Genomic DNA, 48,929 nt, shown 5'->3' with positions numbered 1-48,929 from the left:
CGCACATGCCCCTGCGTCGGTAGAGAAGGTCTATCACGACGGCTCCGAAAGGAGCATTCTCAACAGCCTGCTAGGCGGTATACAATTAAGACGTTTATATCGTCAAATAACATGGTGCGATAATTCTTGTCTTCATTGCGCTTTATATATGGATTTTAGATGCAAGCGATTTTTTGAATTATCCACTGCATTATTTGTGATTAAACGTTTGGCGCGACGACAGCTGTTTTGTATCAGGCGTGGCATCAGTTTTATCGGTTGCCGTCGATTTTGACCATGAAAGGAGGTTTCACAATGAAATACCGTTATGTATTTATGTTTTCCATGCTTGCGCTTGCGGTTGTTCCGGTGGCATCTGCCGCTGATGGAAAGGGTTTATATGAAGCAAATTGCGCATCCTGCCATGGCGCCAACGCACAAGGCGCATTTCCAGGTGTGCCGGACTTGATAAATAGCGGTCGGTTGAAGCAAGCTGACCCCGCGCTGATTGATCACATCATGAATGGTTTCCAGACGGCGGGTGCAGCGATGGGAATGCCTCCCAAGGGCGGAGACGCAAATTTGACTTCGGATGATGCAAAAGCCATCCTAGTGTTTTTGCGGAGCATACCCGGTACGTCTCGTTAAATGATGAAATGGTGTCCTGATTTAGCGCCGAACTTCAGCTACTGAACTAAATAGAAATGGCGTCACTACGCGGTCTCTTGGCCCGTAAATACCGACCGAGGTCCGCGGTGTCACGGAATGCCGGTGGCGGCATGGTTCCCATACAAATTTTCGGCTGAAGTTCGACGCTAATCAGGAATGGCGTTGTCTGGTATTTCTGGATTCCTGATTAGCCTCGACCCTCAGTCGCCCGTCGCGCGATCTGCGACGCCGCCGGCGGACGATAGCGCCATCGTTGACACCGAGGTAATACACGATGGCCATGAATCTTGTCCAGTTCCAGCCGGGTCTGTCGATGGTGGAGTTCATGCAGCAGTACGGCACCGAAGCGAAGTGCTACCGCGCGCTGTACCGGTCGCGTTGGCCGCAGGGCTTCCGCTGCCCGGCCTGTGACGAGCGTCGGCGCTGCCGGTTCCGCCGAGGCGCACAGATCTATTACCAGTGCCGCGCGTGTGGGCACCGGACGACCCTCCTCAGCGGCACGATCTTGCAGGCGACCAAGCTGCCGCTGCGCACCTGGATGCTGGCCATCCACTTGCTGACCTCGACCAAGACCGACATGGCGGCGCTGGAGCTGATGTACAAGGCCGCCTGGCGCGTCAAGCACAAGATCATGCGGGCCATGGCCGAGCGCGAGGCGCCGCGCCATTTGTCTGGGTTCGTACAGATCGACGACGCCTATCTGGGCGGGAAATTCAACGGCGGCAAGCCCGGCTGCGGCTCGCCGAACAAGCAGACATTCCTGATCGCGGTGGAGACCGATGTCGGACTGGAGCACCCGGCCCATGCAGTCATCGAGCAGGTGCGTGGCTTCGACGATGAAAGCATCAAGGACTGGCAGGCGCGGTATCTGGCGCCGGATGCCGAGGTCTTCAGGGACGGTCTGTACTGCTTCCGCCGCGTGGCCGACGCCGGCCATGCCCACACGGTGCTGGAAACGACCGGCGGACGAGCGGCCTGCCAGGTGCGCGGGGCACGCTGGGTCAACGTACTGCTGGGTAACGTCAAGCGCGCGATCAGTGGCAGCTACCATGCCATCCGCCAGGGCAAATACGCGCGGCGCTATCTGGCCGAGGCTGCCTACCGTTTCAACCGGCGGTTTCGTCTGCGCGAGATGCTGCCGCGTCTGGCCCGGGCCATGATGCCGTGCAGGCCTCATGCGGAGCCGGTCTTGCGGATGGCCAGCAATTTTCATGGCTGAGGGTCAAGGTAATCAGGTCGAGGTTTGTTATGTATTTGCTAATAAAGACGCTGCATCTACTGTTTGTAATGGCGTGGGTGGCTTCAGTATTTTACTTGCCTCGGATCTTGGTTAACATTGCTGAGGCAGGTGATGAGCTTACGGTGCAAAACCGACTTCAGCTAATGGGGCGGCGGCTGTACGCGTTTGGCAATTTCATGTTCTGCCTGATGTTGTTGTTCGGACTGGCGCTGTGGGAAGGCTGGCGCATCTGGCCGCGTCAGCTCCCTGATGTGACCTCTTCGACTTACTGGATTGATACCAAACTTGGGTTAGTAGCGGTGCTGCTGGTTTATTTTATGTGGGTTGGTCACTTGTTGAAGCTGAATACAGAAGGTGGCGCGCTGCCATCGTCGAAATCCCTTCGCTGGCTCAACGAACTGCCGGTGATTTTGGTGGTGCTAACGATTTATCTGGTGGTAGACAAGCCTTTTTGAGGCAAAGGGACGACGAAACACGTCGACATCGTAAATGCTCGGTGGCGGATACCTTGGGCATGACGTCCACGGCCGTTGCGACGCGGCCCTGTATTCACACGCCTGGGATGGTGAGCAACAAGGTCATAGGGTTAGCAGAGCTCTCTCGCGTTTGCTGTGGGTAACACGCAGCCGATCTTGCGGTAGGCACCCTACAGCAGGCAGGCTGGCGCGATGGAAACGCTCTTCACTCAAGCCCTCGGGCTCGCCGCGCCGTGGCGCGTCACCCACGTCGACTTCCAGCAGGCCGAAGGCCGCATTGTGTTCACGGTCGAGAACACGGCCAAGCGGCTGGCTTGCCCGACCTGCGGCGCCGCCGATCAACCTATCCACGACCGCCTGCCGCGCCGCTGGCAACATCTGAACTTCTTTCAGTTCAAGGCGATCATCGAGGCCAACGTGTCGCGCATCGGTTGCCGGGAGTGCGGGAAGACAACGCAAGTAGCCGTGCCGTGGGCGCGAGCAGGCGCAGGATTTACCGAAACCCTGGAGGCCTTCATCATCGCGCTGTGCTCGCAGATGCCGGTGAGCGCGGTGGCGCGTTGGGCGTATCCGACGACCGCGTCTGGCGCGTGCTGGACTTCCACGTGAACGCGGCGCGTGCCGGCGAGGACTACAGCGGCGTGCGCCGCATCAGCGCGGACGAGCGTAGCGCACGGAAGGGGCAGCGCTTCCTGACGCTGTTCTGCGACCTCGACGCCCGTCGCCTGTTGTTCGCCACGCAGGGGCGCAACGCGGCAACGTTCGCGGCCTTTGACGACGACCTGGCGGCGCACGGCGGTGACGCCAAGGCGGTCACCGACGTCAGTCTGGATCTGGGGGCGGCCTATCAGGCAGGCGCCCGCGAGCACTGTCCGAACGCGGCGGTCAGCTTCGACCCGTTCCACGTGGTGGCGCTGGCCAACGAGGCGCTGGATCAGGTGCGGCGTGCCGAGGTCAAACAGGTGGGCGACCTGAAGCACATCCGCTGGGGCACGCTCAAGGACGCGGCGAACTGGACGCGCAAGCAAATCGATCAGATGCACTGGCTGCAGCGTACGAACCTGCAGACCGCGCGTGCGTGGCGGCTCAAGCAGGCACTGCGGGAAGTGTTTGCGGGCGGCCGCGATCTTGCGCAGGCCGAAACCCTGCTGGATGCCTGGATCCGCTAGGCGCGGCGTTGCCGACTGACCCCCTTCAAGCGACTCGCGGCCACGATCAAGAAGCACCGCGATGGCATCCTCGAACACTTCCGCTCCGGGCTCAGCAACGGCTTTGCCGAAGGCATCAACGGCCGCATCCAGGCCGCCAAGGCGCGTGCTCGCGGCTACGGCACCGACCGCCACCTGATCGCCATCAGCTATCTGATCTGCGCCAACCTCAAGCACCTGCCAAAGAATCCATGGACGCATGCCACTCAGCAGGTCGCGGCGTGAACGTCAACCACACGAATCGAGAGAGAGCCGTTAGCAGACTGTTGAGAAACTCCCGGCCGTGCGGATTGTCATAGCTGCGAATCTAGGAGCGTGGGCGGTAGGACCGCAAATACCGGGTTGTCAGGCACCCACGGCGCCGCGGCGGGTGACAGCTGAAGAGCATTCGGCGCGAAGCGAGAAGCCGTGGTTGGCGGTTGAGGGGCGACCTACGCCCGTCAGGCGGGCGTCGAATGGGGTGAACGGGGCTCCATCGGCCTTCCTTCATGCAGGCGTCCATCCCATGCGGTGCAGGCGGCGCAAGTTAAGCGCCAGGCACACGAGGTTCCACTCGCCAGTGACGGCGGCGAGGCCGCGCAGGCTGAATTGGCGGAAGCCGAGGGCTTGCTTGATCCAGCCGAAGGTCGGTTCGCTGATGAATTTGCGTCGGCGGTAGTGATCCTTGCCTTCGGCCGTGGCCAGGCGCTCGGCCATGCGTTACGTGGCCGGAAATTTGTCGGGATCGGCCTTGCGTGCCGGCTTGTTTTCCCGCCCCAGTGCGATGCAGGCGGCCATCCCACGGGCTTCCAGTTCGGCGAGGTTGGCTTCACTGGCGTAGCCGGCATCGGCCAAGGTCATGGCGGGCGCGGCGCCGGTGTTGCATCGGACGGCTTCGATCATCGGCAGCAGCTGAGGGGGTTGTCCGAGCCATTGGCGTTGAGCGCGGTGGCGACGATGAGGCGACTGTCTTCGTCCACGGCAGCCTGGGCGTTGTAGCCCTGCTGGAAGCCGTCGGCGGTCTTCATGATGCGCGATTCGGCGTCGGTGAAGTTGTCTTGCGCTTTGTCTTCGGGCACGCCGAAGGCACGCTTGCAACGGCCGCCTTTGGGGCCGCGCGTGGGATCGTCGTCACTTCGGCCCGCCTCGTGATCGGCCTCGCGCTGGCGCGCTTCCAGCCGCGCCTTCGCCGCCTGTATGGCTTGCAAGCGCTCGTCGCGTCGCTTACGTTCTTCGGGCGATGCATCGCCGCGGTGGTCCTTGCCGTAGTGCTGGTCTTCCTGGCGATCTTCCACTTCGGCCCGCTTGAGCAGCGCCGCGATCTCCGTCTTCAGGCGCGCCTCTTCCTCGCGCATCCGGCCATAGCTCATCGCCTTGCGCTTGCTCGCGTTGGCCTTGACTTTGGTGCCGTCGATGCCCACGCGCCCCAGCTTCACCAACCCCGCCTCGCGCGCCAGTTGCACCACCGCCACGAACAACATCGAGAACGCCTTCAGATGCACCTGCCGGAACTCGCGGATCGTGCGGTGCGCCGGGAAGTTGCCCGCCGCCAGTACCCGAAACGCCACGTCTTCTTCCAGCCGCTTGGCGATCTTGCGCGAGGAGAACACACCGCTGGCATAGGCGTACACCAGCACCTTCACCATCAGCGCCGGATCGAACGACGGCCGACGCCGGCCGTCGCCCTCGTAGCGAGCGTGGAACACGCTCAAGTCCAGCGCATCCACCGCGTCGGAGACGAAATACGCCAAATGCCCCTCCGGTAGCCAGTCCGTCAGCAACGGCGGCAGCAGCAGGGATTGCTCGGGAGCGTACGGGCGGTAGGTCGTGGCCATGCCGTATTTTACAGGCTGGCGTTTCTACCGCCCTAGGTGCGATGGCGGCCGCCGCTGCCGCGGCGGGGGTTTGCAATAGCGGCGAGGCGGCCCAATCATGGGTTGCCACGACCCGCTGGCCCGCGAGCCGAGAACCGCCCGATGGCCCATGAAATCATTGCGCTGATCGCCGAATACGGCGTGCTGCTGGTGTTCCTCAATGTGCTGCTGACCCAGCTCGGCGCACCGCTGCCGGCGGTGCCGACCCTGGTGGTGGCCGGGGCGCTGGCGGCGGGCGGGCAGGTGGCGCCGGCGGGGGCGATCGGCGCGGCGGTGGCGGGCGCGGTGCTGGGCGACCTGGCGTGGTTCACCGCCGGCCGGCGCTACGGCGCCGGGGTGATGCGCCTGCTGTGCCGCATTTCGCTGTCGCCGGATTCGTGCGTGGCGCGTTCCGAGCTGCACTTCCAGCGCTGGCGCGGTGGGGTGCTGCTGATCGCCAAGTTCGTGCCGGGGCTGTCGACGGTATCGTCTTCGCTGGTCGGCGCGATGGGCCTGCGGCCGCCGGTGTTCGCGCTGTTCGACGGGCTGGGCTCGCTGTGGTGGGCCACTCTGGCGGTCGGGCTCGGCTACCTGTTCGCCGCGCAGGTCGACAGCCTGCTGGCCACCATCGCCAGCGCCGGCACCTTGGCGATCGAGCTGATGGCGGGGCTGCTGACGCTCTACGTGCTGCTGCGCTGGTGGCGGCGCCAGCGCCTGCTGCGCACGCTGCGGATGGCGCGCATCTCGGTGGACGAGCTGTACCGCGAGATCGCCGACGGACATGCCCCGGTGGTGGTCGACGTGCGACCGGCGCAGACGCGCCAGCTCGATACGCGGGTGGTGCCCGGCGCGCTGCTGGTCGACGATGGCGGCCTTGACCAGCTGCTGCACGGCATACCGCTGGACCGCGAGCTGGTGGTCTATTGCAACTGCCCAAATGAGGTCTCCGCGGCGCGGGCGGCGAAGCTGCTGATGGCCCAGGGTTACCGGCGGGTGCGCCCGCTGCAGGGCGGCCTGGAGGCGTGGGACGCCGCCGGCTACGGCGTGGAGCGTCTGCCGGAGACGGCTGCGGCGACCTCGCCCCCCGACGGCGCGCGGGCCTGAGCCGACCGCCGGGGCCGCCCGCGGCTGGCAAGGGCGCGGGTCGGTGGCCGCTGGATTCGTCGACCGCCGCGGTTATCATAGCCAGCCCGATCCATCACTCCGGGCGCAACCCAACGCAGACTTGCGGCCGGCTCAACGAGGACACTCCCATGGCACGTGGCGTCAACAAAGTCATCCTGGTCGGCAACCTTGGCGCGGACCCCGAAATGCGCCACACCGGCGGCGGTACCGCCATCTGCAGCTTCAACCTGGCCACCACCGAGTCGTGGACCGACAAGCAGAGCGGCGAGAAGCAGGAGCGTACCGAATGGCATCGGGTGAAGATCTTCGGCCGGCTGGCCGAGATCGCCGGCGAATACCTGAAGAAGGGCCGCCAGGTCTATATCGAAGGTTCGCTGCGCACCGACAAGTACACCGACAAGCAAGGCATCGAGCGCTACTCCACCGACATCATCGCCAGCGACATGCAGATGCTCGGTGGCCCCGGCGGTGAAGGCGGCGCCGGCGGCGGCTACCAGCGCGAGCGCCCGCAGGGTGGCCAGCGCCAGGGCGGCGGCAGCTACGGTGGTGGCCAGTCGCGCGGCGGCGACTATGGCAACGCGCCGAGCCAGTCCCCGGCGCCGGCTCCGGCCGACAACGGCTTCGCGGACGACGATATTCCGTTCTAGGACATACCTTAGGCCGTCCTTGTACTGATTCCGTCCATAAACCCCCGATCTTTCGGGGGTTTTTCGTTTCTAGGATTGGACGTTCTTGAGGCGATTCCCGCCCTGGATCCTCGCCTAAGCAGCACGCCCGCACCGAGATCGAACGTTGGCGCCGCGAGTACAACGAAGAACGACCAAAGAAGGCGTTGGGCGGGCTGACACCCGCCGCCTACGCGAAGCAGTTACAGTGAACCCGGACTCTAAACTGTCCCGCTACTCAAAGCGGGGGACGTCGCGCCACTAGCTGGCGTAGCGACGCCGTCGCTCAAGACGCTTAGTCATTTACATGCAATGCCCGTCACGTTCTTGGTTTGGCTAGCTCCGCCAAAGGGAACCATGCCTCCAACAAATTGCGAATTGCCACCAATGATCAGGCTCAAGTCGTACTCCCAAAATATAAGCAGATTACCGCGTCCCGCGTAGCGAGCGATGCCGACAAATCGGGAATCCAGATCGACTCTACCCTCAACATGACCCTTAGCTTGGATCTTGATCTTGCTGTCTGGGAAGTCAGCAACAGGAATGCTCTCCTTCAAAGGCTCCCCAGCTAACCGGCCGGCAGGGTATAGGACTAGTCCTAACGTGTTCTGCCCCCAGGGGAGATTTGCAAGAGGAACCACGATATCGCGATCTGTGCAGTTCCATACCTGCAAGTCGAAGTAGTGTCGACCGTTCTCCACGGTGACTCCCACGGGCCGAACTAAGGAGGTTTGGCCGTAAGCGTAGGTCACCGAGAGTATGAATAGAATCAGAGCGCATATGGATCTATTCATAGAAATTCTTCCTGAGCCAGTTTTCATATCGTCCCTTCATATCTTCTTCACGAACAATTCGGTCCTCAATGGCCTTACGGCACTGATCGCACGACTTCAGCGCAGCCAGTTTTTTCCGCAGACAATCCAGTTCCTTGCTATGAGCCCTGACTTCGGATTTGTAGGTATCTACCATTGAACCTAGATATACTAAGCTGAAAGAAAGTGTCCGAACGTGTCAGGCGGCATAGCGGACGGCAGGATGTTGAAAGAAGCCACGTACCAGGGCGGGACTTTTCTGTAGAGAGCGCAGGAAAGCCATGGCGTGACGCTTGAGATGATCGGGCCCGCTCAAGGCCAACCGGCCGAGCTTGTGCCGTTTGAGGTGATTCCACACCAGCTCGTCCGGATTCAGGTCCGGGCTGTACGGCGGCAACTGGAACAAACGCAGTTGTCCTTGCGTGCTGGCGACAAACTGTTTCACGGCGCGCGAACGGTGCACCGGATGACCATCGACGATGAGGAAGACAGGGCTGTCACGATGGACCATGAGCCGCTTGAGGAAGTCGATGAACTTGGCCGTCGTCAGGGTTCCCGGACAGCAGGCGAACCGCAACTCGCCGCGCGTGCTGACCGCCGAAATGAAGTTCGGAGGCGCAATAATTACGCCCGGAGCCGTGCGAATTTCGCAGCGGAGAACGGCCATACCATCGACGACGGCATCACTCCGCGTCGGCCTGTTCCGGACAGGCCGGGTTTTGCCGGTCAGCTGTTTCGCCCGGGATATCGGGCCAGGAGTTGGGCGAGACCTGTCCGGCTTGCTGTTGGCCGCGGCGGTAAAACATCAGCCCGACGCCGATCAGCAGCACCGAGCCGCCCACCACCTTGAGCAGGAACAGGCCGGGGCTGCTGTTGTCGGCAGGTGGAATCATCGAGGTGACGATCGCCAGCAAGGTAACTGTGAAACCGGTCAGCCCGACCAGCCAGCAGCCGAGGGTGCCACCGGGGGACAAGTTGACGCCTTCGTTGCGACCGGCGGCGCGGTGGCGCAACAGCGGGAATGCCAGCAGGATGTACAGCAGAGGCAACAGCGACATGATGGCGGTCATGTCGACCAGGATGATGTAGGCCTCGTGGATGCTAGAGCCGGACAGCGCAGCCGTCAGCACCAGTGACGTCAGGATGCCCTGGGTAATCAAGGCCACATGGGGCGTGCCGTACCTGGGGTGCAGACGCCCCAGCGCGGCGGGCAGATAGCGGTCGACGCCGACCACGAAGGGCAGGCGCGCCGTACCCGTGATCCACGCGGAGATGGAGCCGATCGTGCCGATCGTGACGAGCCCTGCGGTCAGCGGCCCGAACATCGGCAGGCCGATCCGTTCTCCGATTGCAGACAGTGCCTGGGGAATGCCGGCGATGATGTCGATCGTCGACGCGGGCAGCGCGATCAGCAAGGATGCGGTGCCGGCGATATAGATGGCGGCAATCACCACGCAGGAAATCAGCGTGGCGCGCGGAATCTGCCGGCGGGGATCCCTGATTTCTCCGCCGAGTATCAACCCGAGTTCAAGGCCCTGGAAGGCGAGGGCGATCGTCGCGAAGGTGGAAAAGGTCGCGAGCTTGCCGAAGTCGGGCATCACGTTCGCTGCGGTGATCGTCGTGGCCTGGCCGAGCCGGTACGTGGCCACGGCGCCCGCGGCGAGGATGAGTGCCGCTGCCGACCAGGTCGCGATGCCGCCGATGTTCTGCAGCCACTTGACGCGTTCGAGGCCGAAGATGCCCAGCCCGGTCGCGGCCCACAGCACCGTCAGGCAGTACACGAGGTGGTAGCCGCTGTCGCCGGCATGCGCCAGCCAGCGGTCGCCGCCGACATGGAGAAAGATGCCGGCGCTGAACAGCAGCGCGAACGGGAAATAGACCAGGTTGGAGACCCAGTAAGTCCAGCCGGCGATAAAGCCATGCATGTCGCCGAATGCCGTCTTCGACCACAGGTACAGGCCGCCTTGTCCGGGTACGCGCGAGCTCAGCTCCAGCACCGCGAGGGCCAGCGGGATGAAAAAGCCAATGAGTCCCAGCAGCCAGAGAACCAGGCTTGAAGGCCCGACCTGTGCCGCCATCGACAGCCAGCGCAACGCGACGATCGCCGCGATGTTGAACAGCACCAGATCCCACGTTCCCAGCACGCGACGCAGGCCCGGTTCGTTCTTTGCTGCTTGTGTTGTGGCCATCGTGCGCCTCCCGAAGCATGGGCAGTGGATTCGACGGCGGAGCGCGGCGCCGGCAGGGAACGAACAGGCCAGGCCCGGCGTATCCGTTGGCGACAGGGGTTGCGGCAGGTCCTGTCGGCAGGGCATTTCCCCGCCGCGCATCCACGTCACCGCCGCGCGTTCGTTCCAGTCAGGGAGCGGTGCCTTCCAGGCGGGTTTCCAGCTTGCCGACGCCGGATGATGCGGTGGTCTGTTCCGTCCATGGTTTGCTGCCGATCAAGCGCAATGGCTGGCCGGCCATCAGGTTGCGCTCGATCTGCTCCAGCGTGACGCCCTTGGTTTCCGGGACCAGCCAGAAGGTCAGCGCGATGAACACCAGGTTGAGCGCGGCGTAGAGCCAGAAGGTGGCGGCGTGGCCGATGCCGTTGAGCAGGCTGAGGAAGGTGGCGCCGACGATGAAGTTGCCGATCCAGTTGGCGAAGGTCGAGGCGCCGATGCCGAAATCGCGGCCCTTCAGCGGCTGTATCTCCGAGCACAGGATCCAGATCAGCGGACCGGCGGACATCGCGAAACCGACGATGAAGAAGAGCAGCATGACGACGGTGAAGATCTGCTCGCTGCGGGTGGCGATGCCCAGGTGCATCATGGTGCCGACGATGCCCAGGCTGACGGCCATGATCAGGAAGCCGACATAGAGGATCGGCTTGCGACCCAGGCGGTCGACCAGGCCGATGGCGATGAAGGTGGCCAGCACGTTGGTCAGGCCCACGATCACCGTACTCCACATCTGCGTGCTGGTGCCGAAGCCGACGTTTTCGAATACGCGCGGCGCGTAGTACATCATCACGTTCATGCCGGTGAGCTGCTGCATGATCTGCAGCAGCACGCCCAGGCCCACCGAACGGCGGAAGTTGCGGTTCTCCAGGAACATGTGCCAGCCGCGCTGGGGCGCGCGCAGCTGCTCCTGGATGTCGGCCGCCTCGCGCTCGACCAGCGCCGGGTTGCCGCGCAGCCGGGACAGCACCGCCAGCGCCTCGTCGCGGCGCCCTTTCATCATCAGCCAGCGCGGGCTGTCGGGCAGCGCGAACACGCCGAGCAGGAACAGCGCGCCGGGGATGGCGATGATGCCCAGCATCCAGTGCCAGTTGCCGCTGTAGCTGAAGACAGTGTCGGACAGGAACGCCAGCAGGATGCCGATGGTGATCATCAGCTGGTACAGCGAGACCATCGCACCGCGGATGCGCTCCGGAGCGATCTCCGCCAGGTACATCGGCGCGGTGAAGGTGAGCACGCCGATGGACACACCCAGTGCCAGGCGCGAGATCAGCAGCATGGACACCGTGTCGGACGCGCCGCAGGCGACCGAGGCCAGCACGAACAGCAGCGAGCCGGCGATCAGCGAGCGCTTGCGGCCCAGGTGGGAAGACAGCCAGCCCGCGGCTACGGCGCCGACCGCCGCGCCCAGCATCATCCAGCTGACGATGTGCTCCAGGGTGCTGTCGGAAATGCCGAAGTCCTTCTGGATGAACTGGGTGGCGCCGGAGATGACGCCAATGTCGAGGCCGAACATCAAGCCGGCCAGGGCGCCCAGGATGCAGGTGAATACGGCGGTGGCCCTGGGATGGGCGGCGGCCGGTGGTGCGATGATGGCGTTCATGGGTTTCTCCCCGGATGGATGCGGTGGCGTCTGTGCGACCTGGCTTGCTGCTGGTTCGGCGGATCCCGGTGCATGGCAACGGATGGCACCCCGGCGAAGCGTGGCTCGGGCAGGCCGTGCGCGCCGACACGCGCGGCAAACAGCGCACCGGCCAGCGGGTCGCGTGCCAGCGTGGCGGAGTCGAGGCCGTCGTGGGCGCTGGTGACGTAGAGCGTGTCGAGCGCGGCGCCGCCGAAGGCGGGCCGGGTCGGTTGGCGCGTAGGCACAGGCACGATACGGTCTTCGTGGCCGTCGGGCCGGTAGCGCACCACGCGGCTCATGCCCCATTGCGCGTTCCAGAGTGAACCATCGGCATCGACGCACGAGCCGTCCGGCTCGCCTGCAACGTCCCCTAGATCCGCGAACAGATGCGGCGTGCCAAGCGTGTCGCCATACGCGCAGCACTGGATGTTGCGCGACAACGAATCGCAGTAGTACATCGTCGTGCCCTCGGGACTGAAGGCGATGCTGTTGCTGATGGCGACATTCGGCAGTGCGAGCCGTTCCAGGCTGAGGTCGACGTCGAGCCGCCAGAAACTGCCGAGCGCCTGCCTGCTGCCTTCAGCGGGTTCGTGCATTGTGCCGAACACGAAGCGACCCTGGCGATCGCAGGCGCCATCATTGCAGCGCGTGGGTAGCCCGGGTTCGACCTGGTGCAGCGTCTGCAGTTGGTTGTCGGCGAGACGGAAAAACGCCAGCTGCGAGGCCAGCGCCAGCAGCAGCCAGCCGTCGGTTTCGCACAGTGCGAACGAGGCCAGGCGTTCGGGCATCGGCCAGTATTCCAGCGTGTCACTGGCAGGGTGCAGACGGTACAGCATGGCGCGCTGGATGTCGGTCCAGTAAAGCGCCTGGGCGCGCTCGCACCAGACGATGCCTTCGCCCAAAGCATTGCCGGCATCCAGCGCGACATCCACCGCTGCCGGTACGGTCGGGGCGGTCATACCCAGCCGCCGTCCACGATGAAATCCTGCCCGGTACACATACGGCTGTCGTCGGCGGCGAGGAACAGGGCAGCGCGTGCCAGGTCGTCCGCCATCAGAAAGCCTGGCATGCACTGGGTGCGCGCAATTTCCTCACGGCCGGCATCATCCAGCCACAAGCGCGCCTGCTTGGCGGTGATTACCCAGCCCGGCACCAGGCTGTTGATGCGGATGCGCTGCTGGCCGAGTTCGCGCGCCATGCCGTTGACGAAACCGTGCACGGCCGCCTTGGCCATTGCGTAGAGCGGGTAGCCCGCGTTCTTTTTCATCCAGCCGGTAGAGCCCAGGCAGATAATCGAGCCGCCGCCGAGCTGGCGCATGTCGGGGATCACCGCCCGCGTGGCGAAGATCTGGTGGCGCAGGTTCACCGCCACGTTGTGCTCGAAATCGGCCGGGTCGATGTCGGCCAGTGCATGGCGTGTGTCGTTGGCTGCGTTGTTGACCAGGACGGCGATGGGTCCGATCCGCGCGCGGGCGGCGGCGACCGCCGCCTGCAGCGCGCCCAGGTCGGTGAGATCGCAGTGCAGATAGTGCGGTGCATGCGGCACGTCGGCCAGCGATGCGCATAGCGACGCGGCACCGGCATCGTCCATGTCGAGAAAGGCTACCCGCGCACCCTGGCGAGCGAAACCTTCGACAAAGGCCGCGCCGATGCCGCTGGCGCCGCCGGTGATCAGTACGCTGCGCTCGACCAGGCTGGGATAGGTGGCGAACGAAGGCATCAGCAGGCTCCGCGATCGGTGGATGGTACCGTTGTCGTGCTCACCATTCGGCGACGCTGCCGTCGTCGTGGCGCCACAGCGGATTGCGCCAGCGGTGGCCGACCTTGGCGCGCTCGATGACGTAGGCTTCGTTGATCTCGATGCCGAGGCCCGGGCCGCCGGGAATCGCGACGTAGCCGTCCTCATAGGCAAATACATTGCGGTCGGCCACGTAGTCGAGCAGATCGTTGGCAGCGTTGTAATGGATGCCCAGGCCCTGCTCCTGGATGAAGGCGTTGTGGCACACCGCGTCGAGCTGGAGATTTGCCGCCAACGCGATTGGGCCGAGCGGGCAGTGCAATGCCAGCGCCACGTCGTAGGCCTCGGCCATGGCCGCGATCTTGCGTGTTTCGGTGATGCCGCCAGCATGCGAGGGGTCGGGCTGGATGACGTCGACGCCACCCATCTGCAGCACGCGCTTGAAGTCATAGCGCGTATACAGCCGTTCGCCCAGCGCGATCGGTGCCGAGGTGATGTTGGCGAGCTCCGGAATCGCATCCAGGTGCTCGGAAAGTACGGGTTCCTCGATAAACATCAGCTTGTACGGCGCCAGTTCGCGCACCAGTACCTTGGCCATCGGCTTGTGCACGCGACCGTGGAAATCGACAGCCAGGCCGATGTGCGGGCCGACAGCTTCGCGCACGGCCTGCACGTTCGCCAGCACGCGCTCGACCTTGGCGTGACTGTCGATGAAGTGCATCTCTTCGGTGCCATTCATCTTGACCGCGGTGAAGCCGCGGTCGACCGCGGCCCTGGCTGCCCTGGCCGTGTCCGCCGGGCGGTCGCCGCCAATCCACGAATACACGCGGATACGCTCGCGCACCGGACCGCCTAGCAACTCGTGCACCGGCACGCCGAGATGCTTGCCCTTGATGTCCCACAGCGCCTGGTCGACGCCGGCGATGGCACTCATCAGGACGGGGCCGCCGCGATAGAAGCTGCCGCGGTACATCACGTTCCACAGATCCTCGATATGGCGTGGATCCTTGCCGACCAGGTAATCGGAAAGTTCGTCGACCGCGGTGGCCACGGTGTGTGCGCGGCCTTCCACCACCGGCTCGCCCCAGCCGCAGATGCCGGCATCGGTGTCGATGCGCAGGAACAGCCAGCGCGGCGGCACCAGGAACGTGGTGAGTCGGGTGATCTTCATGCGTGATGTTCCTTTGAGCTTGTCGTGATGGCGGCCCAGGCCTGTGCGAAGGAAAGCGTGCGGCGGCTGAGTTCGCCGAGTTCGATGCCCGGCGCAAAGAGCGACGAGCCAAGGCCGAACCCCCGGGCGCCAGCGGCAACCCATGGCGCCATGTTGTCGGCAGTGATGCCGCCGACGGGCAGCACCGGCACATCGCGGGGCAGCACCGCGCGCCAAGCCTTGAGCCCCTGCGGCGTTACCTGGTCGGCGGGGAAGAGCTTCAACCCGTCGGCGCCGGCGTCCAGCGCGCTGAACGCTTCGGTGGGCGTGGCGACGCCGGGCATGCAGAGCATGCCTGCCTGCCTGGCGGCGCGAATGACGGCGGTGTCCGCATGCGGCATTACCACCAGCCGGCCGCCCGCCGCGGCGAGCTCGTCGACCTGTGCCGCGGTCATGACGGTGCCCGCGCCGATGAGGCAGTCCTTGCCCAGCGCCTGGGCGATGTTGCGGATGCTGTCGAACGGCTGCGGCGAGTTCAGCGGCACTTCCATGATGCGGAAGCCGGCCTGGGCGAGTGTCTGGCAGACGGCAACGGCCTCGTCGGGACGGATGCCGCGAAGGATCGCGACCAGGGGCAGCCGTTCAAGCCATGTGTTCAGCACGATGCGAATTCCCCGGGCGCCAGCCGCCCATGACGATGGATGAGGCCGATCTGGCCGGCGACTTGCCAGAGTCCGTATGCGGCGGCGTCGATGATCGGCTCCTGCAGCGTGATGCCGAAGTGGGTCGCCGTCCGCCGGTAGCGGTCGCACAGTGCCGCATCACCGATCAGCTGGAATCGCTCGTCGGCGCGGAAGCGGTGTCCGGCGAGGGCCGAGCGGAATTCCTCGCCGATCAGCAGGCCGGACAGGTATTCGGCTACGGCGCCTGGCGCCAGCTCGCCATCGAGCATCAGCGATCGCGCGGAGAACAGGCGGCCCAGCATGCCCTGCGCGCCGCTGTCGCGCGCTGCCGTCACGCCGCGTTCGAACGCGTGTGGCGTCGCCGGGGCGTCGCTTGCGCCGGTGCCGAGGATCGAATGGTTCCACAGCAGCGAAAACAGTTCGCCGGTCATGTGGGTGCGGAAGTCGGTTACCGCGCCACCGTCCACGGTGGCCCACTTGCTGTGCGTGCCCGGCAGGATCCAGTGGGAGCGGGTAGCCAGCATCGGCTGCAGCGCGATGGCTCCGAGGATTTGCGTTTCCTCGCCACGCATCAGGTCGGGGCCGCGCGCGTTGCGCAGTCCGGGCACGATATGGATGTCCAGGCCATCGGGGCCACGAAGGCGCCCGGCCGCGGCGCCGAGTCCGTCGACGCTTGCCGGAAGGTCGATGTAGGGCGCCTCAAGCCAGCCGTGGCGGCTGCCGACCATGCCGCACGCGACGCGTGGCAGCATGGGCCATCCTGCGGTGATGCCGGCCAGGGCGGCGCCGAAGCCCCCGTCGGGAAGATTGCGGATGCCCCATGGCTGCGTGCGCACGGCGAGAACCCGCCCGGCGTCGTCGATCCGGTAGGCGCGCAGCCGGGTAGTGCCCCAGTCCAGTCCGATCAGGCCGCTCATGGGCAGGCATCCCGCCACTGGCCGGGCACGCTGCGCGTCATGGCGACGGCTCCTTCCACACCAGCACCTGCGCCGGTGCCAGCGGCATCCGGCCATGCACGATCCGCGCGCCGGCGGGGAGCCGCAGTTGGAACGGCTTGGGGTTGTAATTGACCAGGAAGCCGTAACCGCCGCGCCAGTCCAGGAACACCCCGGTGGGCAGGTCCTCGATCGCCACGCCGGCATGCTGGTACACGCTGCGCACGATCTCGCGCTCCAGCGTGCCGTCGTCGGTGGAGACGCCGATCATGGTGACCGTGCCCTTGCCCAACCGGCGCGTCGTCGCGGCCGCCTTGCCCGCGTAGTAGTGGTCGGCATAGGTGGCGAGCACTTCGGTGCCGGGACGCGGCGAAAGGATGTCGGCCCAGCGGTGCCAGTCGTGCGTCTTGCCTTCGGCGGAAACCTTGCCATCGGCGCTCTGCGGCAGCATGTCGAAGCCCTCCACGTCGTCACCGATGAGGTCGAGGATCGGTGCCGCCCAGGGGCCCTCATGGAAATGGCCCGACGCGTTCTTCTGTCCGCTGCGGCTGGTCAGGATCAGGTGCCCGCCCTGTTCCACGTAGTGGCGCCATTTCGCCGCCAGCGCGTCGCCCACCATCTGGTACGCCGGTGCGATGAGGAACGGGTAGCGCCCGAAATCGTCGTCCGCGGCGATGAAGTCCATCGGCGCGCCGGTGCTCTTCACCGCCAGCGTGTAGCCGTTACGGTACGACCAGCTGTTCCACAGGCTGGTTTGCGGCTGGATCTCCAGGTCCCAGAACACGTCGTGGCTCCACAGGTAGCCGGTGCTGCGCGCTGCCATGCGGGCCGGCAGCAGGGCGTGGTCGTCGAGCTTCGGCTCCAGCGCCTTGATCGCGTGCACGGTGTCGGCGAATTCGCGACCCGTGCGCGAAAGCGTCACGCCATCGGTGCCGACGATGCCCTCGTGGTACATCTCGCTGCCGCGCAACGGATGGCGGTAGCGGTAGGTGCCGAGCAGCGAAGCGCCGGAGGCGAACGCATGCCACATCCACATGCTGACAGCGCCGGGCATCGGCTGCGGGTTGATCCCGCCCCAGTTCACCTGGCCCGGCTGCAGCTCCATCACGCCGAACGTGCCGCTGATGGGGCGGAAATACGCGGCGGCCTCCATCAGGTTGGCCGGCTTGCCGATCGCGTAGCTGTCGCCGCCGAGGCTGTTGGCGCCGGCCACCGGGTACAGCGTGAAGGTGGGAAAGTCCAGGCCATGGCTGCGGCGCGGATCGGTGGCGGTGGTGACGTTGGTGTAGTTGGTGGTCACCCATTGCCCGGGGGCATGCTGCCGGATGATCGCGGCCTGCGCATCGAGGAAGCGCGCGGTGGTGTCCGCCTGGAAGCGGGCGAGGTCCAGCAGCGCGTGCGGGCTCAGCTTGTCCTCGGCAGCCAGCGTCGCGTTGGGCAGCAGCACCTGCTCGAAGCTGGTGTAGCGGCTGCTCCAGAACGAGCCGCCCCACGCGGCGTTCATCGCCTCGATGCTGCCGTACTTTTCGCGCAGCCAGCGCCGGAAGGCGTCGCGCGCGCTGTCGCTGTAGTCGGCGAAGCTGCTGGGCTCGTTGTCGACCTGCCAGCCCCAGACGCGGCGGTCATGGCCGTAGTGCTGCGCCATCGCGGTCACCAGCCGGGCGACGAAGGCCTGGTAGCGCGGATTCGACAACGACACCTCCGCGCGAATGCCGTGCTCGTGGCGCTGGCCGTGTTCGTCGACGCGGTAGACCTCCGGGTAGCGTTCGCCCATCCAGGCAGGCGGGGCGGCCGAGGGCGTGCCCAGGATGACGCGCAGCCCCGCCTTGTTGGCCAGGTCGATGGCGTCGTCGAGCCACTGGAAATCGAAGCGGCCTTCCTCCGGCTCGAGGTAGGTCCAGCCGAATTCCCCCATGTGGGTGAAATCGAAACCGAGCCTGGCGATGCCGTCCAGGTCGCGCCGCCACTGCTCGCGCGGCCATTGCTCCGGGTAATAGAACGCACCGAAACTCATCGGCTCGCGCTGGTGCAGCAGGGCTGCGCCCCGCGCCTGCGACCGGCTGCCGGCAGCGGCACCGGAGATCATCACGACGGTGGTCAGGGCTGCTGCGAACAAAGGCCGAAGCATGGAGGCAAGCCTGTAGTCAGGTTCAATTGTCAAATTATACTACTATTAGATTCACCGCAATCCTTGCTGAGTCAATCCGGGCCATGGACATACTGACATCTGAAGCGGCTTTGCAACTGGCCGGACGTCACTGGGGTGTCCACGGCGCCATCAGCGCGTTGCCATCGTATGCCGACCAGAACTTCCGCATCCATGCCGGGGACGGCGAGTACGTCCTCAAGGTGGCGCACTCCTCCTGGTCGCCTGCGGATATCGAGCTGGAGAACCTGGCCATGATGGAACTGGCCGCGCGCGAGCCTGCGCTGGGTTGCCCGCGGGTCCAGCTTGCGGTGAACGGCGAGCACCTGCTGAGCCTGCCGATCAAGGGACAGGCGTGTCTGGTGCGCATGCTGAGCTACGTGCCCGGCACGACCTACGCGGAGGCCATCAACAGCCTGCGGCCGGCGCAGTGCGAAGCGTTGCATGCAAGTCTCGGTCGCGCCGTCGGCCGTCTGACCCGGGGCTTGAAGGATTTCTGCCATCCGGCCGCCGGGCGCCGGCACGACTGGAATATCATGAGCCTGCCGGGCCTGATGAGCGAAGTGCGCCATGTCGAGGATGCAGCTTTTCGCGATATCGTGCGCCGGCACGCCGGTGCCTTCTGCGAGGCCTTGCCGGCATGGCGCACCACGCTGCCGATCACGGTGCTGCACAACGACGCCAACGATTTGAACGTCATCGTCGCCGACGATGGCCACGGCGGAAAGCACGTCAGTGCGGTGATCGACTTCGGTGACATGTGCATCAGTTTCCGCCTCGCCGACCTGGCGATTGCGTGCACTTACGCGATGCAGCATGAATCCGACCCTGTGGCATGCGCGCGCCGAATCGTCGGTGGCTATCTCGCCGAATACCCGCTGCATCGCTGCGAGCTGGAGCAGCTTCACGCGTTCATCCTGGCGCGACTGTGCCACAGCATCCTGATGGCGACGCGGACGCATCGCGAACAGCCCGACAATCCCTTTGTCCTCGTCTCCCAGCAGGGAGTACGGGGCCTGCTTCGCCAGCTCGTCGGCGTCGAGTCCGACGCCATCGTGCGGCCTTACCTGGAATCCAGCCATGACTGATCGCGCGGCTACTCCTGCTTCCGGCCAGGTGCCGGCGCGCAGCAACGACGAAATCCTGCGCCTGCGCCGGCAACACCTGAACCCGACCCTGAGCGTGGCCTACCGGGAGCCGCTCAAGATCGTGCGCGGCCAAGGCGCCTGGTTGTATGACCAGCACGGCCAGGGCTACCTCGACATGGTCAACAACGTGTGTCATGTCGGCCACTGTCACCCGCGCGTGGTGGCGGCAGGGCAGGCGCAGATGGCGCAGCTCAACACCAACACCCGCTATCTGCACGACAACATCGTCGAATACGCGTTGCGCCTGACCGCCACGCTGCCGGCGCCGCTGTCGGTGGTATTCCTCACCAATTCGGGCACGGAGGCCAACGACCTCGCGCTTCGCCTGGCGCGTGCGCATACGCACGCCAGGGGTGTGGTAGTGGTCGACCATGCCTACCATGGCCATTCGCCGTCGATGGTCGAGCTCAGCCCGTACAAGTTCAATGGCAAAGGCGGAATGGGACAGAGCGCGCATGTGGGCGTGGTGCCCATGCCGGATGTCTACCGTGGCCAGCTGCGCGACACGCCGGATGCCGGGCGCCAGTATGGGCAACTGGTGTTGCCGGCCATGGCCGAATTGCGCGAGCGTGGCGTGGACACCGGCGTGTTCTTTGCCGAGTCGCTGCTCGGCTGCGGCGGCCAGATCCTGCTGCCGGACGGCTACCTGCCCGCGGTGTATGCCGCCGTGCATGCGGCGGGTGGCGTCTGCCTCGCTGACGAAGTGCAGGTAGGTTTCGGCCGCGCGGGGGAGCACTTCTGGGCGTTCGAACGCCAGCGCGTCGTGCCGGACATCGTCACGTTGGGCAAGCCGATCGGCAATGGTCACCCCATGGGAGCCGTCGTTACCACGGTGGAGATCGCGGCCAGCTTCGTCACCGGCATGGAGTACTTCAATACGTTCGGCGGCAATCCGGTGTCCTGCGCCATTGCGCTGGCGGTGCTGGACGTTATCGAGGAGGAAGGACTGCAGGAGAATGCACGACGTGTCGGCCGGTTCGTCATGGACGGCCTGCGCGAGCTGCAAACGCGCTTCGAGATGATCGGCGACGTGCGCGGGTGCGGCCTGTTCATCGGCGCTGAATTCGTGAGCGACCGCGCGGCGCGGGTGCCGGATGCAGGGCGAGCCAGGGCGGCGGTGGAGGCCATGAAGGCACGCCGCGTCCTGCTTTCCACCGACGGCCCCGACGACAACGTGCTGAAGATCAAGCCGCCCGTCGTATTCAGCCGGTCCAACGCGGAGGAGTTTCTCGGCAAGCTCGAAGAGGTGCTGCGCGGGCTGTAGCCGGCCCGCTGCGGAGCTCGCCTAGCGAGCCTTCCTTGTAACCTTCTTGCGGCGCCTTTCGAGGTTACCGCGCGAGTCGACGATCATCGCCTGCATGGCCTTGCGCGCCACCTCGGGTTGGTTGCGCCGGATGGCCTCGAGGGCTTTCTGGTGATGCGGCAGCGAGTATTTGAAATCGTTGGCTGTCTGCGCGGAAAGCACGAAGAACATGCCCAGCGCGCTCTCGACCACCGAAAAGAGCGAGATCATCATTTCGTTGCCGGTGGCCTGGAGTACGGCGTTGTGGAAGCTGAGGTCTGCCACCGCCCACTCGCTGGAGTCCTTCGATGCTTCCATCTGCCGATAGGCCGAATCGATCCTGGCTAGCTGCGCCGGGGTACGGCGGCGCGCGGCGGCGGCGGCGGCGGCGGGCTCGATGATCTCGCGCATCTCGACGAGCTTTTCGATGAAATCGTCGGTGGGCATGGATGCGCAACGCCAGGAAAGTATGTCGGCGTCGATCTGGTTCCAGGCGTCCTTCGGGCGGATGCGGGTACCGGTCTTCGGGCGGGCCTCGATCAGGCCCTTGGCGGCGAGGACCTTGAGCGCCTCGCGCAGTGCATTGCGGCTCACCTGCATGTTTTCAGCCAGGACGTCCTCGCGCGGCAGCACATCGCCGGGCTTCAGGTCGCCGGCAACAATCCTTGTGCCCAGTTCACGGACAACCTGGCCGTGCAAACTGCGAGCATCCGAAAACTTCATGGCGCGTTTCTCTCCGTAAATGGGCACTGGTCGACGACGACGACGCCAGCTGCCGCGCAGCCTGTGCTATGCAGGTGGCTCGATCGCGATTGCATGCCGCAATGCAGCGATTCCTGAAATCTACCATACGGGTGCGCCGAGCGAGGCTTGAGCGGCGTGCCCGGCATGCCGCGTATATCGCAAACCCTGGTGTTCACCCTGTTCCACATTCGCCGCACGTCCTGCTGTTTTTACGCCGGGCGCACCAGGCACCGGCGCTTTCACCGTGCCTTGAGCGTCGCAGCTGATTCCGTTGCTCTGCCGTGGTGGATTCTTGACGTATAGTACTATGGTAGGACAAATACAAAAATCTGCGCTAGGATGTTCCCCAACGCCCCGGTTGTGGATCGGGGTGATGGCAGGGGCGCAGGGCGGGAAGCCGGGCAATACCGGCGTGCGCTGTTGCAAGTCGAATCGGATTCACGAAGCAAACAACATTCCATGGTCTGGGGAGGGATTTTCGAAATGAATGGTTGGAATAAGCTCGACAAGCGCATGCTGGCCGCCGCCATCGGTGCCGTATTGATGACGGGCGTGCTCCATGCACAGGACGCACAAACGCAGGCAGCACAGGCCCACGCGACGGCATCCAAGGCCAAGAACAGCTCTTCCGTCGAACAGCGGCAGCAGGCTGCCTCTGCCGACAAGACCGTGCAGAGCCTTGATCAGGTCGTCGTCACGGGCAACACCGCGGCAGGCGGTATTCGCAAGATTGATGCCAGCTACTCGATCACCACGACGACCCTGCAGCAGATCAAGGAACTCAATCCGGTCAGCGTGGCCGACCTTCTGAAAATTTCGCCCGGCATCTATCCGGAATCCTCCGGCGGCCAGACCGGCGCGAACATCGAGGTCGCGGGCTTCCCCTCGGACAGCGGCGCGCCGTTCGTGACGATGCAGATGAACGGCTCGCCGCTGTTCCCGAAATGGGACTACTTCACCGACGCCATGGTGCGCCTCGACGACACCATCGATCGCCTGGAGGCGGTGCAGGGCGGCACCTCGGTGCTGTACGGCAACGGCCAGCCGGGCATGATCGCCAACTTCATCCTGCGCGAGGGCAGCAGCAAGCCCGCGGGCGACGTCGGCCTCACCATTGGTTCCGAGGGCATGGTGCGCCTCGACGGCTTCTACGGCTTCCCGCTCGGCAAGGACAGCGGCTGGTACGGCAGCATCGGCGGCTTCTGGCGCAAGTCCGACGGCGTGCGCGATCCGCAGTTCCCGGCCGACAAGGGCGGCCAGCTCACCGCCACGCTGAGCCACGACCTCGACCATGGCTCGATCATGTTCTTCGCGCGCACCCTGAAGGACAAGAACCAGTGGGTGACCGACACGCCGATCCTGAACCCGTCGGCCGGCAGGTTCTCCAACTATCCCGGCTTCAGTCCGCTGACCGGCACCTTCGGCAGCAACGCCGACCGCCGCATGTTTCTGGAACTCAGCCCGTGCTTCACCGCCGGCTGCACGCCGGGTGGCCAGCACATCGACATGGCCAACGGCCAGGGCGGCGACGTGCACGTGCTGGGCGCCAACCTCGACCTCGATTTCGACAACGGCTGGTCGCTGTCGGACAAGCTGTTCTTCACCGCCGGCAACATGGACACCACGGCGTTCTTCAGCACGGGCGACAATCCGGACACGCTGGCCAACGTCATCGCCGGTACCGCGTCGTCGTTCGGCCTGCCCGCCAACCTCACCGCCCGGGCCGCCTACACCAACGGCAAGCCGGCGGACATGAACGAGAACGTCACGGTCCAGAACCCGGAGTACATCCATAAGCGGATCAGCTCGGTCAGCAACGAGTTCCGCATCAGCAAGGAGCTGTTCGAGGGCAACACGCTGACCTTTGGCAACTACACTGCGGTGTACTCCGAGCGGCACGTCGAGGAGGACGGCCTGAACCAGTTGCTGCAGGCCAGGACCAACCCCAACCCGATCGTGGTCAACCTGACCGACGGCGTGAACAATTATGCGCTCACGGACAAGCAGGGCCTGTTCTGGAATGCCTCGCCGCAGTCGTGGATGGCGTTCGACGAGAAGTGGCACGCTACCACCTGGGCATTCTACCTGGCCGATGTGTGGACCGTGGGCAATTGGCGCTTCGATGGCGGCGTGCGCATCCACCACGACGACATCAATGGCTGGTTCCAGAACACTACCTCGGGCGACCTCGACAACAACCCGTACACGGTCTACAACAACAACGCCGAGTACCTGGCCGCCGACCGCAGCCACCCGTCCAGCTCGCGCAGCGCGCCGTCCTGGACGCTGGGCGCGAACTACACCTTCACCGACCACATGAGCGCCTACGCGCGCGTCAACGACGGCGTGTTCCTGCCGAGCTTCGACGACGCGGTGAACCACGACCATCCGCCGATCGAGAAGATCCACAACATGGAAGTGGGCTTCAAGTACCAGGCGCCGTGGATCTTCGCCGACGTGGTGGCCTACCGCCGGCTGTTCCACGGCATTCCGTACTCGATCAACCTGCCCTCGGGCCAGGTCAACCTGATCTACGGCTCGGTGACCAAGGGCCTCAACGCGGCGGTCACGGTCAAGCCGTTCGAGAACTTCTCGGTGGCCCTGAGCGGCAACTACATGGACGGCCACTACTCGGGTTACGCCGACTGCGTGCCGTACGTGGCGCAGGACGGCAGCAACCGCTGCGACAGCATCAGCGGCATGCGGCTGGACCGCCAGCCGAAGCTGCAGTACCGCCTGACTCCGGCCTACGTGATTCCGGCCAGCTGGGGCAGCCTGAAGCTGTGGCTGACCTACGAGTACGTGGGCGACCGCTACGGCGACCAGTTGCAGCAGCAGCCGTTGGGCCACTACTACGACATCGGTGCCGGCGCGATGGCCAACATCGGCCAGAACTGGGTAGTCACCCTGCGCGGCACCAACCTCACCAACCAGATCGGCATCACCGAGGGCAACGCGCGTCTGTTCGGCTTCGCCAGCGGCGGCGGTGTGATTCTCGCGCGCTCGATCGAGGGCCGCGAGGCCAACCTCCAGGTCAAGTACCAGTTCTGATGGCCTGGCTGGCGCTGGTCGCGTCCGCTGGCCAGCCCGCGAAGCGCCGGTTGCCTTGTGCATCCGGCGCTTCGCATTTCCGCGACGGGGTCCCGCGTGGCAGCCTGGGCGGCGACTGTGCAAGAGTGCGGACGGTGAGATGTATGCGGAGCTGTCTGCGGGACAGGAGCGTTATGTGATGTATTCGTTGACCAGACCATCGCGCTTCGTGGCGCTGGCCCTCGCGCTGCTGCTGGCCGGTGCGGGCTCTCACGCCGCAGCCGTGGTTGATTCGGCGGCGGACGCGGCGCCTTACCTCGATGTGCTGGACATGCACGGGGTACCGAAGGACCCCGCGGACCGCAGCTTCAACATCTTCTTCGACGCGGGTGCATGGCACGGCTACAGCCTGCCGCCCGCAGGCGACGCGTCCTCCGGTTTCTCCGGGCCGTTCGTGCACAGCCTGGCGGGAGGAGGGCAGTGGGCCGGCGCGTACTTTGCCCGGCTGCTGCTGCACGAGGCGGGCAGCCGCATGGCGCTGGTGCCGGTCGGTGGCCATGCCGGGCCCGGCTTTCTGGTGCGCAACTACGTGGCGCCCAGCCTGACGGTTCGCCAGACGCTTTACTACGCGGATTCGTGGCGCGCGGTCGTCAGGATCGAGATCACCTCGACTACCGCGCGCGAGGTGGGGCTGGCGGTGGAAGGCAGTACCCTTCCCGTGCAGGGCAGTCGGCTCGGCCTGGATGGCGACGCGGTGGTGCAGGCTTTCGCCGGTACCCGGGCACGGCTCGTCACCCGCTTGCGCGTCGGCGGGGATGCCGGTCATGCCGCGCTCGACGGCACCGGGTACCGGATCGAACTGGCGCAACCGCTGCGCCTGGAGGCGGGACGGACGGCGGATATCTTTGTCGACCAGTCGCTGCTCGACGACGCGCCGGCGCCCGTCGTGGACGACGTTGCCGCCTGGGGTCGCAACCGCGAGCGCTGGAGTGGGTATCTCGCCTCCATCCGGTCGAGCCACCTGCCGGGGGTGGCCGACACGGTAGCCAGGCGGGTGGCCGCCAAGGCCATCATCACCCTGCTGGGCAACTGGCGTGCGGCGCGCGGCGACCTGCACCATGACGGCGTGATTCCGTCTTACTCCAACCCCGACTTCAACGGCTTCTGGGCGTGGGATTCCTGGAAGCATGCCGCCGCACTCGCGCTTTTCGCACCGGATCTGGCGCGTGACCAGATGCGCGCCATGTTCGACTATCAGGCCGCGGACGGCATGGTTCCCGATTGCATCTACCTGGACAAGGCCGAGAACAACTGGCGTGATACCAAGCCGCCGCTGGCGGTCTGGGCGACGCTGGAAATCTATCGTGCCACCGGCGACCAGGCCTTTCTGGCCGAGATGTACGACAAGCTGGTGCGCTATCACCGCTGGTGGTTCGCCGCGCGCGACCACGACCGCAACGGCCTGGTCGAGTATGGCTCGACCGATGGAACCCGGATCGCCGCCGCGTGGGAAAGCGGCATGGACAATGCCGTTCGCTTCGACTCGGCGGCCATGCTCAAGAACGGCGATGGCGCCTGGTCCATGGACCAGGAGTCTGTCGACCTCAACGCCTACCTCTACAAGGAAAAGCTCGATCTGGCGCGAATCGCCGCCGTTCTCGGCAAGACCAGGGATCACGCCATGTGGCTGGAGGAGGCCGCGGCGATGAAGGCCCCGATCCAGGCGCGCATGTTCGACAAGGCCCGGGGTTACTTCTTCGACGCCAGGCTCGGCCGCGGCGATCTGGTGCGCGTTTATGGTTCGGAGGGCTGGGCGCCGCTCTGGGCCGGCGTAGCGAGCTCAGCGCAGGCCCGGCTCGTGGTTCGGGTGATGCTCGATCCGGGAAAGTTCGCCACCTACATGCCATTCCCGACTCTCGCCGCAGACGATCCGCGGTTTTCACCGGTCAAGGGCTATTGGCGTGGTCCGGTGTGGCTGGATCAAGCCTACTTCGGCGTTGAAGCCCTTCGGCATTACGGTTACGACCTGCAGGCCGACGATATGGCCCGTCGCCTGGTGCTCCATGCCAAGGGTTTGACGCAACAGACGCCGATCTATGAAAACTACGATCCGCTGACCGGCCAAGGCTATCAATCGCCCAATTTCAGCTGGTCTGCCGCCAGCTATCTGTTGTTGCTGCAGGAGCGGTCGGGAGACCGCGGTGCACAGTGAGCGACCACGCTCGGATATCACATGCCGTCGCTGCTCCTTCGGGAAAGTTGGTTGCGGCACGGCGGAGTCGCACCGGCAAGTTTGATCGCAGCTGCCGCATCCGGAGTCATCGCGAGTCCGGGTGTTCGCCCGACGCGCCATGCACGCGCCTTGCGTCTACCCTAGGCGGAGGTCCGTATCGCAGGGTCAGGCGATGAGCGCGAACGATTCCGATCCAGCAGCCGGCGGCAGGCCGCGGCCTTCGCGCACCGATGCCGTGGCGGGGCGGCGATCACCCATGCCGCGCGCGTGGTCTACCCGGGCTGCGGGATCAGCAAGGGCGACGTGGCCGCGTACTACGCCGCGGTGGCGCGCTGGATGCTGCCGGAGCTGGTGAACCGGCCGCTGTCGCTGCTGCGCTGCCTGGACGGGGTGGCAGCGCCTGCTTCTTCCAGAAGCACCACGCGCAGGCACTGGGCGATCACGTGCAGGCGATCGTGCTGCGCGAGAAAGGCGGCCTCGTCGATGATCACCTGTACGTGCGCGACCTGGCCGGCCTGCTCGAACAGGTGCAGATGAACGCGCTGGAATTTCATCCGTGGGGCGCGCAGGTGGACCGGCCCGATGCGCCCGACCGCCTGGTGTTCGACTTCGATCCAGCGCCGGGCGTGCCGTGGCCGGCGGTGGTGGCCGGGGCGCGCAAGATCCGTGCGCGGCTGCACGGACTCGGCTTGCAGAGTTTCGTGCGCACCGGCGGCGGCAAGGGTCTGCACGTGGTGCTGCCGATCCGACGCGGGCCGGACTGGGCCACGGCGAAACGTTTCTGCGAGGCGCTGGCCAAAGCGATGGTGGCGCGGCACCCGCAGCAGTACATCGCCACCTCCAGCAAGTCGCGGCGCAAGGGCCTGATCTTCATCGACTGGCTGCGCAACACCCGCGGCGCCACCAGCGTGTGCAGCTGGTCGTTGCGCGCCCGCGCCGGCGCGCCGGTGGCGATGCCGCTGCGCTGGGAGGAACTGGGGCGGGTGCAGGGCGCGGCGGCGTTCGACCTGCGCAAGGCGCTGAAGCGGGCGGCGGCGTTGAAGCGCGCTCCGTGGGAGGGCATCGGCACGTTGCAGCAGTCGTTGCCGGAGCTTTAAGAGCGCCCCCGCACCTGAGGACTCCCTGCGCTCGCCCGGCCCTCCCCTGCAAGCGGGGAAGGGGGTAAAGCCCGGGCTCTAATTCACCTGCAGCGTGTTGTTCGCACGCTGCGCGCCCGGCAGCGAATATCTTGGAACGAGCTGCTGCGGATCCGTCCGTCCGGTGCACGAAAAGGACGCACTGACGAGGAGTCGGCGGCCGCCAGCTTGACTTGCTTGCCCGTGCGCTGCTTGATAAGCAAGAACAGGGGCGGCAGGGGACGACCATGGAGCCAGGACGGATTGTCAAAGAGGCGCGTGTACGGGTGTGCGTAGAGCATGCGCTGCTAGAGCGTCTCGCACAGGATGCGAGAGTGGCCCTGACGGCAGCGCAATACGCGTTGCCCGAGCCCGAGGCGGTGCGCCGCCAGTTGCTGGGACGGGCCGTGCGACTCACCGAAGCAATGGCGCCCAAGGCCATCATGGCGGCAGTCGAGATCCGGGACGCGTTCGGGCTGACTTCGCCGGTCGAGATCTACCAGTCTGCCGGCCGCGAAAACGCGGCCATGCACCTCTTGCGCGAGCCGATCCTGATGGAGATCCAGGGGCGGCTTTTGTCCCTGCTCGACGATGGCGCCCTGCGTGCGGTGATCGGTCATGAGTTCGGCCACTTCATCGCGCACGGGCCGGACTCGCCGCATGCACAGGTGAGTGCGCTGGCCACGTCGCTGGCGCTGGCCGAAGACGCGCCGGTGGAGCTTGCGCTGGTCGCCTCCACTCTTTCGATGGCGCGCGAATTGACTGCCGATCGCTACGCTCTGCTCGCCACGCGGGATCTGGATGCGCTGCTGCGCCTGGAAATGGTGGCGACCACTGGCTTGCCCGCGGAAGACCTCGGCGGCGATACAGCCGGCTATCTCGCCCAGTGTTGCGAGCTGGTGGAGGCGTGCCTCGCGGAGGGTGACAGTGCGCAGGGCGTCACCCACCCCGAACACGGCGTGCGTGCCTGGGCCGCGTGGTTGTTCAGCGAGACCACGCTGTATCGCGAGTTGACCGGTTGCGGTCCCGGCACGCGCACGCTCGACGAGGTGGATGCCCTGATCGAGCGCGTATTGCGCCGGCCCGGGCTGGACGGCGCGTTCCAGTACCTGGAGCCACCGCCCGCGGAACTGCACGAGCTGGCGCTGGCGGCTGCCGTGCTGGTGTCGATGGCTGATGACAACCTGAGCGATGAAGAGGCCGAGGTGCTGGAACGCACCTTTGCCTCGCTGGTGCCCGACTGGCGTCGCCTGCTCGATCCGGCACAGGCGGCACAACGCGTCGAGGAGCTTGCGCCGCTGGCCAAGGCTTGGGGCTCGTCGTTCCTGCGTCCATTGTTCAACCTGCTGATCCACGTACTCACGGCCGACGGCGTAGCGGACGAGCGCGAGTTCGCGCGTGTCATGGAGATCGGCCGCTTGCTTGGCGGCGAGGAGTTGTTTGGTACGTTGATGCGAACGGTGCTCCGCCGGATCACCGTGGAACGCCGTGAGGAGAGCGCCGCCAAGCCGCTGCCAGTGCGCGCCCGTGATGCCGCGCAGGCGCTGGATGTTTATCTCGCCGCCATCTGGCGGCGCGGTGGGTCGCAGACCACCTTGCGCCAGCTGTTGCGCCTGGTGGGCGAAACGCGCCGTGAGGGTGCTGTGCTCGCGCGGCTCGCGGCGGCGCTGGAACACGCCGGCCTTTCCACGTCAGTCGATGTCGCGACGGTCGACCTGGATGGAACCATTGCGTTGTCGCCCAGGCACGCAGCGGCAACCGTGACACCGCCGCCGCCCTTGCCGCAGGATGCGTTGCTGCGCGCCATCCAGCGCCTGCGCGACGAGCTCATCAGCGGCGACGGGCGCAGCCCATCGGTGCGGCTGCGCGAAGTGCGCGTCGGTCGTGCGTTCGATCTCGCCGCACTGTCGCGTATCTCGGTAGGACATGCGGATCGCTGCCTGACATTGGCACAGGACGCCCGCCGCGTGGTGCTGGTGCAGGCGGAACAGGCTGGCGAGTCAAAGGAGGCCGCCAGTCTCCTGCGCCAGCTTGTCGAACTGCGGCGCGAGCACCTGGCGCGGCGTGAGGAGACCGGTGCGCGCGACCTGCATCTCGGCGTCGGTTTCGTGCGCGGCGTGGTGAACGGTTATGTGGTGCGCGCACCCCTGCTGTTGTATCCGGTGGAACTGGAGCCGGACGGCATCGGCGGTATCGCGCTGGTGCATGTGGCCGATGAGCCACCGGTCGCCAACCAGGCACTGTTGCGGCTCATCCATCTCAAGGCGAACCTGCCTTTTGCCGACGATCAGGCAGTCAAGCTCGACGCACTGGCGGCCGACGCCGGCCGGGGCGTGGTGGCGCTGGCCGATCACCTGCGCCAGATCGGCATGGACATTTTCGAGATCGATGCCGCACTGCATACGCTCGACCCGCTCGATGACGACACGGTTGCCTGGAAGGGTTGCCGACTTGAGCTCGAAGCCTGCGCCGTCATCGGTCTGTTCCCCCAGTCCCGCTCCGAACTGCTGCACGACTATGAGCAACTGCTCGCTGAAATAGACTCCCCCGGTGCGGATGTGCATGCGTCGCTGGGTTGCGCCAGTGCACTCTTGCCGGCATCCCTGCGCACGGATCATGCGGCGGAGCCGGCTGCGATCGAGTCAACTGCGCAGGCTCCGACGCTGGTGATTGCCGCCGATCCCTCGCAGGTGGATGTGGTGCGCATGGCGGGCAATACACGCGCCATGGTCGTCGATGGCCCACCAGGGACCGGCAAGAGCCAGGTGATCGTGAACCTGGTGGCGGATGCGCTCGCACGCGGTGAGCGCGTGGCGGTGGTATCGGAGAAACGCGCGGCGCTGGACGTGGTTGCCCAGCGCCTGGCGGGGATCGGCTTCGGCGCTCTGGTTGGCGTGGTGCACGACGTGGTCGATGACCGCAAGGCGCTGTTTCGCAAGATCCACGACCGGCTGGAGTCGAGGGCAAACCGCCCTGCTGCGCCTGCGTCTACCGCGGAGGACGTCGTGCAATTGACTGGCCGGCTGCGTCCGCGCATCGCGCACACGCGCCATTCGACTGCAGGCGAGCCACCGCTGGGCAAGCTGGCCACCTACGCCGCCGGCATTGCCGATACCGTGCCCCAAACCATGCCGCCGCTGGCAGGCCTTCCGTTTGGCGGCGCGCTCAAGCTGGCGAAGCTGGCGCAGGCTTGCCGGCCCTGGGCCGATTTGATGGTGTCGGACAGTCCGTGGCGCCCCTCGGTGACACACCAGCGCCGCTCGCTGGCCGGGAGTACGCGCGAAGCACGCGCGGCCTTCGCCGAATCGCTCATGCAGGCGGTGCGCACGGCTGCTGCCGTGGAAGCGGTAGCAGTGCGCCAAGGTGTCGCGCCCGCCACCAGCGAGTCGCACATGGAAGAACTGCTGAGAGCACACAAGGCGCTCACCTCCCTCAAGGAGGTCGACGCCCTGGCGGCGGCTCTGTTGGAATTTCCTGACGATCGCCGCGCACCCTTGCTCGCCTTGCGGGCGGACTGGATGAGCGCATCGGAAGCGTGGCAGGCCCATCCCGCGCCGGTGCGCGTCGATGCCACGCCGGCGTTCGAGCAGTGCGTACAGGCGCTTTTGACTCAAGGCACCTCGTTCTTGCGTTACCTGTCGCCGGGCTGGTGGAAGGCGCGTGGCACCATCAAGCGCCAGCTGGCGGACGTCTGGCCGGATGCCTTGGGTCGACCGATCGACGCCACCTTGTTGCACGACCTGCATCGGCGGCTGCGACTGGCGCGACTGTGGGCGAGTTTCGACCAGACCGCCGCCCGGACCGGACTTGCACGGGTGCTCGTCGGCGACGCCGGACAGGTTGCCCAATCCTTGCAGCGCGTAGCCGACATCGCCGAACCTGTGCACTGTCTGGTGCGCGTTCGCAACGCGTTGACAACACTGGACGCATGGGCTGCCGGCGATGCGAAAGCATGGCGGCAGACAGTATTCGACCGTCTGGCCGCGGCGCAGGCATGGCGCAAACATGTCGTGGCCAGTCACGCCGCTGCCGAGATTTTCCATGACCTGACTCCGAGCACCCCGGCTGCAGAGCTTGGTATCCGGCATCGCGTCTTCGCACAGCACGCCGACCGCGCCGCCGAACTGGATCGACACCTCGCCGAGGCCTTGACTGTGGATGCATGTGGTCCCCTGGCGATTGCCGCCTGCGCTGACGCCTCGTCCAGTGCATGGTCGGACCTTCTGCTGAAGGCGTGGGCAATCGGTTGCGTGCAGGCGGCACACGATGCGTTACCGGGTGCCTTGCGCAGCGGCGAAGTGGACGACAACGTCACTCGCCAACTGAATGAAGCGCTTGAAGCTCAGGCGCAGGCATCCCGCCACCGCGTGCTCGATGGTGCGGACGCGGCACCCCTGCTTGCCATGCCCGTAGCCGAAAAGTACGCGCGGCGCACGCCCGCGCAGGCTGCCCGCGACAAACTGCAACACGAAGTGGCCAAGCAGCGCGGCCTGATGCCGCTGCGCAGTTTCGTACACAGCTATGCGGTGCAAGGCTTGTTCGACACGTTGCCGGTATGGCTGCTGTCGCCGGAAACGCTGGTCGTGTTGTTTCCGCGCCAGCCGGTGTTCGATGTGGTGATCTTCGATGAGGCGTCGCAGTGCACCGTCGCCAACGGTTTTCCCGCGCTGCTGCGTGCGCGGCGCGTGGTTATCGCGGGTGACGACCGGCAGATGCCGCCCACCGCCTTCTTCAAGGCCACGCGCGACGAGGGTGAAACGGACTCCGAAGAAGAAACGGAACCAGCCGATTTCCTCACCTCGGAATCGCTGCTGACGCTCGCCCGTTTACGCATGCCGGCACGGCGGCTCGACTGGCATTATCGCTGCCAGGACGAGGACCTGATTGCGTTCTCCAACCATGCGATGTACGGAGGCGCGCTGCTCACCTGTCCCGCTTCGTCCCGGCCACCGGTACCGGCCAGCCTGCGCTGGATTGCGGTAGCCGATGCAAAGTACGAGGGCGGACGCAACGATGTCGAAGCCGAGCGCGTGGTGGACCTCGTTGGGGAACTGTTGGCCCGGCCGCAGCCACCGACGATCGGCATCGTGACTTTCAACCTCTCGCAGCGCCTGGCCATACTTGACGCCATTGACCGGCGACGTTCATCGCAAGAGGAGTTCGCTCGCCTGTACGGAGCGGCCGAAGCGCTTGAGCGGCTCGACGACCGCCCCTTCGTCAAGAATATCGAAAGCGTGCAGGGCGATGAGCGCGACGTGATCGTTTTCTCGCTAGGCCATGCGCCGGTGGAACGCGTGCACAAGACACGCGGTGTGCAGCATTACGTGCCGGCGCGGTTCGGGCCGCTGGGCCAGCGTGGTGGCGAGCGTCGCCTGAACGTGGCCGTCTCGCGTGCACGTCAGGAAGCCGTCGTGGTCGCCTCGTTCGATCCTGGTCAATTAAGCGTGGCGCGTGCGAAGAACGACGGCCCACGCCTGTTCAAGGCCTATCTGGAGTATGTCCACCACATGTCCGGCGGCGATCGCTCGCTCGCCGCGCATGTGCTGGACGTGGTGCGCGCCGCAGCGAGTCCGTCCGTCAGTAGCGCGCAGGGGGTTCTGCCGGGCTTCGTGCCGCTTGCCGGCCAACTGATCGAGGCGTTGTTCGCGAAGGGCATCGAGGCCAGCGCGCATGTGGGCGCTTCGCGCTTCAAGGTGCATGTGGCGGCTGAGGGCGAAGTCGCCGGGCGGGCGTATCGCGTGGCGATTCTTTGTGATGAGGGCGACACCGACGATGGTGCATATCGTAGGACCCAGCGGGCTTCCCTGTTGCGTCGGCGCGGCTGGCACGTAGTGCACGTCGATGGTATCGAATGGCTGACCGATCGGAATGCGGTCCTCATGCGAATCGAGCGAGCCATGGCGTAGCAGTCGGAACCCGGGCGCGCAGGTTGGAACGACGCTTTCCGAAGTTTCGCGGCAGGCGACTGTCAGTCGTGGTGAACAACCTCGGCGACCGCCGCTACGTCGGTTCGGTAATCGTCAACGACAGCAACGGGCGCTACTTCGAACCGGGTCCCGGCCGCACCTGGATGCTGGGGGCGCGGCTGGTTTTCTGACGGGTCGTCGACCGGGGCGCGCGGCTATTTCACCTTCAGCGTGTCGTTCGAGCGGTCCGCTTCCGGCAGGGCATGCAGCGGGTCCAGTGTGGCCGACACCACCTTCTGCGTGCCGGCCACGCGCACCACGTACTCGCGGTGCTGCTGCCAGGTCTCGACCGGCACGCGCAGGTCCCGCGTGTTGCCGTCGGCGTAGGTCACCCGCAGCGTGGTGGGCAGCACCAGCTGGCCGAGGTTGGCGATGGTGACTTCCGCGCCATGCGACCAGTGGCCGTCGATCGGCGCGATCTTGCGCACGGCCATGTCGAACTGCCAGTTGTGCTCGTACCAGCCGCGCCAGAACCAGCCCAGGTCCTCGCCGGTCTCGCTTTCCATGAAGCGGAAGAAGTCCGATGGGCTGGGGTGCTTGAACGCCCAGGTGGCGATGTAGCGGCGCAGCGCGGGGTCGAAGCGCTCCGGCCCGACGATCTGCTCGCGCAGCAGCACCAGCCCGAACGCGCCCTTGAAGTAGCTGATCGGGTGGCGGTACTTCTCCGTCATCATGTCGGCGCCGTTGATCAGGACGGGCGCGGCGGGGTCGGCGATGACTTTCGCGATCTCGTCGGCGGGGTTGCCGCCGCCGGGTGCGTACTCGCTGTCGCGCTTGGGGGCGTACTCGCCGTTGTTGAAGGCGTAGTCCTCGTAGACGTCGATGAAGGTGTTGAAGCCCTCGTCCATCCACGCGTCGCGGCGCTCGTTGCTGCCCACAATCATCGGGAACCAGCTGTGCCCGATCTCGTGCGCGATCACCATGTGCAGTTTGCTGCCCTTGGCCAGCTTGTGGTCGAAGGTGATGCCGGGGTACTCCATGCCGCCGGCGGTGCCGGCCTCGTTGATCGCCACCGGCCATGGGTACGGGTACCACTGCCGCGAGAAGTACTCGGTGGCGGCCTTGAGGTATTCGGTGGCGCGGCCCCAGGCTTCCTTGCCGCCGCTTTCGACGGGGTAGACCGACATCGCCAGCGCGGTCCTGCCCTGCGGCAGGTTGATCCGCGCGGCGTCCCACACGAACGCCTTCGAGGCGCCGAACGCCACGTCGCGGGTGTTCTGCATGCGGAAGTGCCAGGTCAGCGTGCCGCCCTGTTTCGGACGGCTGGACGGCTGGGCGACTTCTTCCAGTGTGCGGATCATCACGGTGGCGTCGCTGCGGCGCGCCTGCTCCAGCCGCTCGCGCTCGGTGCTGGTCAGCACTTCCTGCGGATTCACCAGTTCGCCGGAGCCGGCCACGATCATCTCGCTCGGCACGGTGATGGCGTAGTCGAAATCGCCGTACTCGAGATAGAACTCGCTGTTGAGGTAGGGCGCGGTGTCCCAGCCGCGCAGGTCGTCGTACACGGCCATGCGCGGGTACCACTGCGCGATCTCGAAGATCTCGCCGTTCTGGCTCGGGTTGACGTCGGTGCGGCCGCCGAACTCGCCCGGCACGGTGTAGCTCCAGGCGACGTGCAGGCGCAGGTTGCCGCCGTTGCCTTGCAGCGCCACCGGCAACTGCACCTGCATGCGCGTGTCGGAAACCAGCCACGGCACCGCCTGCCGCTTGCCGTGCGCGTCCTCCAGCTCGACCGTGGCGATCCGGTAGCCGTCGGTGAACTCGGTGGGGAACTTGCTGGTGAACGCGCCGCGGGCGTCGCGCCGATAGCGGTTCTGGTCCAGTTGCAGCCACAGCACGTCGAGCGCGTCGGGGCTGTGGTTGGTGTAACTGATCACCTCGCTGCCGCGCAGCTGCCGGGTGGCCGGGTCGAGCGTGGCCGTGATGGTGTAGTCGGCGCGGTTCTGCCAGAACAGCGGCCCGGGCTTGCCGCTGGCCGAGCGGTAGGCCGTGGCCGGCTGCGGGTAGCTGTACGGCGCGAAGGCTTGCAGCGGGTCGAACTTCGCCGCTGCCGGTGCCGGCGCAGCCGTGGCAGCGGCGGCCAGCAGCAGGGTGGCGCTGGCGGCAAGCAAAACGGCGGGCTTCTTCATGCGGTGCCTTGGGCAGAGGAAACGGGTCACGGCCGGCCACCGGCACGCAGCAGCGCCAGCACGTCGTGGCAGGCGCCCATGGTGTGGTAGTCGGTCTTGCCGGCCGGGCTTTTCTCGTCGCTGAGCTTGCGGTTGTCACGGCTGAGGATGCGGTACCAGGCGCCGTGGCGGTGGTCGACGAAATGCTGCCAAGCGTAAGCCCACAGCTTGCCGTACCAGTCGTCGTAGAGGGCTTCGCCGGTGTGCGCATGCAGCCGTGCGGCGGCGGCTAGCGATTCGGCCTGCACCCAGAAGTACTTGTCGTCGTCGCACACGCTGCCGTCCGGCGCGAAGCCGTAGCAGATGCCGCCGTACTCGCTGTCCCAGGCGCGCGCCAGCGCGGTGTCGAACAGCTGCCGCGCGGTGGGCAGCAGCCAGTCCTCGTCGTAGCCGTGCCGGCGCAGCAGCGGCTCCAGGGTCAGCAGCAGCTTGGCCCATTCGGTCTGGTGGCCGCTCTGGAAACCCCACGGACGGAACAGGTGCTTCGGGTCGTCGCGGTGGTAGTCCCAGTCGATGGCCCAGCGGGCGTCGTAGTGCTCCCACACCAGCCCACCGGCCTTGGCGGCCTGGCGGCGGGTCATGTGGTCGGCGAGGGTGTAGGCGCGGTCGAGATAGCGCGCTTCGCCGCTGGCCTGGTAGGCGGCCAGCATCGCCTCGCACATGTGCATGTTGGCGTTCTGGCCGCGGTAGCCGCTGAAGTGCCAGGCCGCGTCCGCCTCGTCGCGGTACAGGCCGGCGGCGTCCTCCCAGTAGTGCTGCTCCAGCAGGTGCCAGGTTTCGTCCATCCACGCGGCGGCCTCGCCGATGCCGGCCTTCAGCGCGCTGGCGTAGGCGAGCAGCACGAAGGCCACGCCGTAGGCATGGTTGGTGCGGTCCTCCGCCTGCCCGTCGCGGATCGTCCAGGCGTAGCCGCCGGTGTACGGGTCGCGGTGCACCTCGCGCAGGTAGCGCAGGCCGTGGCGCGCCGCGTCGAGGTACTCGCGCTGAAGTGCCGCATCGTCGCCGAACTCGATCGCCGCCATCGCGTAGTTGAAGACGAAGCGGGTGCTGCTGACCAGGTGCCGGTGGTTGCGCTCGTAGACCGTGCCGTCGTCGCGGAAGTAGTGGAAGAAGCCGCCTTGCGGGTCGATCGCGCGCGGGTGGTAGAACGCCATCGTCTGCGCGATGTGCCCGCGCAGGAACTTGGCGGCACGGAAGTCGGGGGCGTGACTCATGCCTGTTGTTCCATGAAGGCCAGCACCTCGGCGCCGCGCGGCATGGCGGCGAACGAGCCCCGGCGGGTGACGGTGAGCGCGCCGCAGGCGGCGGCGAAACGCAGCATCGCGTGCAGCCGCGGCATCGCGGCGACCAGGCGGTCGAGCCGGTCCGGGCCGGCTTCCAGCTCGGCCAGGCAGCACAGCAGGCCGCCCATGAAGGCGTCGCCGGCGGCGGTGGCATCGACCACGGCGACCGTGTAGCCGGGCAGTTCGCCTTCGGCGTCAGGGTGGAACCAGCGCAGCGGTTGCGCGCCGTCGGTCACCAGCACCAGCCGGGTGCGGCCCTGCCACAGCCGGTCCAGCGCGGCCTGCTCGCCGTCCGGCGCCAGCCAGGTGAATTCCTCGGCGGAGAGCTTCACCACGTCGGCCAGATGCAGCGCCGGCCATACCAGCGGGTGCGGATCACTGCCGGCCGGCCACAGCGCAGGGCGCAGGTTGAGGTCGAAGCTGACCAGCGCGCCGGCGCCGTGCGCGCGCTGCATGCCTTCGCGGGTGGTGGCGGCCAGCGCCGGGTCGGTCATGCTGTTGGAGCAGACGTGGAACACGGCAAGCTCGCGGAAGGCATCCGCGCGGAAGTCGGCCGGCCGGAACAGCAGGTCGGCGCTGCGCTCGCGGTAGAAGGCGAAGCTGCGTTCGCCGTGGGCGTCCAGCGTGACGAAGGCCAGCGCGCTGTTCGCCGCATCGGTGCGCACCACGTCGGCGGTGCCGACGCCGGCCTGCTGCAGGCTGTCGAGCAGGAAGTCGCCGAAGCGGTCCGTCGACAGCATGCCGGCGAAGCGGGCATCGCCGCCGAGCCGCGCCGCGGCGACCGCCACGTTGGCCGGCGCGCCGCCGGCGAACGGCACGAAGCTGGCGGCGAAGCCGCGCGGGTCGAGGCCGTCGGCGTGCAGGTCGATCAGTGCCTCGCCGAAGCACAGGATGGGCCGTGTCGGCATGTCAGTGGATTTCGCTGGCGTCCGCTGCCGGGATGCTGCGGATGCGCGAGCCGCGCAGGCCGTAGAACACGATGTACAGGTAGCACAGCAGCGGCAGGAAGAACGCGTGCTGCAGGCCGATATGATCGGCGAACACCCCTTGCAGCGGCGGGATGATCGCGCCGCCCACGATGGCCATGATCAGCAGGCTGGACGCCTTGCTGGTCATCGGCCCCAGCCGCTCGATGCTGAGCGCGAAGATGGTGGGGAACATGATCGAGTTGAACAGGCCGATCGCGATGATGCTGTACATCGCCAGCGCGCCGCTGCTGGATATGGTGGTCAGCACCAGCAGCGCGTTGATCGCGGCGAACAGTGCCAGCAGCTTGCGCGGCGAGAACTTCGCCATCAGCGCTGAGCCGACGAAGCGGCCGACCATCGCGCCGCCCCAGTACCACGAGACGTAGCCGGCAGCCTGCTGCTCGCTCAGGTGGCCGATCTCGGGCATCGACAGGTAGTTGACCATGAAGCTGCCGATCGACACTTCCGCACCGACGTAGAAGAAGATGCCGAGCACGCCGAACAGCACGTGCGGGTGGCGTAGCACCTCGGCAAAGCCGTGGCGCGCGTGGTCGTCCTTGTCGGTGGCCTCGCTCAGCGCCGGCAGGCGGAACAGCCAGACGAAGGCCGCCAGCAGAAACAGCACCACCGCCAGACCAATGTACGGCCCCTGCACCGCCTGTGCCTGCTGGGTGTCGTAGAGCAGGCGCTGCGCCGGTTCCAGCACGGCCAGTTCGTCCGGGCTTTTCACCACGTTGGACAGGATCAGCAGGCCGCCGAAGTAGGGGGCCAATGCGGTGCCGGCGGAATTCAGCGCCTGCGCCAGGGTCAGCCGGCTGGAGCTGGTCTTCTCCGGGCCGAGCAGGGCCACGTACGGATTGGCCGCCACCTGCAGCACGGTGATGCCGGTGGCCAGCACGAACAGCGCGGCGAGGAAGGCCGGGTACAGCTGCAGCCCCGCGGCCGGCCAGAAGCCCAGCGCACCGACGCCGGCGATCGCCAGCCCGGCCACGATGCCCTTCTTATAGCCCAGCGCGGCGACCAGCTGGCCCGCCGGCAGCGCCATCAGGAAGTACGCGCCGAAGAAGGTGAACTGCACCAGCATCGCCTGCGCGTAGTTGAGCTGGAAGATCGACTTCAGGTGCGGGATCAGGATGTCGTTGAGGGAGGTCAGGAAACCCCACATGAAGAAGATGGTGGTGAGCACGCCCAGCGCCGTCGGATGGCTGGTGTAGGGTTCGTGACCGGCGCGGTCCGGCGCGGATGCAGGCGGGGAGGGCGGTACGGTGGCAAGGGCCATGGCGGTATTCCGGTTCGCAAGTGGCGGAAGGTGGACGGACCGATCGACGGCGCCGTGCCGCCAATGTAACCGTTTTCGCCGCCACGCCGATCGCGCGCCGCAACATGCCGCCGGCGGTGTTACCTTCAGGCTTCCGTCCCTCGCCGAGGTCTTCCATGCCCCGCACCATCACGATGCTGCTCGCCCTGCTGGGACTGATGGCCGCTGCGCCCGCGCTGGGCTCGCGCGGGCACGCGGCCGACGTCGATCCGCGCATCGGCACCGGTGGCGACGGCCACACCTTCCCTGGCGCCACCGTGCCGTTCGGCATGATCCAGCTCTCGCCCGACACCGCGATGCCCGACTTCAAGCACGGCTACAAGTGGGCCGCCGGCTACCAGTACGGCGACAGCAGCATGCTGGGTTTCTCGCACACGCACTTCTCCGGCTCCGGCCATTCGGATCTGGGCGACGTGCTGCTGATGCCGATTGCCGGCGACGTGCGGCTGGAGCCCGGCGACCCGACCGCGCCGGGCAGCGGCTACCGCTCGCGCTTCTCGCACGACAGCGAGGTGGCGCAGGCCGGCTACTACGCGGTCACGCTGAGCGATTACGGCGTGCGCGCCGAACTCACCGCCGGGCGCCGCATCGGCTGGCACCGCTACACCTTTCCGGCCGGCAAGCCCGCGCACCTGCTGCTGGACCTGCGCCCGAGCATCTACGACTACCCCGGCAAGGTGCTGTGGGCCAGCCTGCGCGTGCATGCCGACGGCAGCGTCACCGGCTGCCGCAGCACCCGCGGCTGGGCGCCGGGGCGCGAGCTGTGCTTCGCCATGCGCTTCTCCGCGCCGATGACCTCGCGCGAGCTGTACAACCGCGAGACCGACATCACCTACAAGGGCTTCAAGGGACCGGGCCATCAGGCCGAGGACCGCGACGCGCAGGACGGCCGCGCGCTGGTCGGCGTGTTCGACTTCGGCCAGCTGCACCAGCCGCTGGAGGTGAAGGTGGCGATCTCGCCGGTGAGCGAGGCGAACGCAGTCGCCAACCTGGACAAGGACGGCGCGGGCTGGGATTTCGACGCGCGCCGCGCCGAGGCGAAAGCCGCCTGGGACCAGGCGCTGGCGGTGATCGACGTGGATGCGCCGAAGACCGCGAAGACGCAGTTCTACACCGCGCTGTACCACGCCATGCTGTCGCCCACGCTGAGCATGGACGCCAACGGCGAGTACCGCGGGCCGGACCACGCGGTGCATCGCACCGACGGCTTCGAGTTCTACTCCACCTGGTCGCTGTGGGACGTGTACCGCGCGCAGCAGCCGCTGATGGTGCTGCTGCGGCCTGACCTCAGCAGCGACTTCGTGCGCTCGCTGGTCGCCGCGCGCGAGGCCAGCCCGTTCGGCATCCTGCCGGTGTGGGCGTACCAGGGGCTGGAGACCTGGTGCATGATCGGCTACCACGCGGTGCCGGTGATCGCCGACGCCTACGTCAAGGGCGTGCGCGGCTTCGATGCGGACAAGGCGCTGGCAGCCATGGTGGCCAGCGCGACCTACGCGCCGTACGGCGACCTGGCCGACTACATGAAGCTTGGCTACGTGCCGATCGACAAGGAGCCGGAGGCCGCCTCGAAGACACTGGAGTACGCCTACGACGACTGGTCGCTGGCGCAGATGGCCAGGGCGATGGGCAAGACGGACGTCGCCGCCACATTCGCCAGGCGCGCGGGCAACTGGCGCCACGCGTGGGACGCGAAGAGCGGCTTCATGCGCGCGCGGCTCAGCGACGGCAAGTTCCGCGAGCCGTTCGATCCCGAGGCCGCCGGCTACGGCAGCGACTACACCGAAGGCAACGCCTGGCAGTACTCGTGGTACGTGCCGCAGGACGTGGCGGGGCTGATCGCTGCGATGGGCGGCGACGCGAAGTTCGTGGCCAAGCTCGACGCGCTGTTCGAGGCGAAGGTCGACCCCTCGCACTTCAAGCACGTCGAGGACATCACCGGGCTGATCGGCTGGTACGCGCACGGCAACGAGCCCAGCCACCACATCGCCTACCTGTACGACTACGCCGGCGCGCCGTGGAAGACCCAGGCGCGGCTGAAGCAGATCATGGACAGCCAGTACGCGCCGCGTCCCGACGGCCTCAGCGGCAACGACGACCTCGGCCAGATGTCGGCTTGGTACGTGTTCACCGCGCTCGGCTTCTATCCGGTGACGCCGGCCAGCGACGAGTACGCGATCGGCCGGCCGTTCGTGGCGCGCGCCACGATCCAGCTCGGCCACGGGCGTACCTTCACCATCAGCGCCTCGCCGCTGGACGACGCCCACCCCTACGTCGGCGCGGTGACGCTGAACGGCAAGCCGCTGGAGCGCAGCTACCTGCGCCACGGCGAGATCGTGGCCGGCGGCGAGCTGCACTACACCATGCAGGGGCAGCCGGACCGCACATGGGGCGGCGCGGCGGCCGCCCGCCCGGCGGCGATGAGCCGCTACGGGCGGTGAACGCGCATGGCAACGGCGGCATGCGGATGAAACATGCCAGAATGCGGGGACTTCCTCATGGGCGCGCCGATGCGGCTGGCGACATGACAACGCGGGGCATCATGCGCTGGCGTACCGCCGGCCTGTTGCTGGCGATGCTGTTCATCGTCGGCCTGCCGTACATCGTCACGCTGCAGGGCGCGCGCGACACGGCACGGGCCACCGAATGGGTGGCGCGCTCGACCGAGGTGAAGGCGCTGGCCTACCGCATCGCCTACATGGTGCATGACAGCGAGGCGGCCAGCTACCGGCTGCTGGCGGGCGACGTGAACGCGGCCACCCACGGGCGCGCCGAGCGGGTCGGCAACGAAGTGTCGCCGCTGCTGCAGAAGTTGCGCGGGATGACGCGCGACAACCCCGACCAGCAGGCCCTGATGGGCTCGCTGGCCAGCAGCGTCAACGGCCGCCTCACCCTGATGAACCAGGCGCTGGAGCGGCTGCGGCAGGGCAACCCCGCCGGCGCGCGGCAATCGCTGCGCGATGCCGACGACCTGTTCGGGATGAACCCGCAGATCGCCGGCATCGTGCAGATCGAGGACGGCCTGCTGCTGCAGCGCGAGAAGGCGGCCGCACGGCAATCCCTCGAGGGGCGCATCGTGCTCTCGATCACCGCGCTGGCGCAGATCCTGCTGCTGGTCATCATCGTGGTCACCTCCGAGCGGCAGATCGGTCGGCGCCAGCTGGCGGAGACCCGCGAAGGTCGCGCGGTGCTGCGTTCCCAGCTGATCTTCCAGGCGGTGCGCGAGCCGATCGCGCTGTTCGACGAGAACCTCAACAGCCTGCTGGTGAACAACGCCTTCAGCGAACTGTACGGCATGGATCCGCGGCGGCGCTCGCTGCCGCTGGTGCAGATCGGCCATGGCGCGTGGAGCGACGGCGTGCTGCTGCAGCGCCTGAATGACGTGCTGCTGCGCGACCGCGAGCTGTGGGACTACGAGATGGTGCAGCGCACCGTCGATGGCATCGACCGCCACGTACTGATCAACGCGCGCCGGCTGCAGCAGCAGGACGGCGGCACCCCGGCGCTGCTGCTGACGGTCAGCGACGTCACCACGCGCGCGCTGGCCGAGCAGCAGGTGAACGAGCTCAACCATCAGCTGGAAGGCAAGGTGGCGCAGATTTCCGACGTCAACCGCGAACTGGAGGCGTTCAGTTACTCGGTGTCACACGACCTGCGCGCACCGCTGCGCCACATCGCCGGGTTCGCACGCAAGCTGGAGCAGCACCTGGACGAGCGGCTGGACGAGAAAGCCACCCACTACATCGAGGTGATCGCCGGCTCGGCGCAGCGCATGGCCGTGCTGATCGACGACCTGCTGGTGTTCTCGCGGCTCGGCCGCGGCGCGCTGCGCCTGCAGGCGGTGGACATGCAGTCGCTGGTCGACGAGGCCCGCGCACTGGCCGAATCGGGTGTGTCGGGGCGGCGTATCGTGTGGAGCATCGCGCCGTTGCCGATGGTGATCGGCGATGAGAACATGCTGCGCACGGTGTGGCAGAACCTGCTCGCCAATGCGGTGAAGTACACCGGCCACTGTGAGGTGGCGCGCATCGAGGTGAGCGTGCGCCAGGGTCGCAACGGCGACTACGAATTCACGGTAAGCGACAACGGCGCGGGGTTCGACATGCAGTATGCGGACAAGCTGTTCGGCGTGTTCCAGCGCCTGCACAAGGCCTCGGAGTTTCCGGGCAACGGCATCGGGCTGGCCAACGTGCGGCGGATCGTGGCGCGCCACGGCGGCCGCGTCTGGGCCGAGGCCGAATCGGGCCGGGGCGCCCATTTCCATTTCTCGCTGCCGGCCACCGACGCGTCCGGCACACGCACCGAGAGCAAAGCATGAACAAGAAAGACCTGCGCACCATCCTGCTGGCCGAGGACAGCCTGGCCGATGCCGAGATGGCGATGGACGCGCTGGGCGAGGCGCACCTGGCCAACCCGGTGGTGCATGTAGAGGACGGCGTGGAGTGCATGGACTACCTCCACTGCCGCGGCGCGTGGGCCACGCGCGAGCCGGGCGACCCGGCGGTGGTGCTGCTGGACATCAAGATGCCGCGCATGAACGGGCTGGACGTGCTGACCGCGATGCGCGGCGACGAGCGGCTGCGGCGGATCCCGGTGGTGATCCTGTCCTCCTCGCGTGAGGAGAGCGACCTGGCGCGCAGCTGGGACCTCGGTGCCAACGCCTACGTGATCAAGCCGGTCGACGTGGACCAGTTCTTCGACGCGGTGCGTACACTGGGCCAGTTCTGGGCGGTGCTCAACCAGGCGCCCAGCCCGGAGTGAACGGATGGAACGCTAACACCCGCGGCGGCTCCCACGGCCTACGGGTTCCAGAAACGGACAGCAGCGATGAACCCCATGCCAAGCGGAAAACCCAGGGAGACGCCGGCCATCCGGGTGCTGCAGGTCGAGGACAGCCGGCTCGATGCGGAGCTGGTGCTCGCCGAGCTCGACGCCGACCACATCGCCTATGAGGTGCGCCTGGTCGACGACGAGTCCAGCTTCGTCGCCGCGCTGGACGACTTCAGGCCGCACATCGTGCTGTCGGACCTCAGCATGCCGGGCTTTTCCGGCCAGCATGCACTGGAGCTGCTGCGCCGGCGCGACGAGGACCTGCCGTTCATCTTCGTCTCCGCCACGCTGGGCGAGGAGGCGGCGATCGAGGCATTGCACAACGGCGCCACCGACTACATCCTGAAGCAGAATCCGGCCCGGCTGGCCAGCGCGGTGCGCCGCGCCCTGAGCGAGGCCTCGGCGCGCCGGGCCAGCCGTCGCACCGAGGCGGAGCTGGTCCGCGCGCAGCGCTTCGAGAGCCTGGCGATGCTTGCCGGGGGCCTCAGCCACGACCTGCGCAACCTGCTGCAGCCGCTGCTGCTGGCCGGCGACAGCCTGCAGGATTACCAGCATGACCCGCGCCTGGCGCGGCTGGGCAAGCTGGTGCGCGATTGCGGCAAGCGCGGCCTGGACATGGTGCACTCGATGCTGTCGTTCGCCAGCGGCGCGCGCCGCGCGGAACAGGTGCGGCTGGCACGCTGTTCAGCGCGTTCGACCTGCTGATGCAGGGCAGCGTGCCGCACACGGTGACGATGGAACTGGCGATCGACGATCCGGACCTGTCGTTCGAAGGCAACCACACCGAGTTGCAGCAGTGCTTGCTGAACCTGTGCCTGAACGCGATCCAGGCGATGCCGGACGGCGGCCGCCTGCGCGTCGAAGCCGCGCGGACGCAACTGCCGGAGGACTTCTTCCAGCCCGGTGAGTCGTCGCGGCAGTGCTGCTACCTGTGCATCAGCGTGATCGACGACGGCCCAGGCATGGAACCGGCGGTGAAGGAGCGCCTGTTCGAGCCGTTCTTCACCACCAAGGAAGCCGGTACCGGGCTCGGCCTGGTCTCGTGCAAGCGCATCGTCACCAGCCATGGCGGCGTGATGCGGGTGGACAGCGAGCGGGGCCGCGGCAGCCGCTTCGACCTCTATTTCCCGCTGGAGGGACTGGCCGCCGACAACGGCGAGGCGGGCGACCAGGACAACCTTGAAGGTGCCGCCGAGCGCGTGCTGGTGGTGGTGGAAGAGGCCGGCCAGTTGTCCCTGCTGGCCGACACACTGGATGCCTGGGGTTACCAGGCCCACGCCAGCCAGAGCGGCACCGCCGCGCTGCAGTGGATCGAGGCCGCCGGCCTGCCCGACCTGGTGGTGCTGGACGCGGACATGAACCTGTTCACCGGCGTGCGCACGCTGGCGGCGCTGATCGAGCAGGGTTACCGCCATGCGGTGATCCTGCTGGCGCGCCCCGGCGCGACCCCGGACCTGCACGAGCTGCCGCCGCTGCCGCATCTCTATGTGATCGACAAGCCGGTCACCACCCAGCTGCTGCTGCGCACGCTGCGCAAGGCGCTGCGCGAGGCCGGCAGCGGCGGTTGATCCCGCCGTTCGTCTGGCCACTCAGGGGGTGACCTTGTTGACGTATTACTTGGATCTGGCCTGGCGCAGTTGCCGGCGCAGCAAGGCGCTGACCGCGCTGGTGGTGCTGCTGATGGGTTGCGGCGTGGCCACCTGCATGGTCACCTTCGCGGTGTTTCGCGTGGCCGCGGCCGATCCGATTCCATGGAAATACGACCAGTTGTTCGTGCCGCAGATCGACAACTTCGGGCCGGCGCACAACGGGAAGGGCGAGCCGCCGATCCTGCTCAGCTACACCGATGCGCAGGCGCTGCTGCACGCGCGGCAGGCGAAGAGGCAGGTACTGATCTACGGCAGCAAGTGGACGCTGCTGCCGGACGACGCGCGGCAGCAGCCGTTGCCGCAGGAAGGCGATGCGGTCAGCAGCGATTTCTTCGCGATGTTCGACGCGCGCTTCCGCTACGGCGGCGGCTGGTCGGCCAGCGATGACGACCAGCGCGCGGCGGTCGTCGTGATCAGCAGCGCGCTCAATCAGAAGCTGTTCGGCGGCGCCGACAGCGTGGGCCGCGAGATCAACCTGGACGCGCACGTCTACCGCATCGTCGGCGTGCTGGACGACTGGGAGCCGCGCCCGCGCTACTTCGACGTGGCCAGCACGTTCTATGCTTTCAGCCATCCGCGGCAGCTCTACCTGCCGTTCAGTCGCGCCATCGATGTGCAGAAGGCCACCACCGGGCAGTTCTACTGCAGCGCGAATACCGTCGGTCCCGACCTGCCGGACTGGAGCAGCGTGCTGCGCAGCGAATGCGCGTGGGTTGCGGCTTGGGTGGAATTACCGGCGCACGCTGACGTGGCGCGTTACCGCGACTGGCTGCGCAACTACGCGGCTGAGCAGCAGCGCCTCGGTCGCTTTGGCTGGTCGCCGAATGTGAGCTTGTCCAATGTAGGGCAGTGGCTGCACGTAATGAAAGTGGTGCCGAAGTCGTCCGCGCTGTCGCTGATCGTCTCGGTGAGCTTCCTGCTGATCTGCCTCGTCAACGTGATCGGCCTGATGCTGGCCCGCTTCATGCGTCGTGCGCCGGAGATCGGCGTGCGGCGCGCGCTGGGGGCATCGCGCGGCGCGATCTATCGCCAGTTCCTGACCGAGGCGGCGGCGATCGGGCTGGCTGGTGGCTTGCTGGGCCTGCTGCTGACGGCGCTGGGCATGGCGGGTATTGGCGAGGTGTTCGAGCCGGAGATCGCCCGGCTGGCGCGGCCGGATACGTCGCTGTTGCTGCTGACCGTGCTGGTCGCGGTACTCGCCACCTTGATCGCCGCGCTGTATCCCACCTGGCGCGCCGCCCAGGTGCAGCCGGCGTGGCAGCTGAAGTCGAACGGATGAGCACGATGCAGATTCGACCGATCCTCGCTGCGCTGCGTCGACACAAGATGGCCACGCTGCTCATTGTGCTGCAGATCGCGCTGACCCTGGCGGTGGTCAGCAACGCGCTGTTCATCGTCAAGACGCGGGTGGTGCACCTGTCGCGCCCAAGCGGTACCGACGAGGCGCATCTGTTCGCGATCAACAACCAGTGGATCGGCCAGCTGGACGTATCGCATATCCACGCGCAGATGCACGCCGACCTGGCGACCTTGCGCAAGTTGCCGGGCGTGCGCGACGCGTTTGCCAGTCAGGCCTACCCGATGCAGGAAAGCGGCGGCGGGCTGGTGCGCATCAAGCATCGGGTCGAGGAAAAGAAGCTGCAGCTGGCGCTTTCCTATTTTGCCGACGAGCACGCGATCGACACGTTCGGCATCGCACTGGTGGCCGGCCGCAACTTCCGCGCCGACGAGATCGGCAGCCTCGGCCCGTACGACAAGGTGGCGCCGGCCGTCATCATCATCACGCGCGACCTGGCCCACAAGCTGTTCCCTGACGGCGCGGCCGTGGGTCGGCGCGTGTATCTCGGGGACGACGGCCCGAGCACGATCATCGGCGTGGTCGATCGGCTGCAAGGCAGTTACGCGGGCAGCGGCGTACGTTCGATCGACGAATACACAGTGCTGCTGCCGGCGCTTCGCGCCAGCCCCGACGATGGCGTGATCTATCTAGTGCGTGTGCAGCCGGGCCGACTGGAGGCGGCACTGCACGCGGCGCCGGCGTCGCTGCTTGCACAGAACCGCATGCGCCTGATCAGCCCGGAAGATGGCGTGGTCACGCTGACGCAGGCCCGCACGAAAGCTTATGCCACCGATCGCGGCGTGGCGATCATGATGGGTGCGATGTGCACCTTGCTGCTGCTGGCGACCGCCGGCGGGATCGTGGGCTTGAGCAGCTTCTGGGTCGGCCAGCGGCGCCGTTCGATCGGCGTACGGCGTGCCCTGGGCGCGACGCGTGGCGACATCCTGCGTTATTTCCAGACCGAGAACGCCTTGATCGTCGGTATCGGCGCGGTGCTGGGCGTGGCGCTCGGCATCGTCGCGAACCTGTCGTTGATGACGCACTACGAGCTGCCGCGGATGCCGCTGTGGCTGCTCGGCGTCGGCGCGCTGTCGCTGTGGCTGCTCGGCCAGCTGGCCGTGCTCGGCCCGGCGCGGCGCGCTGCCGCCGTGCCGCCGGTGGAGGCGACACGCTCAGTATGAGCCGGTGCTTTGGTAAGGCGGGCAGTACCGGCCGCTCTTCGGTATCGCATGGCAGGAGCCGGCGGGCAGTGCCCGCCCTACGATCCGGAACCTTGTTGTAGATACCGTCTCGTCCCGCGTTATGCAAGCGAGCATCCAGGTGATGCGTGCGCAGAGGCAACGAGGCGGTGTCTG

32 protein-coding genes and 5 pseudogenes are annotated in these 48,929 nt (G+C 66.6%); 21 read left to right on the top strand and 16 right to left on the bottom strand.

Annotated features, from left to right (window positions below; all coding sequences use genetic code 11):
* Window positions 1–294: 294 nt before the first annotated feature.
* From AC3WTD_RS15380 to AC3WTD_RS15360, 5 genes and pseudogenes are all read left to right on the top strand, one after another.
* Complete coding sequence (locus AC3WTD_RS15380) at window positions 295–627, top strand: c-type cytochrome (RefSeq protein WP_185754669.1); 333 nt, start codon at window positions 295–297, stop codon at window positions 625–627.
* A gap of 295 nt (window positions 628–922) precedes the next feature.
* Window positions 923–1,867: an IS1595 family transposase gene (locus AC3WTD_RS15375; protein WP_492614301.1), complete on the top strand. Its 945-nt coding sequence runs from the start codon at window positions 923–925 to the stop codon at window positions 1,865–1,867.
* A 29-nt stretch (window positions 1,868–1,896) separates the two neighbouring features.
* Window positions 1,897–2,343: a CopD family protein gene (locus AC3WTD_RS15370; protein WP_037090060.1), complete on the top strand. Its 447-nt coding sequence runs from the start codon at window positions 1,897–1,899 to the stop codon at window positions 2,341–2,343.
* Between the two features lie 213 nt (window positions 2,344–2,556).
* Window positions 2,557–2,973 carry a transposase family protein gene (locus AC3WTD_RS15365; RefSeq protein ID WP_492614300.1) on the top strand — a complete coding sequence of 139 codons (417 nt, stop codon included), beginning with the start codon at window positions 2,557–2,559 and terminating at the stop codon, window positions 2,971–2,973.
* Window positions 2,892–3,797: pseudogene (locus AC3WTD_RS15360) on the top strand (ISL3 family transposase). Before AC3WTD_RS15365 ends, AC3WTD_RS15360 begins: the two are co-directional and overlap by 82 nt.
* 261 nt (window positions 3,798–4,058) lie before the next feature.
* On the opposite strand, the pseudogene AC3WTD_RS15355 reads toward AC3WTD_RS15360, so the two are convergent.
* A pseudogene (locus AC3WTD_RS15355) lies at window positions 4,059–5,386 on the bottom strand (IS1182 family transposase).
* A gap of 141 nt (window positions 5,387–5,527) precedes the next feature.
* Between AC3WTD_RS15355 and AC3WTD_RS15350 the strand changes: the two are divergent.
* The 3 genes and pseudogenes from AC3WTD_RS15350 to AC3WTD_RS15340 all read left to right on the top strand — a co-directional run.
* Window positions 5,528–6,508 (top strand): DedA family protein/thiosulfate sulfurtransferase GlpE, encoded by a 981-nt coding sequence (locus AC3WTD_RS15350; RefSeq protein WP_492614299.1) that lies wholly within the window; start codon window positions 5,528–5,530, stop codon window positions 6,506–6,508.
* A gap of 149 nt (window positions 6,509–6,657) precedes the next feature.
* Window positions 6,658–7,176 carry a single-stranded DNA-binding protein gene (gene ssb, locus AC3WTD_RS15345; RefSeq protein WP_008434513.1) on the top strand — a complete coding sequence of 173 codons (519 nt, stop codon included), beginning with the start codon at window positions 6,658–6,660 and terminating at the stop codon, window positions 7,174–7,176.
* Between the two features lie 122 nt (window positions 7,177–7,298).
* Window positions 7,299–7,406: pseudogene (locus AC3WTD_RS15340) on the top strand (integrase core domain-containing protein); the annotation flags it as partial.
* Window positions 7,407–7,493: 87 nt separating this feature from the next.
* Here the strand turns inward: AC3WTD_RS15340 and AC3WTD_RS15335 are convergent.
* The 10 genes from AC3WTD_RS15335 to AC3WTD_RS15290 all read right to left on the bottom strand — a co-directional run bounded on the left by AC3WTD_RS15335 (window position 7,494) and on the right by AC3WTD_RS15290 (window position 18,486).
* Complete coding sequence (locus AC3WTD_RS15335; protein WP_185754670.1) at window positions 7,494–7,751, bottom strand: hypothetical protein; 258 nt, start codon at window positions 7,749–7,751, stop codon at window positions 7,494–7,496.
* 454 nt (window positions 7,752–8,205) lie between these two features.
* Window positions 8,206–8,673 (bottom strand): transposase, encoded by a 468-nt coding sequence (locus AC3WTD_RS15330; RefSeq protein ID WP_081666641.1) that lies wholly within the window; start codon window positions 8,671–8,673, stop codon window positions 8,206–8,208.
* Between the two features lie 16 nt (window positions 8,674–8,689).
* Window positions 8,690–10,195: an APC family permease gene (locus tag AC3WTD_RS15325; RefSeq protein WP_027493298.1), complete on the bottom strand. Its 1,506-nt coding sequence runs from the start codon at window positions 10,193–10,195 to the stop codon at window positions 8,690–8,692.
* A gap of 169 nt (window positions 10,196–10,364) precedes the next feature.
* Complete coding sequence (locus AC3WTD_RS15320; RefSeq protein WP_492614298.1) at window positions 10,365–11,831, bottom strand: sugar porter family MFS transporter; 1,467 nt, start codon at window positions 11,829–11,831, stop codon at window positions 10,365–10,367.
* Window positions 11,828–12,811, bottom strand: coding sequence for an SMP-30/gluconolactonase/LRE family protein (locus AC3WTD_RS15315; RefSeq protein ID WP_492614297.1), 984 nt, complete (start codon window positions 12,809–12,811; stop codon window positions 11,828–11,830). The genes AC3WTD_RS15320 and AC3WTD_RS15315 overlap by 4 nt, the downstream gene beginning before the upstream one ends.
* Window positions 12,808–13,572, bottom strand: coding sequence for an SDR family NAD(P)-dependent oxidoreductase (locus AC3WTD_RS15310; RefSeq protein WP_369491047.1), 765 nt, complete (start codon window positions 13,570–13,572; stop codon window positions 12,808–12,810). Before AC3WTD_RS15310 ends, AC3WTD_RS15315 begins: the two co-directional genes overlap by 4 nt.
* Window positions 13,573–13,612: 40 nt before the next feature.
* Entirely contained in the window at window positions 13,613–14,761 is a 1,149-nt protein-coding gene (gene dgoD, locus AC3WTD_RS15305; RefSeq protein WP_492614296.1) for a galactonate dehydratase, read from the bottom strand.
* On the bottom strand, window positions 14,758–15,402 hold the full coding sequence (locus AC3WTD_RS15300; RefSeq protein ID WP_027493301.1) for a 2-dehydro-3-deoxy-6-phosphogalactonate aldolase: 645 nt from the start codon (window positions 15,400–15,402) through the stop codon (window positions 14,758–14,760). Before AC3WTD_RS15300 ends, dgoD begins: the two co-directional genes overlap by 4 nt.
* Window positions 15,396–16,340: a 2-dehydro-3-deoxygalactonokinase gene (locus AC3WTD_RS15295; RefSeq protein ID WP_492614295.1), complete on the bottom strand. Its 945-nt coding sequence runs from the start codon at window positions 16,338–16,340 to the stop codon at window positions 15,396–15,398. The genes AC3WTD_RS15300 and AC3WTD_RS15295 overlap by 7 nt, the downstream gene beginning before the upstream one ends.
* A 37-nt stretch (window positions 16,341–16,377) precedes the next feature.
* Window positions 16,378–18,486, bottom strand: coding sequence for a beta-galactosidase (locus tag AC3WTD_RS15290; RefSeq protein WP_027493303.1), 2,109 nt, complete (start codon window positions 18,484–18,486; stop codon window positions 16,378–16,380).
* An 83-nt stretch (window positions 18,487–18,569) separates the two neighbouring features.
* Between AC3WTD_RS15290 and AC3WTD_RS15285 the strand changes: the two genes are divergently transcribed.
* Entirely contained in the window at window positions 18,570–19,592 is a 1,023-nt protein-coding gene (locus AC3WTD_RS15285) for a phosphotransferase (protein ID WP_081666645.1), read from the top strand.
* Window positions 19,585–20,916 (top strand): aminotransferase class III-fold pyridoxal phosphate-dependent enzyme, encoded by a 1,332-nt coding sequence (locus AC3WTD_RS15280; RefSeq protein ID WP_492614294.1) that lies wholly within the window; start codon window positions 19,585–19,587, stop codon window positions 20,914–20,916. Before AC3WTD_RS15285 ends, AC3WTD_RS15280 begins: the two co-directional genes overlap by 8 nt.
* 21 nt (window positions 20,917–20,937) lie before the next feature.
* Here the strand turns inward: AC3WTD_RS15280 and AC3WTD_RS15275 are convergent, their stop codons facing one another.
* Window positions 20,938–21,657: a FadR/GntR family transcriptional regulator gene (locus AC3WTD_RS15275; protein ID WP_492614293.1), complete on the bottom strand. Its 720-nt coding sequence runs from the start codon at window positions 21,655–21,657 to the stop codon at window positions 20,938–20,940.
* Between the two features lie 504 nt (window positions 21,658–22,161).
* On the opposite strand from AC3WTD_RS15275, the gene AC3WTD_RS15270 reads away from it, so the two are divergent.
* From AC3WTD_RS15270 to AC3WTD_RS15250, 5 genes and pseudogenes are all read left to right on the top strand, one after another.
* Window positions 22,162–24,729 (top strand): TonB-dependent receptor, encoded by a 2,568-nt coding sequence (locus AC3WTD_RS15270; RefSeq protein WP_492614292.1) that lies wholly within the window; start codon window positions 22,162–22,164, stop codon window positions 24,727–24,729.
* A gap of 139 nt (window positions 24,730–24,868) precedes the next feature.
* The gene (locus tag AC3WTD_RS15265; RefSeq protein ID WP_492614291.1) at window positions 24,869–26,920 is read left to right on the top strand and encodes an MGH1-like glycoside hydrolase domain-containing protein; all 2,052 of its coding nucleotides are present in this window, start codon (window positions 24,869–24,871) and stop codon (window positions 26,918–26,920) included.
* A 357-nt stretch (window positions 26,921–27,277) separates the two neighbouring features.
* Window positions 27,278–28,038 (top strand): annotated as a pseudogene (gene ligD / locus AC3WTD_RS15260) (non-homologous end-joining DNA ligase).
* A 353-nt stretch (window positions 28,039–28,391) separates the two neighbouring features.
* Complete coding sequence (locus AC3WTD_RS15255; RefSeq protein ID WP_492614290.1) at window positions 28,392–33,962, top strand: AAA domain-containing protein; 5,571 nt, start codon at window positions 28,392–28,394, stop codon at window positions 33,960–33,962.
* Between the two features lie 68 nt (window positions 33,963–34,030).
* Window positions 34,031–34,153 carry a hypothetical protein gene (locus AC3WTD_RS15250; RefSeq protein WP_255324890.1) on the top strand — a complete coding sequence of 41 codons (123 nt, stop codon included), beginning with the start codon at window positions 34,031–34,033 and terminating at the stop codon, window positions 34,151–34,153.
* A gap of 24 nt (window positions 34,154–34,177) precedes the next feature.
* Here the strand turns inward: AC3WTD_RS15250 and AC3WTD_RS15245 are convergent, their stop codons facing one another.
* Genes AC3WTD_RS15245 through fucP form a run of 4 tightly spaced genes read right to left on the bottom strand, consistent with a single transcriptional unit; the run spans window position 34,178 to window position 39,720 of the window.
* Window positions 34,178–36,151 (bottom strand): M1 family metallopeptidase, encoded by a 1,974-nt coding sequence (locus AC3WTD_RS15245; protein ID WP_492614289.1) that lies wholly within the window; start codon window positions 36,149–36,151, stop codon window positions 34,178–34,180.
* Between the two features lie 26 nt (window positions 36,152–36,177).
* Window positions 36,178–37,404, bottom strand: coding sequence for an AGE family epimerase/isomerase (locus tag AC3WTD_RS15240; RefSeq protein WP_027493309.1), 1,227 nt, complete (start codon window positions 37,402–37,404; stop codon window positions 36,178–36,180).
* Window positions 37,401–38,381, bottom strand: coding sequence for a carbohydrate kinase family protein (locus AC3WTD_RS15235; RefSeq protein ID WP_027493310.1), 981 nt, complete (start codon window positions 38,379–38,381; stop codon window positions 37,401–37,403). Before AC3WTD_RS15235 ends, AC3WTD_RS15240 begins: the two co-directional genes overlap by 4 nt.
* Before the next feature lies 1 nt (window position 38,382).
* Window positions 38,383–39,720 carry an L-fucose:H+ symporter permease gene (gene fucP / locus AC3WTD_RS15230; protein ID WP_027493311.1) on the bottom strand — a complete coding sequence of 446 codons (1,338 nt, stop codon included), beginning with the start codon at window positions 39,718–39,720 and terminating at the stop codon, window positions 38,383–38,385.
* A 155-nt stretch (window positions 39,721–39,875) separates the two neighbouring features.
* Here fucP and AC3WTD_RS15225 point away from each other — a divergent pair, with 155 nt between their 5' ends.
* The 6 genes and pseudogenes from AC3WTD_RS15225 to AC3WTD_RS15200 all read left to right on the top strand — a co-directional run bounded on the left by AC3WTD_RS15225 (window position 39,876) and on the right by AC3WTD_RS15200 (window position 48,755).
* Entirely contained in the window at window positions 39,876–42,197 is a 2,322-nt protein-coding gene (locus tag AC3WTD_RS15225; RefSeq protein ID WP_492614288.1) for a GH92 family glycosyl hydrolase, read from the top strand.
* Between the two features lie 101 nt (window positions 42,198–42,298).
* Entirely contained in the window at window positions 42,299–44,074 is a 1,776-nt protein-coding gene (locus tag AC3WTD_RS15220; protein WP_081666651.1) for a sensor histidine kinase, read from the top strand.
* Entirely contained in the window at window positions 44,071–44,517 is a 447-nt protein-coding gene (locus tag AC3WTD_RS15215; RefSeq protein WP_027493314.1) for a response regulator, read from the top strand. The genes AC3WTD_RS15220 and AC3WTD_RS15215 overlap by 4 nt, the downstream gene beginning before the upstream one ends.
* A 75-nt stretch (window positions 44,518–44,592) precedes the next feature.
* Window positions 44,593–46,154 (top strand): annotated as a pseudogene (locus AC3WTD_RS15210) (sensor histidine kinase).
* Between the two features lie 34 nt (window positions 46,155–46,188).
* Window positions 46,189–47,514 carry an ABC transporter permease gene (locus tag AC3WTD_RS15205; protein WP_492614287.1) on the top strand — a complete coding sequence of 442 codons (1,326 nt, stop codon included), beginning with the start codon at window positions 46,189–46,191 and terminating at the stop codon, window positions 47,512–47,514.
* Window positions 47,515–47,519: 5 nt separating this feature from the next.
* Complete coding sequence (locus AC3WTD_RS15200) at window positions 47,520–48,755, top strand: ABC transporter permease (RefSeq protein ID WP_492614286.1); 1,236 nt, start codon at window positions 47,520–47,522, stop codon at window positions 48,753–48,755.
* Window positions 48,756–48,929: the final 174 nt, after the last annotated feature.

Source organism: Rhodanobacter sp. FW106-PBR-R2A-1-15, assembly GCF_058789735.1.
The sequence above is the reverse complement of the archived record's forward strand: the minus strand, read 5'-3'. Positions and strand labels throughout refer to the sequence as shown.

Bases quoted from the DNA above. Each gene is read 5' to 3' on its own strand.
- AC3WTD_RS15320 (WP_492614298.1), bottom strand. From the start codon at position 11,831: ATGAACGCCATCATCGCACCACCGGCCGCCGCCCATCCCAGGGCCACC.
- AC3WTD_RS15310 (WP_369491047.1), bottom strand. From the start codon at position 13,572: ATGCCTTCGTTCGCCACCTATCCCAGCCTGGTCGAGCGCAGCGTACTG.
- AC3WTD_RS15375 (WP_492614301.1), top strand. From the start codon at position 923: ATGGCCATGAATCTTGTCCAGTTCCAGCCGGGTCTGTCGATGGTGGAG.
- AC3WTD_RS15330 (WP_081666641.1), bottom strand. From the start codon at position 8,673: ATGGCCGTTCTCCGCTGCGAAATTCGCACGGCTCCGGGCGTAATTATT.
- dgoD (WP_492614296.1), bottom strand. From the start codon at position 14,761: ATGAAGATCACCCGACTCACCACGTTCCTGGTGCCGCCGCGCTGGCTG.
- ssb (WP_008434513.1), top strand. From the start codon at position 6,658: ATGGCACGTGGCGTCAACAAAGTCATCCTGGTCGGCAACCTTGGCGCG.
- AC3WTD_RS15380 (WP_185754669.1), top strand. From the start codon at position 295: ATGAAATACCGTTATGTATTTATGTTTTCCATGCTTGCGCTTGCGGTT.
- AC3WTD_RS15365 (WP_492614300.1), top strand. From the start codon at position 2,557: ATGGAAACGCTCTTCACTCAAGCCCTCGGGCTCGCCGCGCCGTGGCGC.
- AC3WTD_RS15245 (WP_492614289.1), bottom strand. From the start codon at position 36,151: ATGAAGAAGCCCGCCGTTTTGCTTGCCGCCAGCGCCACCCTGCTGCTG.
- AC3WTD_RS15315 (WP_492614297.1), bottom strand. From the start codon at position 12,811: ATGACCGCCCCGACCGTACCGGCAGCGGTGGATGTCGCGCTGGATGCC.
- AC3WTD_RS15265 (WP_492614291.1), top strand. From the start codon at position 24,869: ATGTATGCGGAGCTGTCTGCGGGACAGGAGCGTTATGTGATGTATTCG.
- AC3WTD_RS15285 (WP_081666645.1), top strand. From the start codon at position 18,570: ATGGACATACTGACATCTGAAGCGGCTTTGCAACTGGCCGGACGTCAC.
- AC3WTD_RS15370 (WP_037090060.1), top strand. From the start codon at position 1,897: ATGTATTTGCTAATAAAGACGCTGCATCTACTGTTTGTAATGGCGTGG.
- AC3WTD_RS15235 (WP_027493310.1), bottom strand. From the start codon at position 38,381: ATGCCGACACGGCCCATCCTGTGCTTCGGCGAGGCACTGATCGACCTG.
- AC3WTD_RS15280 (WP_492614294.1), top strand. From the start codon at position 19,585: ATGACTGATCGCGCGGCTACTCCTGCTTCCGGCCAGGTGCCGGCGCGC.
- AC3WTD_RS15215 (WP_027493314.1), top strand. From the start codon at position 44,071: ATGAACAAGAAAGACCTGCGCACCATCCTGCTGGCCGAGGACAGCCTG.
- AC3WTD_RS15350 (WP_492614299.1), top strand. From the start codon at position 5,528: ATGGCCCATGAAATCATTGCGCTGATCGCCGAATACGGCGTGCTGCTG.
- AC3WTD_RS15290 (WP_027493303.1), bottom strand. From the start codon at position 18,486: ATGCTTCGGCCTTTGTTCGCAGCAGCCCTGACCACCGTCGTGATGATC.
- AC3WTD_RS15225 (WP_492614288.1), top strand. From the start codon at position 39,876: ATGCCCCGCACCATCACGATGCTGCTCGCCCTGCTGGGACTGATGGCC.
- AC3WTD_RS15295 (WP_492614295.1), bottom strand. From the start codon at position 16,340: ATGAGCGGCCTGATCGGACTGGACTGGGGCACTACCCGGCTGCGCGCC.
- AC3WTD_RS15275 (WP_492614293.1), bottom strand. From the start codon at position 21,657: ATGAAGTTTTCGGATGCTCGCAGTTTGCACGGCCAGGTTGTCCGTGAA.
- AC3WTD_RS15240 (WP_027493309.1), bottom strand. From the start codon at position 37,404: ATGAGTCACGCCCCCGACTTCCGTGCCGCCAAGTTCCTGCGCGGGCAC.
- fucP (WP_027493311.1), bottom strand. From the start codon at position 39,720: ATGGCCCTTGCCACCGTACCGCCCTCCCCGCCTGCATCCGCGCCGGAC.
- AC3WTD_RS15200 (WP_492614286.1), top strand. From the start codon at position 47,520: ATGCAGATTCGACCGATCCTCGCTGCGCTGCGTCGACACAAGATGGCC.
- AC3WTD_RS15220 (WP_081666651.1), top strand. From the start codon at position 42,299: ATGCGCTGGCGTACCGCCGGCCTGTTGCTGGCGATGCTGTTCATCGTC.
- AC3WTD_RS15270 (WP_492614292.1), top strand. From the start codon at position 22,162: ATGAATGGTTGGAATAAGCTCGACAAGCGCATGCTGGCCGCCGCCATC.
- AC3WTD_RS15325 (WP_027493298.1), bottom strand. From the start codon at position 10,195: ATGGCCACAACACAAGCAGCAAAGAACGAACCGGGCCTGCGTCGCGTG.